This is a genomic window from Enterobacter sp. 302C9, assembly GCF_034106085.1.
GTDB lineage: Bacteria > Pseudomonadota > Gammaproteobacteria > Enterobacterales > Enterobacteriaceae > Enterobacter > Enterobacter asburiae_B.
Genome location: NZ_JAWNBW010000003.1, coordinates 1 through 57,671 on the forward strand (window position 1 = coordinate 1; position 57,671 = coordinate 57,671).

The 57,671-nt window shown below is 55.2% G+C and carries 50 protein-coding genes and 1 rRNA gene (1 of these 51 running past the window's edge); 21 read left to right on the forward strand and 30 right to left on the reverse strand.

Annotated features, from left to right (window positions below; genetic code table 11):
- Positions 1-113, forward strand: a 5S ribosomal RNA gene (rrf, locus tag UR289_RS07945); the annotation flags it as partial.
- Positions 114-219: 106 nt separating this feature from the next.
- Here rrf and UR289_RS07950 read toward each other — a convergent pair.
- The 7 genes from UR289_RS07950 to UR289_RS07980 form a co-directional block, all read right to left on the reverse strand.
- On the reverse strand, positions 220-978 hold the full coding sequence (locus UR289_RS07950) for an amino acid ABC transporter ATP-binding protein (protein WP_010436211.1): 759 nt from the start codon (positions 976-978) through the stop codon (positions 220-222).
- Positions 979-985: 7 nt separating this feature from the next.
- Positions 986-2,089 (reverse strand): amino acid ABC transporter permease, encoded by a 1,104-nt coding sequence (locus tag UR289_RS07955; RefSeq protein WP_033146777.1) that lies wholly within the window; start codon positions 2,087-2,089, stop codon positions 986-988.
- Positions 2,090-2,098: 9 nt separating this feature from the next.
- Positions 2,099-3,280 (reverse strand): amino acid ABC transporter permease, encoded by a 1,182-nt coding sequence (locus tag UR289_RS07960; protein ID WP_023309438.1) that lies wholly within the window; start codon positions 3,278-3,280, stop codon positions 2,099-2,101.
- Between the two features lie 67 nt (positions 3,281-3,347).
- Complete coding sequence (locus tag UR289_RS07965) at positions 3,348-4,373, reverse strand: amino acid ABC transporter substrate-binding protein (RefSeq protein WP_023333654.1); 1,026 nt, start codon at positions 4,371-4,373, stop codon at positions 3,348-3,350.
- A 473-nt stretch (positions 4,374-4,846) separates the two neighbouring features.
- Positions 4,847-5,068: a lipoprotein gene (locus tag UR289_RS07970; RefSeq protein WP_008502867.1), complete on the reverse strand. Its 222-nt coding sequence runs from the start codon at positions 5,066-5,068 to the stop codon at positions 4,847-4,849.
- 303 nt (positions 5,069-5,371) lie between these two features.
- A complete protein-coding gene (locus UR289_RS07975) occupies positions 5,372-8,485 on the reverse strand; it encodes an efflux RND transporter permease subunit (RefSeq protein WP_320709683.1) in 3,114 nt (1,037 codons plus the stop codon).
- An 11-nt stretch (positions 8,486-8,496) separates the two neighbouring features.
- The gene (locus UR289_RS07980) at positions 8,497-9,636 is read right to left on the reverse strand and encodes an efflux RND transporter periplasmic adaptor subunit (RefSeq protein ID WP_320709684.1); all 1,140 of its coding nucleotides are present in this window, start codon (positions 9,634-9,636) and stop codon (positions 8,497-8,499) included.
- A gap of 385 nt (positions 9,637-10,021) precedes the next feature.
- On the opposite strand from UR289_RS07980, the gene envR reads away from it, so the two are divergent.
- Positions 10,022-10,741 (forward strand): acrEF/envCD operon transcriptional regulator, encoded by a 720-nt coding sequence (envR, locus tag UR289_RS07985; RefSeq protein WP_320709686.1) that lies wholly within the window; start codon positions 10,022-10,024, stop codon positions 10,739-10,741.
- Here envR and UR289_RS07990 read toward each other — a convergent pair.
- The 14 genes from UR289_RS07990 to UR289_RS08055 form a co-directional block, all read right to left on the reverse strand.
- On the reverse strand, positions 10,657-12,738 hold the full coding sequence (locus UR289_RS07990) for a bifunctional diguanylate cyclase/phosphodiesterase (protein WP_320709688.1): 2,082 nt from the start codon (positions 12,736-12,738) through the stop codon (positions 10,657-10,659). The genes envR and UR289_RS07990 overlap by 85 nt on opposite strands.
- A gap of 139 nt (positions 12,739-12,877) precedes the next feature.
- On the reverse strand, positions 12,878-13,042 hold the full coding sequence (locus tag UR289_RS07995) for a DUF2556 family protein (protein ID WP_008502862.1): 165 nt from the start codon (positions 13,040-13,042) through the stop codon (positions 12,878-12,880).
- A 177-nt stretch (positions 13,043-13,219) separates the two neighbouring features.
- Positions 13,220-13,516 (reverse strand): DNA-binding transcriptional regulator Fis, encoded by a 297-nt coding sequence (gene fis, locus UR289_RS08000; RefSeq protein WP_000462905.1) that lies wholly within the window; start codon positions 13,514-13,516, stop codon positions 13,220-13,222.
- Positions 13,517-13,539: 23 nt separating this feature from the next.
- Positions 13,540-14,505, reverse strand: coding sequence for a tRNA dihydrouridine synthase DusB (gene dusB, locus UR289_RS08005; RefSeq protein WP_023309409.1), 966 nt, complete (start codon positions 14,503-14,505; stop codon positions 13,540-13,542).
- Positions 14,506-14,835: 330 nt separating this feature from the next.
- Positions 14,836-15,576, reverse strand: coding sequence for a carbonic anhydrase (locus UR289_RS08010; protein ID WP_048977708.1), 741 nt, complete (start codon positions 15,574-15,576; stop codon positions 14,836-14,838).
- Positions 15,577-15,704: 128 nt separating this feature from the next.
- Positions 15,705-16,586 carry a 50S ribosomal protein L11 methyltransferase gene (prmA, locus tag UR289_RS08015; protein WP_214538870.1) on the reverse strand — a complete coding sequence of 294 codons (882 nt, stop codon included), beginning with the start codon at positions 16,584-16,586 and terminating at the stop codon, positions 15,705-15,707.
- 11 nt (positions 16,587-16,597) lie between these two features.
- Entirely contained in the window at positions 16,598-18,049 is a 1,452-nt protein-coding gene (gene panF, locus UR289_RS08020) for a sodium/pantothenate symporter (RefSeq protein WP_048981157.1), read from the reverse strand.
- On the reverse strand, positions 18,039-18,281 hold the full coding sequence (locus tag UR289_RS08025) for a YhdT family protein (protein WP_006178860.1): 243 nt from the start codon (positions 18,279-18,281) through the stop codon (positions 18,039-18,041). The genes panF and UR289_RS08025 overlap by 11 nt, the downstream gene beginning before the upstream one ends.
- 108 nt (positions 18,282-18,389) lie before the next feature.
- On the reverse strand, positions 18,390-19,739 hold the full coding sequence (gene accC, locus UR289_RS08030) for an acetyl-CoA carboxylase biotin carboxylase subunit (RefSeq protein WP_023333644.1): 1,350 nt from the start codon (positions 19,737-19,739) through the stop codon (positions 18,390-18,392).
- Positions 19,740-19,749: 10 nt separating this feature from the next.
- Entirely contained in the window at positions 19,750-20,211 is a 462-nt protein-coding gene (gene accB, locus UR289_RS08035) for an acetyl-CoA carboxylase biotin carboxyl carrier protein (protein WP_010436174.1), read from the reverse strand.
- Between the two features lie 21 nt (positions 20,212-20,232).
- Complete coding sequence (aroQ, locus tag UR289_RS08040; protein WP_023309405.1) at positions 20,233-20,685, reverse strand: type II 3-dehydroquinate dehydratase; 453 nt, start codon at positions 20,683-20,685, stop codon at positions 20,233-20,235.
- Between the two features lie 234 nt (positions 20,686-20,919).
- Positions 20,920-21,519 carry a protein-methionine-sulfoxide reductase heme-binding subunit MsrQ gene (gene msrQ, locus UR289_RS08045; protein ID WP_032659655.1) on the reverse strand — a complete coding sequence of 200 codons (600 nt, stop codon included), beginning with the start codon at positions 21,517-21,519 and terminating at the stop codon, positions 20,920-20,922.
- Positions 21,520-22,521: a protein-methionine-sulfoxide reductase catalytic subunit MsrP gene (gene msrP, locus UR289_RS08050; RefSeq protein ID WP_320709690.1), complete on the reverse strand. Its 1,002-nt coding sequence runs from the start codon at positions 22,519-22,521 to the stop codon at positions 21,520-21,522.
- A gap of 77 nt (positions 22,522-22,598) precedes the next feature.
- The gene (locus UR289_RS08055; RefSeq protein WP_032659658.1) at positions 22,599-23,573 is read right to left on the reverse strand and encodes an MDR family oxidoreductase; all 975 of its coding nucleotides are present in this window, start codon (positions 23,571-23,573) and stop codon (positions 22,599-22,601) included.
- 182 nt (positions 23,574-23,755) lie between these two features.
- Between UR289_RS08055 and csrD the strand changes: the two genes are divergently transcribed.
- The 8 genes from csrD to tldD all read left to right on the forward strand — a co-directional run bounded on the left by csrD (position 23,756) and on the right by tldD (position 36,027).
- A complete protein-coding gene (gene csrD / locus UR289_RS08060) occupies positions 23,756-25,696 on the forward strand; it encodes an RNase E specificity factor CsrD (protein WP_048981162.1) in 1,941 nt (646 codons plus the stop codon).
- A 282-nt stretch (positions 25,697-25,978) separates the two neighbouring features.
- Positions 25,979-27,022 (forward strand): rod shape-determining protein MreB, encoded by a 1,044-nt coding sequence (gene mreB / locus UR289_RS08065; protein WP_000913396.1) that lies wholly within the window; start codon positions 25,979-25,981, stop codon positions 27,020-27,022.
- A gap of 62 nt (positions 27,023-27,084) precedes the next feature.
- A complete protein-coding gene (gene mreC, locus UR289_RS08070) occupies positions 27,085-28,101 on the forward strand; it encodes a rod shape-determining protein MreC (RefSeq protein WP_033146767.1) in 1,017 nt (338 codons plus the stop codon).
- Positions 28,101-28,589, forward strand: a complete 489-nt coding sequence (mreD, locus tag UR289_RS08075; protein ID WP_023309399.1) for a rod shape-determining protein MreD — start codon at positions 28,101-28,103, stop codon at positions 28,587-28,589. The genes mreC and mreD overlap by 1 nt, the downstream gene beginning before the upstream one ends.
- Before the next feature lie 9 nt (positions 28,590-28,598).
- Positions 28,599-29,192, forward strand: coding sequence for a Maf family protein (locus tag UR289_RS08080; RefSeq protein WP_023309398.1), 594 nt, complete (start codon positions 28,599-28,601; stop codon positions 29,190-29,192).
- Positions 29,182-30,651 (forward strand): ribonuclease G, encoded by a 1,470-nt coding sequence (gene rng, locus UR289_RS08085; RefSeq protein ID WP_010436156.1) that lies wholly within the window; start codon positions 29,182-29,184, stop codon positions 30,649-30,651. Before UR289_RS08080 ends, rng begins: the two co-directional genes overlap by 11 nt.
- A 42-nt stretch (positions 30,652-30,693) precedes the next feature.
- Positions 30,694-34,497: an AsmA2 domain-containing protein YhdP gene (gene yhdP, locus UR289_RS08090; protein WP_320709699.1), complete on the forward strand. Its 3,804-nt coding sequence runs from the start codon at positions 30,694-30,696 to the stop codon at positions 34,495-34,497.
- Positions 34,498-34,581: 84 nt separating this feature from the next.
- Entirely contained in the window at positions 34,582-36,027 is a 1,446-nt protein-coding gene (tldD, locus tag UR289_RS08095) for a metalloprotease TldD (RefSeq protein ID WP_033146765.1), read from the forward strand.
- Between the two features lie 76 nt (positions 36,028-36,103).
- Here tldD and aaeR read toward each other — a convergent pair whose 3' ends face one another.
- Positions 36,104-37,030: an HTH-type transcriptional activator AaeR gene (gene aaeR / locus UR289_RS08100; RefSeq protein WP_023309395.1), complete on the reverse strand. Its 927-nt coding sequence runs from the start codon at positions 37,028-37,030 to the stop codon at positions 36,104-36,106.
- 179 nt (positions 37,031-37,209) lie between these two features.
- Here aaeR and aaeX point away from each other — a divergent pair, with 179 nt between their 5' ends.
- From aaeX to UR289_RS08125, 5 genes are all read left to right on the forward strand, one after another.
- Positions 37,210-37,413 carry a p-hydroxybenzoic acid efflux pump operon protein AaeX gene (aaeX, locus tag UR289_RS08105; protein WP_003860416.1) on the forward strand — a complete coding sequence of 68 codons (204 nt, stop codon included), beginning with the start codon at positions 37,210-37,212 and terminating at the stop codon, positions 37,411-37,413.
- Between the two features lie 7 nt (positions 37,414-37,420).
- Positions 37,421-38,353, forward strand: coding sequence for a p-hydroxybenzoic acid efflux pump subunit AaeA (aaeA, locus tag UR289_RS08110; RefSeq protein ID WP_023309394.1), 933 nt, complete (start codon positions 37,421-37,423; stop codon positions 38,351-38,353).
- A gap of 5 nt (positions 38,354-38,358) precedes the next feature.
- Positions 38,359-40,326 (forward strand): p-hydroxybenzoic acid efflux pump subunit AaeB, encoded by a 1,968-nt coding sequence (gene aaeB, locus UR289_RS08115; RefSeq protein WP_320709701.1) that lies wholly within the window; start codon positions 38,359-38,361, stop codon positions 40,324-40,326.
- A gap of 90 nt (positions 40,327-40,416) precedes the next feature.
- Complete coding sequence (locus UR289_RS08120; protein WP_032659670.1) at positions 40,417-41,871, forward strand: NAD-dependent succinate-semialdehyde dehydrogenase; 1,455 nt, start codon at positions 40,417-40,419, stop codon at positions 41,869-41,871.
- 45 nt (positions 41,872-41,916) lie between these two features.
- On the forward strand, positions 41,917-42,189 hold the full coding sequence (locus UR289_RS08125) for a barstar family protein (RefSeq protein ID WP_023309391.1): 273 nt from the start codon (positions 41,917-41,919) through the stop codon (positions 42,187-42,189).
- A gap of 61 nt (positions 42,190-42,250) precedes the next feature.
- Here the strand turns inward: UR289_RS08125 and yhcN (UR289_RS08130) are convergent, their stop codons facing one another.
- The 3 genes from yhcN (UR289_RS08130) to argR all read right to left on the reverse strand — a co-directional run bounded on the left by yhcN (UR289_RS08130) (position 42,251) and on the right by argR (position 43,737).
- Positions 42,251-42,517: a peroxide/acid stress response protein YhcN gene (gene yhcN, locus UR289_RS08130; protein ID WP_032659672.1), complete on the reverse strand. Its 267-nt coding sequence runs from the start codon at positions 42,515-42,517 to the stop codon at positions 42,251-42,253.
- Positions 42,518-42,627: 110 nt separating this feature from the next.
- Positions 42,628-42,891, reverse strand: coding sequence for a peroxide/acid stress response protein YhcN (yhcN, locus tag UR289_RS08135; protein ID WP_023309389.1), 264 nt, complete (start codon positions 42,889-42,891; stop codon positions 42,628-42,630).
- 375 nt (positions 42,892-43,266) lie between these two features.
- A complete protein-coding gene (gene argR, locus UR289_RS08140) occupies positions 43,267-43,737 on the reverse strand; it encodes a transcriptional regulator ArgR (RefSeq protein ID WP_023309388.1) in 471 nt (156 codons plus the stop codon).
- Between the two features lie 397 nt (positions 43,738-44,134).
- Between argR and mdh the strand changes: the two genes are divergently transcribed.
- Positions 44,135-45,073, forward strand: coding sequence for a malate dehydrogenase (gene mdh, locus UR289_RS08145; protein WP_023309387.1), 939 nt, complete (start codon positions 44,135-44,137; stop codon positions 45,071-45,073).
- A 57-nt stretch (positions 45,074-45,130) separates the two neighbouring features.
- Here the strand turns inward: mdh and degS are convergent, their stop codons facing one another.
- The 3 genes from degS to zapG all read right to left on the reverse strand — a co-directional run bounded on the left by degS (position 45,131) and on the right by zapG (position 48,227).
- On the reverse strand, positions 45,131-46,198 hold the full coding sequence (degS, locus tag UR289_RS08150; protein WP_023309386.1) for an outer membrane-stress sensor serine endopeptidase DegS: 1,068 nt from the start codon (positions 46,196-46,198) through the stop codon (positions 45,131-45,133).
- Positions 46,199-46,289: 91 nt separating this feature from the next.
- A complete protein-coding gene (degQ, locus tag UR289_RS08155) occupies positions 46,290-47,657 on the reverse strand; it encodes a serine endoprotease DegQ (RefSeq protein ID WP_320709706.1) in 1,368 nt (455 codons plus the stop codon).
- A 171-nt stretch (positions 47,658-47,828) separates the two neighbouring features.
- Positions 47,829-48,227, reverse strand: a complete 399-nt coding sequence (gene zapG, locus UR289_RS08160; RefSeq protein WP_008502832.1) for a Z-ring associated protein ZapG — start codon at positions 48,225-48,227, stop codon at positions 47,829-47,831.
- Positions 48,228-48,416: 189 nt separating this feature from the next.
- Between zapG and zapE the strand changes: the two genes are divergently transcribed.
- From zapE to sspB, 5 genes are all read left to right on the forward strand, one after another.
- Positions 48,417-49,541: a cell division protein ZapE gene (gene zapE, locus UR289_RS08165; protein WP_320709707.1), complete on the forward strand. Its 1,125-nt coding sequence runs from the start codon at positions 48,417-48,419 to the stop codon at positions 49,539-49,541.
- A 292-nt stretch (positions 49,542-49,833) separates the two neighbouring features.
- The gene (gene rplM, locus UR289_RS08170) at positions 49,834-50,262 is read left to right on the forward strand and encodes a 50S ribosomal protein L13 (protein WP_006178824.1); all 429 of its coding nucleotides are present in this window, start codon (positions 49,834-49,836) and stop codon (positions 50,260-50,262) included.
- A gap of 15 nt (positions 50,263-50,277) precedes the next feature.
- Positions 50,278-50,670 carry a 30S ribosomal protein S9 gene (rpsI, locus tag UR289_RS08175; RefSeq protein WP_003860436.1) on the forward strand — a complete coding sequence of 131 codons (393 nt, stop codon included), beginning with the start codon at positions 50,278-50,280 and terminating at the stop codon, positions 50,668-50,670.
- 308 nt (positions 50,671-50,978) lie between these two features.
- Entirely contained in the window at positions 50,979-51,617 is a 639-nt protein-coding gene (gene sspA / locus UR289_RS08180; RefSeq protein WP_014885418.1) for a stringent starvation protein SspA, read from the forward strand.
- Between the two features lie 5 nt (positions 51,618-51,622).
- On the forward strand, positions 51,623-52,120 hold the full coding sequence (sspB, locus tag UR289_RS08185) for a ClpXP protease specificity-enhancing factor (protein WP_029740078.1): 498 nt from the start codon (positions 51,623-51,625) through the stop codon (positions 52,118-52,120).
- A gap of 27 nt (positions 52,121-52,147) precedes the next feature.
- On the opposite strand, the gene gltD is transcribed toward sspB, so the two are convergent.
- Positions 52,148-53,566, reverse strand: coding sequence for a glutamate synthase subunit GltD (gene gltD / locus UR289_RS08190; RefSeq protein ID WP_023309377.1), 1,419 nt, complete (start codon positions 53,564-53,566; stop codon positions 52,148-52,150).
- A 9-nt stretch (positions 53,567-53,575) separates the two neighbouring features.
- Positions 53,576-57,671, reverse strand: the 3' portion of a protein-coding gene (gltB, locus tag UR289_RS08195; RefSeq protein WP_064673375.1) for a glutamate synthase large subunit. 365 nt of this gene lie beyond the right edge of the window; only the last 4,096 of its 4,461 coding nucleotides appear in the window; its start codon lies off the right edge, out of view; it ends in the stop codon at positions 53,576-53,578.

The window sequence follows — 57,671 nt, forward strand, 5'->3', positions numbered from 1 at the left end:
GGCGGCTTTAGCGCGGTGGTCCCACCTGACCCCATGCCGAACTCAGAAGTGAAACGCCGTAGCGCCGATGGTAGTGTGGGGTCTCCCCATGTGAGAGTAGGGAACTGCCAGACATCAAATAAGTGAAAAGGCCATCCGAAAGGATGGCCTTTTTGCGTTTATGCGCCGAAAAAAGGGTAGGCCGGGTAAGGCGAAGCCTCCACCCGGCAGTGCAAACAACTAATGAATTACCTGTGACAGGAATGCTCGCGTACGTTCTGACTTCGGATGGGCAAAGAACTCATCCGGCGGCGCCTGTTCGACAATCTCACCGCGGTCCATAAAGATCACCCTGTCAGCGACAGTTCTGGCAAACCCCATCTCATGCGTCACACACAGCATGGTCATGCCGGATTGTGCCAGCCCAATCATGGTGTCCAGAACCTCTTTTACCATTTCCGGATCCAGGGCAGATGTCGGTTCATCAAACAGCATAATTTTCGGCTTCATACACAGCGAACGGGCGATAGCCACACGCTGCTGTTGGCCACCCGATATCTGGCCAGGGAATTTATTGGCATGCTCTGCGATACGTACGCGTTCAAGGTAGTGCATTGCCAACGCCTCCGCTTCCTTTTTCGGCATCTTTTGAACCCAAATGGGGGCCAGCGTGCAGTTTTGCAGAACGGTCAGATGCGGGAACAGATTGAAGTGCTGGAACACCATCCCCACTTCCTGTCGTACACGGTCGATATTGCGAATATCTTCATTCAACTCGATACCATCAACCACAATACGCCCCTGCTGATGTTCTTCAAGATGGTTAATACAGCGAATAGTTGTGGATTTCCCTGAACCGGAAGGACCACAAAGTACGATACGTTCGCCCTGCTTCACCTTGAGATTGATATCCTTCAGGACATGAAATTGTCCGTACCATTTATTGACGTTTTCCAGCGTAATCATCGCGTCGGCAGGTGTCATAGTAATCTGGCTCATAATTTCCTCAGTGCGGTGTACGCCCGGTGTTAAAGCGCTTTTCCAGATGCTGGCTATAGCGCGACATGCTAAAACAGAAGATCCAGTAGATCAGGGCAGCGAAGACATATCCCTCGGTGGACATACCCAGCCAGACAGGGTCAACGGTAGCCTGCTGCACGCTGCTAAAGAGATCGAACAATCCGATGATGATCACCAGGCTGGTATCTTTGAAGAGGGCAATGATCGTGTTGACCAGACCAGGAATGACCAGCTTGAGTGCTTGCGGGAGAATGACCAGACCCTGCGTTTTCCAGTAACCGAGTGCCAGGGATTCAGCGGCTTCGTACTGGCCCTTAGGCAACGCTTGCAGACCACCACGTACAACTTCAGCGACATAGGCGGACTGGAAGAGAATCACCCCCACCAGGGCACGGATCAGCTTGTCGATGGTTGTACCTTCTGCCATAAAAAGCGGCAGCATGACCGATGACATAAACAGAACGGTGATAAGCGGTACGCCGCGCCAGAACTCAATGAAGATAACGGAGAGCACACGGACGATCGGCATTTTTGAACGCCGTCCCAGGGCCAGTAAAATCCCCCACGGTAAAGCACCGGCTATCCCCACTGAAGCGATAATCAGCGTCAGCGTCAGCCCGCCCCACTGGCGTGTTTCAACGCGTTCCAGTCCCAGGAAACCGCCATACAACAGTACCCAGACAATAATCGGATAAACTACGGCCCAGGCAGCAATATAGCGTCCACGCTGAGGCAGCTTTTTCCAGAACATAGCCGCGACAGAGAGCAGGCCGATAACCAGCGCCAGATTTATCCGCCAGCGCTGTTCATGGGGATACAATCCATACATGAACTGACCGAAACGCTCATGAATAAACACCCAGCAGGCGCCGGCTTTCGTGCAGTCAGCTCGGGTTGAACCGACCCAGTTGGCCTGTAAAAACGCCCAGTTCAGCAGGGGAGGAATCAATTCCCACATGAGCCACAGGCAGACAATCGTCAGCAGGCTGTTGCTCCAGCTGGAGAAAAGATTCTTACGCGCCCAGAGAATGAAACGTCCACCTGTCGAGTTGGCAGGGCGCGAGGAGTGCGACAGTATCGCTTTTGTCATCATAGATCCTTAGCGCTCGACCAGTGCTATACGGCGGTTATAAAGGTTCATCAGTAGTGAAATCACCAGGCTGATGATCAGATAGACAGACATCGTGATGGCGATGGTTTCAATGGCTTGTCCGGTCTGGTTAAGCACGGTTCCGGCGAAGAGTGACACCATATCCGGATAACCAATCGCAGCGGCCAGCGACGAGTTTTTGACAATATTGAGATACTGGCTGGTCAGGGGAGGAATGATGACCCGTAAAGCCTGCGGAATGATGACCTGGCGAAGCGTCACGGTATGGGGTAATCCCAGCGAGCGCGCCGCCTCGTGCTGCCCATAAGGTACGGCCTGGATCCCTGCACGGATGATTTCTGCGATAAAGGCGGACGTATAAATCGACAGCGCCAGCGTCAGGGCTGCCAGCTCGGGAATTAATACCATCCCGCCCTGAAAGTTAAAGCCCCGCAGATGTGGAATATCCCAGTGCAGCGCTGCCCCAAACAGCCAGTGTGCTATTAGTGGCAGGCTAACGATCAGGACAGCTGCCGTGGGCCAGGTCCTACGAAGCTGACCGGTTTTGATCTGATGCTTGCGGTTAAAACGGAATACCCCCGCAGAGAGCGCAAGCGCTATCACAATCGCGCCGATAAAAGCGTACAGTCCTTCACCCGGTTGAGGAGAAGGAATGGACAACCCACGGTTACTGAGGAAAAACAGCTCAAACGCGTCGACGGCCTGGCGGGGACCGGGAAGGTTACGCAGTACGGCGAAATACCAGAAGAAGATCTGCAGGAGCGGGGGGATATTGCGGAACGTCTCGATGTAAACAGTCGACAGTTTCCGCAGAAGCCAGTTTTCAGAAAGACGCGCCAGGCCAATAAAGAAGCCCAGTATCGACGCGAAGACGATACAAAGCGCCGATACCAACAGCGTATTCAGTAAACCGACCACGAACACGCGTCCGTACGTGTCACCTTCCTGGTAATCAATAAGGTGCTGAACAATACCGAACCCCGCGCTGCGATCTAAAAACGCGAAACCGGAAGTAATGCCGCGGTTATTCAGGTTGGTGATGGTGTTATGGATGAGATACACGGCGATGAGAACAACCGCAACAATAGCAATAATCTGGAATAGCCAGGCGCGGACCGCGGGATGAGAAAAGGATAGCGATCCTTTTACGGCTGAGCGGCGATGGGACATAAAGAAACCTCAGTAACCATGACTCTGGAGTGGGCACTGCCGGAGCAGTGCCCGTTACAGCTATGACTTAACGTACTGGTGGTGCGTACTGAATACCGCCGTTGTTCCAGAGATTGTTCTGGCCGCGTTTGATCTTCAGCGGGCTTTCCGATCCCACGTTGCGCTCAAAGATCTCAGAGTAGTTGCCCACCTGTTTGATGATGTTGTAAGCCCACTTGTTATCCAGCTTCAGATCCTTGCCGAAATCACCTTCTTTACCGAGCAGGTGTGCCATATCCGGGTTGGATGGCTTAGCGGCTTTTTCATCAACGTTTTTAGAGTTGATGCCCATCTCTTCTGCGTTCAGCATGGCAAACAGCGTCCAGCGAACGATGGAGAACCAGTCTTCATCGCCACGACGAACGACGGGGCCGAGAGGCTCTTTGGAGATGACTTCAGGCAGGACAATCCACTCTGCCGGGTTGCTCAGCTTAATGCGTAAGGCATACAGCTGTGACTGGTCAGAGGCCAGCGTGTCGCAACGGCCGGATTCCAGCGCTTTGGCCGATTCATCCGAGCGGTCGAATGTCACCGGGGTGTATTTCATGTTGTTCGCTTTGAAATAATCCGCGACGTTCAGCTCGGTATCGGTGCCCGCCTGGATACAAACGGTGGCGCCATCCAGTTCCTTGGCGCTTTTCAGGCCCGCTTTATTGTGGGTCAGGAAGCCGATGCCGTCATAATAGGTCACGCCCGTAAATGACATCCCCATGCCGGCATCACGGGAGGAAGTCCAGGTGGTATTACGGGAGAGCATGTCGACCTCGCCGGACTGCAGCGCAGTAAAGCGTTCTTTCGCCGTCAGCGGGGTATATTTTACTTTGCTGTCATCGCCAAAAACGGCGGCTGCAACGCCACGGCAGACATCCACATCAATACCGGTAAATTTGCCGTTCGCATCGGCATAAGAGAAGCCAGGCAAACCGTCACTGATACCACATTGAACAAAACCTTTCTTTTTAACGGCATCCAGTGTCGTTCCCGCATGGGCTTGACCGGCTACGGCAAACAACATGCCTGCAGCGGCCAGGCTGGCTATCATCGTCTTTTTCATAATGCATCCTGTGTGGCGAAATTTATCGTTATAGAGGCGTTTTTAAACGCTTTACCTGTCTGTGGCTTTGGCCAACGTTTATAAAGCAAACGTAATGCCAGTTTTGCGTTCGACAAAATAAGAGACGAGTGAACGCTTAATGCTGAGTGTAGACAGGCTTAAATAAAACGAGCGCCCCAGAACGGTGCGAAATTACAACCTGTGCCACAAATCGGAGCAAAAGTTGCGAGTTGGGTCAGGAAAAAGAAGAGATAGTTTTCAGCGTGAATATTGGCAGGGTATTCAATAATCTTAATGTGTGAAAATCATCACGATAGAATAAGTAATTTGAATGAATATGCGAAAAAGTTGTGACTGACTTCAGGCTTAGATTAATTTAGTGAATATTTACAGGGCTATTTTTTTACTTATTTGAAAATATTGCACTCATTAAAAGCAAAAGCGCGGCCAGAGCCGCGCTTTCTCAACAGATGTTACTTCGTGAGGGCAACAATACCCAGTGTTAAACCCGCTACTGCGGCAGCACCGCCGGCGATAGCACCCGCAGTCTCCCAGTTATCCTGGGTGGTGCCTTTCATACAGGTATTGGTATGAACCAGTCGGCCCTGGTCGTCGTAAACCGGTACACATGGAGAATCGTGCGCGCAACCAGCAAGCAGCGCAGCGAGAAGTGCAACGGAAATGAATCTTTTCATGATGTTACCTCAGTATTATTTCTCATCCGCTATAAAGCCAGGAGGGCTATTAACGAACTGGAGGTTATTTTACCACCGGGGTAAGTCCTCGTTACACGAGGAATAATCTCAAATTATGTAGTTTGTAAAAATCGTGGAGAAAAGTCGGTTTCAGGAGGAATTAATGGAGACATTATGGAGTTGCAAGAGACTGTTTTTACTTAATGCAAATCATCATATTCTTAATGCTTCCTTTATGTAAAACCTAATTGGTTGTTTAAGTTAAAAATAAAAAGGCACCAGAGGTGCCTTTTCAGGGAAACATTAACCTTTATGGTGCGTAAACCGTCGCCGAACAACCACAAAGAAAACGGGCACGAAGAAAATCGCCAGAAGCGTTGCGGAAAGCATTCCCCCCATAACGCCCGTACCGACGGCGTTTTGCGCGCCGCTCCCGGCCCCGGTGCTGATCACCAGCGGCATGACGCCAAGAATAAAGGCCAGAGACGTCATCAGGATCGGTCGAAGGCGCATCCTGGAAGCTTCCAGCGTGGCTTCAATAATGCCTTTGCCTTCTTTATCCATCAGGTCTTTAGCAAATTCGACGATCAGGATGGCGTTTTTCGCCGATAAACCAATCGTCGTCAGCAGGCCGACCTGGAAATAGACGTCATTGTTTAACCCGCGCAACGACGCTGCGAGAAGAGCCCCAATGACCCCAAGCGGCACAACCAGCATAACGGAGAACGGAATGGACCAGCTTTCATACAGCGCAGCCAGGCACAGGAACACCACGATCAGTGAAATGGCGTACAGGGCAGGCGCCTGGTTACCCGAGAGCCGCTCCTGATAAGACATCCCCGTCCAGTCATAGCCGATGCCGGAAGGCAGTTTTGCCGCGAGACTTTCCATCATAGCCATGGCCTCACCGGTGCTTTTACCCGGGGCTGATTCACCCAGGATCTCCATAGAGGGCATCCCGTTATAGCGTTCCAGACGAGGTGAACCATACACCCAGCGAGCGTTGCTGAAGGCGGAGAACGGGACCATTTCCCAATTCGCGCTGCGCACGTAAAGGTTGTTAATATCTCCCGGCAACATACGGAATTTTGCGTCGGCCTGTACGTAGACCTTTTTCACTCGGCCATGATCGATAAAGTCATTCACATAGGTGCCACCTAAGGCCGTCGAAATCGTCTGGTTGACGTCAGAAAGGCTGACGCCCAGCGCCTGCGCTTTCTCCTGATCGACATCCAGCTTGAACTGAGGCGTATCTTCAAGATCGTTAGGGCGCACGCGAACCAGCAGGTCAGGGTGCTCATGCACCATGCTGAGCAGTTGGTTACGCGCCTGCGTCAGCTGGGTATGCCCCAGGTTGGCCTGATCGATCAATTCAAAATCGAAGCCCGTGGCGGTACCCAGTTCGATAATTGCAGGCAGGTTAAACGGGAACACGAGGCCATCTGTAATTTGACTGAAGGCTTTTGTCGCGCGGCTCACAATGGCTTCGACGCCGTTTTCCGCCCCCGGGCGCTCCTCCCAGGGCTTCAGGCTGACGAAGGCGATACCGGCGTTCTGACCCTGGCCGCTAAAGCTAAAGCCGTTTACGGTAAAGACGGATTCCACGTTCGCCTTTTCGTTGTTCAGATAGTAGTCCTGAACCTGATCGAGGACCTGCTGAGTACGCGTCTGGGTTGCACCCGCCGGGAGTTGAACCATCGTCATAAACACCCCCTGATCCTCTTCGGGCAGGAAGGAGGTAGGCAAGCGCAGGAAGAGCACCGCCATCCCTCCGACGATAATGACGTACACCGCCAGATAGCGCCCTGTCTTACGCAAAATACCGCTCACGCTGTTGCTGTAGTGCTCCACGCTTTTATCAAAGAGCGCATTAAACCAGCCGAAGAAGCCGCCTTTCTTCTCATGATGGTCGCCGGATACGGGCTTAAGCAACGTTGCGCAGAGTGCGGGCGTCAGGATTAGCGCAACCAGTACGGACAACGCCATCGCGGAAACGATAGTCAGCGAGAACTGGCGATAGATCGCCCCCGTTGAGCCGCCAAAAAAGGCCATCGGAATAAAGACCGCCGAGAGCACCATGGCGATCCCCACCAGTGCACCCTGGATCTGCTCCATCGACTTCTGCGTGGCCTCTTTCGGCGGCAGTTTGTCTTCGACCATGACGCGTTCAACGTTCTCAACGACCACGATAGCGTCATCGACCAGCAGACCTATCGCCAGCACCATACCGAACATCGTCAGGGTATTGATGGAGAAACCGAATGCCGCCAGAACCGCAAAGGTACCCAGCAGAACGACCGGCACCGCGATAGTCGGGATGAGCGTCGCCCGCAGGTTTTGCAGGAACAGGTACATCACCAGGAAGACGAGAACGATCGCTTCAAACAGGGTCTTCACCACTTCGTGAATGGAGATTTTCACAAAAGGGGTGGTGTCATAGGGATAGACAACTTTCAGCCCCTGCGGGAAGAACTGCTGCAGTTGCGCCAGCTTGCTCTTAATGGCTGCCGCGGTGTCCAGCGCATTTGCCCCGGTTGCCAGCTTAATCCCCAGGCCGGTTGCCGCCTGCCCGTTGATTTTAGTGACCATGTTGTAGTTTTCGCCACCCAGCTCAATACGAGCCACGTCCTTCAGATGAACCATCGAGCCGTCCTGATTCACCTTGAGCGTCACGCGGCCAAACTCCTCCGGTGATTTCAGGCGGGTTTGCGCGATGATTGAGGCATTCAGCTGTTGCCCGGGAATGGACGGCGTTCCGCCCAGCTGGCCTGCTGCTATCTGGTCGTTCTGCGTTTTCAGCTGGTTGATAATATCCTGCGGCGTCAGCTGGTATTTGTTCATCGCGTTGCTGTCGAGCCAGATGCGCATCGCATACTGAGCGCCAAACAGCTGAACGTCACCGACGCCAGACGTTCGGCTGATGGCATCTTTGACGTTCGAAGCGACATAGTCAGAGATGTCATTCTGCGTGAGATTTTTGTTGTCTGAAACAAAGCCGGCGACCAGCAGGAAGCTGCTGCTGGATTTCTCCACGCCAATCCCTTGCTGCTGAACCTCTTGCGGCAGCAGCGGCATGGCGAGCTGCAGCTTGTTCTGCACCTGTACCTGGGCGATGTCCGGATCGGTTCCTGACTCGAAGGTCAGGGTGATGGTGACATTACCCGCTGAATCGCTGGTGGAGGACATATACATCAGCTTATCGATACCGTTCATGTTCTGTTCGATAACCTGGGTCACGGTATCCTGCACCGTTTGAGCGTCCGCTCCCGGGTAAGTCGCGGATATCGCCACGGCGGGAGGAGCAATGGTCGGATACTGTGCGACGGGAAGTTTGAGAATGGCCAGCCCGCCTGCAATCATCAAAATGATGGCAAGTACCCAGGCGAAAACCGGTCTTTGAATAAAGAAATTAGCCATGTCGTCGTCCCTTAACCGGCTGGCGTCGTGGTGATATCAGGCGTGGCGACGACGGTTACCCCGGGTCTGACTTTCTGTAGCCCGCTGACAATCACGCGGTCACCGTTTTTCAGCCCTTCCGTCACCAGCCAGCGATCGCCAATTGCCTGAGGGGCCACGACGGTTCGCGGCTCAACCTGATTTTTATCATTCACCACCAGGACGGTTGCATCGCCTCGCGGTGTACGGGTCACGCCTTGCTGTGGTACCAGAATCGCCTCCGGCTGGGTGCCTTCATCAATGCGGGCGCGAACGAACATGCCGGGTAACAATAGATGCTGAGGGTTCCGGAAAATGGCGCGCAGGGTGATCGAGCCGGTACTTTCATCGACCGTGACGTCAGAGAACTGCAATGTGCCTTTTAGCGGGTAGGGCTGCCCGTTCTCCATCAGCAGCTCAACGTTGCTGGCGATATCACCTTTTTGCAGGCTTGTCTGTTTCAGGCGCATAAAATCATTACTGGACTGGGTGACATCAACATAAATCGGATCGAGAAGCTGGACCGTTGCCAGCGCTGCGGCTTGCCCGTTCGTCACCAGCGCCCCTTCGGTCACGCTGGATTTTCCGATACGACCATCAACCGGAGAGGTCACTTTGGTGTAGGCAAGGTTGATACGTGCGCTCTCAACACCCGCTTTTGCGGCAACCACGCTGGCATCTGCCTGCTGAGCCGTCGCCACGGCCTGGTCATACTCCTGCTTACTGACATACTGGGTGCCTACCAGAGGGAGATAACGTTTCACCGTCAGGTGCGCCATATTGGCCGCCGCCTGAGCCTTCGCCAGTTCGCCTTTCGCGCTGTCATAGGCTGCCTGATAGGGCGCAGGATCAATCTGGTAAAGTGACTCGCCCGCTTTTACATCGCTACCCTCCGCGAAGTTACGGCGCAGGATAATGCCGCTAACCTGAGGACGAACCTCCGCAACGCGAAATGCATCTGTTCTGCCCGGGAGTTCAGTGGTGACCGCCAGAGGCGCGCTTTTCACAATATGCACGCTGACCTGAGGCGCCTGCTGGTGTTGCCGTTGATTTTCCTGACCATCGCATCCAGTGAGCAGTACCGCGCAGACAATGAAACCGGATAAGGGCAAGCGTCTGAAATGATTCGTCATTACTGTTCCTTTAAATACCCATTCACCGATATATGCCGCGAATCGGTAGCAGGGGCAGAGGGATAAAAATAAAATGTAGCTGCGTATAATAATGAGGGTATTTAATGTTTTTTAATTTATAAGTGCGAATGACCATGCTTGTAGAAAAAATCAGAATCAGACCGGGTCCATTCAGGGATATACTTCAGGCATGTTAATCAGGTAAATGAGTTTAATGTTTTTAATTATTCACTCCGCCAATTTAATTGGAGCGATATATTTATATTGATTATAAATTAAGAGGGGTGACTTTTTTTGTGCAAAATTAAAACGGATTTTAGTGAATACTTACATTTGCATGAACGCAATATTACTTTTAAACCTTGTGAGTAACGAGTAGTTGCCTATGGCGCGTAAAAAGAAAGAAGAGGCTCAACAAACCCGGCAGCAGCTGATTGAGGCGGCTATTGAACAGTTTGCGACGCGGGGCGTAGCCAGCACGACGCTGACGGATATCGCTGATGCTGCTAAGGTGACGCGCGGCGCGATCTACTGGCACTTCACCAGTAAATCTGAAATATTTAATGCCATCTGGGAACAGCAATTACCGCTTCGCGAGATTATTCACGACAGGCTTTCCTTTTCCGATAGTGACGATCCATTGTTAAAACTTCGTGAGCAATTTATTACTGCGCTGCAGTATATTGCCCATGAACCCCGGCAATGTGCGCTTTTACAAATTCTGTATCATAAGTGTGAATTTAGCAGCGATATGATTTCTGAACGTGAAATTAGAAAGCGTATCGGATTCAACGATGACACGCTACGCGCCGCGCTGGAGACCTGTATTTCGCGAAACATCATTTCGCCACAGGTGAATGTTGATCTCACCTTGATTGTATTGCACGGTTTTTTTAGCGGAATAATTAAAAACTGGTTAATGAATAACGACAGTTTTAATCTTTATCAGCAGGCTCCCGCTCTGGTCGATAGCATACTGGCGACACTCCCGGTTATTCGCGTGTCGCCAGATGAGGGTGCTTACTGTTCAGCGCCAGGTAACATTTCCCCTCGGGCACAAAGTGCTTCTATGGTCTGCGCGCTGACGGGTTTACCTAACAGATAACCCTGAAGGGTGTTACAGCCCAGCTCGGTTAAAAAGGCTTGCTGCGCTTCGGTTTCCACACCTTCAGCCACAACTTTCAGGTTAAGTGTTTTAGCGAGAGCCACAATCGCTGAGACAATAGTGGCATCCTCGCTCTCGCCACTGAGCTCTTGCACAAACTCCCTGTCGATTTTCAATTCACAGGCCGGTAAGCGCTTGAGGTACAGCAGGCTCGAATATCCGGTGCCAAAATCATCAATGGAGGCCTTCACCCCCGCATTCGTCAGCTCTGTCAGCACGCGTACGCTCTCATCCGGGTTGCTCATCGCCGTGGTTTCCGTCACTTCGAGGATCAACATTTCCGGTGGCACCTGGTGAAGTGCCAGGCAGTCGAGAACCGTTTTAACCAGCGAAGGTTGTTCAAACTGCAGTGTCGACAGGTTTACCGCCATTGACCAGCTTTGATGTCCCTGAAGATGCCATTCCCGCAGCTGGCGACAGGCTTCATTAATCACCCAGTTGCCAATCGGGACGATCAGCCCCGTTTTTTCCGCCAGCGGCAGAAAAAGGTCCGGCGTCAGTAACCCTTGCTTAGGATGCTGCCAGCGCAACAGCGCCTCGAATCCGAGGACCGGGCCCGCCGGGGCGTGAAATTTTGGCTGATACAGCAGGCGCAGCTCATTGCGATCGATCGCCATCCACAAATCGTTCATTAACTGGAGATGGGTCTGCGCCAGGGTGTTCATGGAGGGCTGGAAGAAGTGGTAACCGTTACGGCCCATATGCTTCGTGTGATACATCGCCGCGTCGGCGTTAAACATCAGCTCACGCTCGGTTTTGCCGTCGTGAGGGTACAGCGCGATACCAATGCTGAGGGTCACCACCAGTTCATAGGGGCTGAGATTGAAGGGGCTATCGATCGCGCGCACCAGCGAATTCGCCAGCGATGCCGCGTCGTCCGGACCTTCTCCCTCTGCCAGCAGAACAAATTCATCACCGCCGATGCGTGCAAGGGTGAACTGGCCTTTCAGGAGAAGCAGCAGACGCTGCGTAACGGCGACCAGCAGCCTGTCACCGACATCATGGCCGTAGGCGTCATTGATAGCTTTAAAGCCGTCAAGATCCATGAACATCAGGGCAAAGTGATTCCCTTCACGATCGGCTTTGCTGATGGCCTGATCGAGTCTGTCTTCCAGCAGGATACGGTTGGGCAGACGCGTCAGGGTATCGTGTAGCGCCAGCTGAGCGAGCTCCCGGTTAGCTTCTGCCAGCGACGAGGCCAGAAGGGCGGTGCGTGCCTGAAGGCGGGCATCCAGCATCGACACCAGCAGGGTGATCCCAAGAATAGAGAGCGCGACGACGCTGACCAGCACCGCCAGCCAGCTCCCGTTAATCCCCTCATGGTGAACCATTGTGGACATCGGAAACTGCGCCGCTTTCATCCCGGCATAGTGCATGCCGGCAATGGCAATTCCCATCGTGATGGCGGCACCCATGCGCATCAGCACGACCTGCGCGGCTTCGCGACGCAGGCGGAAGGTCAGCCATAATGCCGCGAGCGAAGCGGCAAGCGCAATCACGACCGAAATGGCCACCCAGACCTTGTCCCAGATTATCCCGGGCATCACCTCCAGCGCCGCCATGCCGGTGTAATGCATGGCCACAATACCGCTTCCCATTACCAGCGCGCCGGGCAGCAGTCGGCGCAGGCGTAGTTGCTCGCAGCTCACAAGCCATAGCGCAAACAGCGACGAACCCACGGCGATGACCATGGATAGCACCGTCAGGGTGGCGTTGTAGCTCATGCTCATGGAGAGGTCCATCGCCAGCATGCCGATAAAATGCATGGCCCACACGCCAATCCCCATAGCAATACCGCCGCCAGCCAGCCAGACGCGGGCAGCGACGCCCTGACTCCCGGCGACGCGTGCAGCCATGTTCAGCGCGGTATACGCAGCAAGAATGGCAACAACAAAGGAGAGGACGACAAGGATAGGGTTGTATTGGCTGACCAGCATGGACGGTTCTACTCGAGTGTGGGGTTACGCTAGAGCGGTTGAGAAGGGCGAGACATTATCACCGTCAGGTAATGGCTCAAAGGGATTTAAATCCCCGTTTTTAGTGGGTAATAACGGGGTGATTTGCGCAATCGGGCGGTTAGTCGAGCTCTGAGCAGTTCACGAGTTTCAGCGGATTGACGGAGTTCATATTGCGACACTTATCGGTTTCGGTGCTCATCAGTTCAATCCACTGCATCAGGAGTGCATCGAAAATGAGAACGGAGATTGCAAAAACAACCAGCCACCAGTATTTACGAATCATTGTGTCATTCCGCAGGAAGATCGCCACTAAGGTGGGGGAAATATACACGAAAAACCGGGGTTGAAAAGCAGGAGAGGCGAAGGTTTACAATGCGTTGACGGAGAAGCGCAGGTAATAAAAAAGGCGCTTCCCCATGCCGAAGAGCGCCTTTTTAAACAAGCATTTAACTGATTAGTATCAGTTCATGCCGTATTTTTTCAGTTTCTTACGCAGAGTACCACGGTTGATACCCATCATCAGCGCAGCGCGGGTTTGGTTACCGCGGGTGTATTGCATCACCATGTCCAACAGTGGCTGTTCAACTTCAGCCAGTACCAGCTCATACAGGTCATTAACATCCTGACCGTTCAGTTGAGCAAAATAGTTCTTCAGTGCCTGTTTAACCGAGTCACGCAGGGGCTTTTGAGTTACCTGGTCCTGAGAGTTAACGGTAGAAACGGTCAGTACGTCAGAATTTACGCGTTGTTCGAACATAGTTCTGTCAGCTCTTTATTTCATTACGCAAGATTTTCGAAGTATGCCTCCAACGCCTCCAGCTGTACGCTGGCATCCTCTATGGCGTTGAATGTGCGCCGAAACTGGTCATCTGGAGCGTGCTCCTGGAGATACCAGGAGACGTGTTTACGCGCAATTCGGTACCCTTTTGCCTGACCGTAGTGGTCATGCAGTTCCCGAACATGCGAACAAAGCAAGCGCTTAACCTCTGCCAGAGGCAGCGGGGCAAGCAGCTCCCCAGTGTCCAGATAATGCTGGATTTCCCGGAAGATCCAGGGTCTTCCCTGAGCTGCACGTCCTATCATCAGAGCATCAGCTCCCGTATAGTCGAGTACAGCCCTGGCTTTAAGCGGGTCAGTTATGTCGCCATTCGCGATAATCGGAATGGAAACTTTCTGCTTAACTGCCCGAATGCTGTCGTATTCAGCTTCACCGTTGAACAAACAGGCGCGAGTGCGTCCATGGATGGTCAGGGCCTGAATGCCACAGTCTTCGGCCAGTTGGGCAATCTCTACACAGTTACGGTGTTCCGGCGACCAACCCGTGCGAATCTTCAACGTAACAGGAACGTCCACCGCGCTGACAACCGCCGTCAGGATAGCTTTCACCTGGTCGGGGTATTGCAGAAGGGCTGAACCTGCAAGCTTGCGATTCACCTTTTTGGCCGGGCACCCCATATTGATATCAATAATCTGGGCACCACTTTCCACGTTAATCCGCGCGGCATCTGCCATCTCTTCAGGCACGCTTCCGGCAATTTGCACGGTGCGGATACCTGGTTCATCAACGTGCACCATCCGAAGGCGGGATTTATCGCTTTCCCAAACCTGCGGGTTAGACGACATCATCTCGGATACGGTTAAACCGGCTCCCATCTCATAGCACAGCGTCCTGAACGGCCGGTCTGTAATACCTGCCATTGGGGCTGCGATCAGGCGATTTCTAAGCTGGTGGTGTCCGATGCGCATGAGTTAAGAAATGACCATACTGTGACTGCAAGGCGGCGTATATTACGCATTTTTTGCACGAGATGAAAGGCCAAACTTTGAACAATCCACTGTTGTAGATCAAGGAATCGCCGCCCAATCTTCCCGTTAAAAATTATTCATTATTTAAATCATTAAGTTATATGATAATGGTTATTTTATGGGCGCTTACAATTTCCCGTAACTTCTCATCATTTCTGAATAAATGCGTCGCTGAAGCGGGATAATCTGCTGTTTTTAACAGCAGATTTCCCTTCTTCTTTGCGATCTGCGTCGCATTTTAGAACATGATCGTCATGCGAAAAATGCGTGTTATTCGACCACGACGCGCCCATGCAGCGACTGTACCGGACGGTTATTATCGTGATGCATTGTCTGGGTGAATCTGGCAAGTTGTTCTGCAGAAACCGTCAGGGGCTGTTTAAGTACAATCCAGGTAACGCCTTCTGAACACGGTGGAGTGGTCAGTGAACCGCTAAAGCGCCAGTACGTTTTATTTTTTGGCAGCAGTTTGTTCAGGTTGAGATCCTGTTTGATGGAGACGTTCTGCTCGGCCTGCTGAGGCATAACGCGCCACAGTTTTTCAAGCTCCGGGTTTGCGGCCCCTTTATCAAACATGACCGCCACCACCGTCAGTTCCCCACTGGCATTTTTATGAACCAGATGCATTTCCATCGCGTATCTCTTGCCATGTACGGTGTTTTCGCTCGGCGCGTGGAAATGGAACTGCTGTAAGGTCCAGGTTTGCTTATCGAGAGTAAGGGTATCGCGGGTGTTCGCCTGTTCACCTGCCTGAATGGTATGGCCATTGTTCGTCAGTGTAACAGGGCCATCAACGTAGTGGGTTTGTAGCGGGGAGAGATGGGCGTTAGTGGTCGAATCAATATTAACAGGAGACTGGTTCATACCGCTTTGACAGGTCTTGTATGCCTCGTCCATCTCGCCCCAGTGTTGCGGTGAACCTTCCCCTTCATAGCTCCAGTGTGATGCAAATGCTGAAGCCGAGATCATGCTCAGCGCCAGCAGCGCTGCCTTGCCTGTAACGTGTGTCATCATATTCTTCCGGTGAATTTTTGTAATACAAATCAACATGATTTGTAGGGTTATTTTACCGAAGAATGAACGGGGGAGAGAGGATTATCAGAGGGTGAGAGGCGTGGTCAGATGACCACGCCAGATTCTTATTTTTTACGGCCGGTGATGCGGCACCACTCTTCTTTTTCCACCACCGGGTCGAGGGCAAAGAGATCGGCGTAGGCTTCACACACGCTGTCGGCCTGGCTTGCCAGGATACCGGAAAGCCCCAGCAGACCGCCCTCAAGGGGCAGCACGCTGATTAACGGAGCCAGTTCGCGCAGTGGGCCCGCCAGAATGTTTGCGACCACCACATCGGCTTTCATGGCTTCTGGCTGAGCATCCGGCAGATACAGCTCCAGACGATCGGAGACGCCGTTACGCTCGGCATTATCGCGGCTGGCCTGAATCGCCTGCGGATCGATATCGATCCCGATGGCTTTTGCCGCGCCCAGCTTCAGGGCTGCAATCGCGAGGATCCCGGATCCGCAGCCGAAGTCGATCACTGTCTTACCGTCCAGATCCAGACCATCCAGCCACTGCAGGCACAGAGATGTGGTTGGGTGAGTACCGGTACCAAACGCCAGGCCCGGGTCGAGCATCACGTTCACTGCGCTTTCATCAGGGACATCGCGCCAGCTCGGACAGATCCACAGACGTTTGCCGAACTGCATCGGGTGGAAGTTATCCATCCACTCGCGTTCCCAGTCTTTATCTTCCAGCTGTTCGATTTTATGCACGAAACCTGCGCCCAGCAGAGGATGATTCTCCAGAATCGCGACAACCTCTTTCATATCGGTTTCGGCATCAAACAGGCCAATAACGTCGGTATCACCCCACAGGCGGGTTTCGCCCGGCAGCGGCTCAAAGACCGGCGTGTCATGCGTGTCCTGGAAGGTGATAGAGACCGAACCGGCCTCCATCAGCGCATCGCTCAGCTCTTCGGCGTTCGCGCCGGTTGTGTTCAGTTTTAGTTGGATCCACGGCATGGCAAAACTCTTTATTTATCAGTAGAAATCATAGCGGGTTGTGGGACGGGCTGACCGAAACGGTTCCCCACCACAAACGCCAGTAAACTTAGCAGTAACGAAGGCACAATTGGATGGAAGCCCAGGTACTGAATCTTAAACGTTGCGAGGACGGCGTAAAGCACGCCGCCGACAATCATCGCGCTCAGCGCACCGGCGGCATTCGCGCGCTCCCAGTAGAGCCCTAACACCAGCGGCCACAGGAATACCGCTTCAAGCCCACCAAATGCCAGCAGGTTCAGCCAGATGATCATCTCTGGCGGGCGCCACGCGGCTAACAGCAGCAATGCCCCTAACACCAAAGTAATAACGGCCGACATGCGCTTCAGGCGCCGTTCATTCTCTGCCTGCTCAGGACGCAGGTTCAAATAGAGATCTTTTATGATCGTAGCGGAACTTTGCAGTAGCTGAGCGTTGATGGTCGACATAATGGCGGCCATCGGTGCGGCGAGGAAGATCCCGGCGGCAAATGGCGGCAGCACTTTAACCATCAGGGTTGGGATAACCAGATCGGGTACGGTAAGGTCAGGAATAACTGCCCGACCTAACGCGCCCGCCAGGTGCATACCAAACATCAGGATCGCAACCACGATAGTGCCGATAATGATACCTCTGTGCACGGCTTTGCTGTCTTTGTAAGAGATACAGCGTACGGCGGTATGCGGCAGGCCAATCACCCCAAAGCACACCAACACCCAGAACGAGGTCATAAAGGTTGGCGAAAGGATGTCATCCGCGCCCTGCGGCGAAACCAGTTTTGGATCGATCGTCTCGAGCGTTTCAACCGCATGGCTCAGGCCGCCCGCGGCGTGGACGATGCCGACCAGCAGGACAAGAGTGCCGATAAGCATAACCATGCCCTGCATCGTATCGTTCAGCACGCTGGCTCGGAATCCGCCAAACGCGGTATACAGCGCAATGCTGACTCCGAAGATGATCAAGCCTGTCTCGTAGGGAATACCCGCTGCCGTTTCCAGCAGGCGTGCCCCGCCGATAAACTGTACCGTCATTGCGCCAATAAAGGCCACCAGCAGGCTTAAGCTGGCCAGCCACACCAGTAAACGGCTCTGATAGCGGGCAAACAGCATATCGTTGAGCGTCACGGCATTATAACGGCGCGCCAGAATGGCAAATTTTTTACCCAGTATGCCCAGCGAGAGCCAGACGGCAGGAAGCTGGATCATCGCCAGCAGCACCCAGCCTAACCCGTATTTATAGGCCGCACCGGGCCCGCCGATAAACGAACTGGCGCTGATGTAGGTCGCGGTCAGCGTCATGGCCAGCACGACGCCGCCCATCGAGCGGCTGCCAAGAAAATACTCGTTCAGGAAGGTGCCCGTCGTTCTTTTACGCATGGCGTAAACGGATAAACCAAACACCACTAACAAGTAAGCGATAAGCGGCAGAATGACTTCAAGCTGCATCATCGTCCTCCAGCGGAATATCGCGATAAATGAATTTCACCATTGCCCAGCACAGCAGGATGAAGACCAGCGGTACCAGCAGACACGCCATTTCGAACCAGTGCGGCAGGCCGGTGATGCCAATAGCGGAGTCAGGTAAGTAAGCAGTTACTAACCATGCAGCGAGATAGAGAAGGGTCAGCCACAGCGCCCAGCGCGCTTCTTTATGGGCCTGAACAAAACGTTTGTCCATTTTTTGTCCCTTGTGGATGAAGAAAGCGGGGATTGTACATGATGGGGCCTGGGGATCCCCAGAAATAAAAAAGGCCGGATAATCCGGCCTTTTAGCAACACAGGTCTCTTACTTCTCGTTCAGACCGAGTTTTTTCTCCAGATAGTGGATGTTGGTTCCACCATTCTGGAAGTGCTCGTCGCTCATAATACGCATCTGCAGATCAACGTTGGTTTTGATACCGTCGATGATCAGCTCCTGCAGGGCGTTTTTCATGCGGGCAATCGCCACGTCACGGTTTTCGCCGTAGCAGATAAGCTTGCCGATCATTGAGTCATAATACGGCGGTACGGTGTAACCGGCGTAGATATGAGACTCCCAGCGCACACCAAAGCCACCCGGCGCGTGGAAACGCGTGATTTTACCCGGGCTTGGCAGGAAGGTGTTCGGGTCTTCGGCGTTGATACGGCACTCTACCGCATGGCCTTTCACCACAACTTCTTCCTGCTTGATGGACAGCGGCTGGCCTGCAGCGATACGCAGCTGTTCTTTGATCAGGTCAACGCCGGTGATCATTTCGGTAACCGGGTGTTCAACCTGAATACGGGTGTTCATTTCGATGAAATAGAACTCGCCGTTTTCGAACAGGAACTCAAAGGTACCTGCACCGCGATAGCCGATATCGACACACGCTTTGGAGCAACGCTCGCCGATGTAGCGACGCAGTTCCGGGGTAATGCCCGGTGCTGGCGCTTCTTCGACCACTTTCTGGTGACGACGCTGCATGGAGCAGTCACGTTCTGCCAGATAGATCGCGTTACCCTGACCGTCAGCCAGCACCTGAATTTCGATGTGGCGTGGGTTTTCCAGGTATTTTTCCATGTACACCATGTCATTGCTGAAAGCGGCTTTCGCTTCTGCTTTGGTCATGGAGATGGACTGCGCCAGTTCAGCATCGCTACGCACAACGCGCATACCGCGACCGCCGCCGCCGCCGGACGCCTTGATGATAACCGGGTAGCCAATGCGTTTAGCATGAGCACGGTTAGCATCCATGTCGTCGGTCAGAGGGCCGTCAGAGCCTGGTACGGTTGGAACACCGGCTTTTTTCATCGCGGTGATTGCAGACACTTTGTCGCCCATCAGGCGGATGGTGTCGGCTTTCGGGCCGATGAAGATGAAGCCAGAGCGTTCAACCTGCTCAGCAAAGTTGGCGTTCTCAGAGAGGAAGCCGTAACCCGGATGAATTGCCACCGCGCCGGTGATTTCAGCGGCGCTGATGATAGCCGGGATGTTCAGATAGCTTTTTACGGACGGAGCCGGGCCAATACAGACCGTCTCATCCGCCAGCAATACGTGTTTTAAATCGCGATCCGCGCTTGAGTGCACAGCGACGGTCTTGATGCCCAGTTCTTTACAGGCACGAAGAATACGCAGTGCGATCTCGCCGCGGTTGGCGATAACAATTTTATCCAGCATGTACGCCTCGTTACTCGATGACGACCAGCGGCTCGTCAAATTCAACCGGCTGACCACTTTCGACCAGAATCGCTTTAACAGTACCTGATTTGTCTGCTTCGATCTGGTTCATCATTTTCATCGCTTCAACGATGCACAGGGTATCGCCTACGTTGACTTTCTGACCCACTTCGATGAACGCCTTCGCGTCCGGGCTCGGGGTGCGGTAGAAAGTACCAACCATTGGGGAACGTACGATGTGACCACTGATTTCTGCTGCAGCGGCAGGTGCGGCTTCAGCTGCTGGCGCAACGGCTGCGGAGAGCGCAGGCTGCTGCACTGGCGCAGCATAAGCTTGCTGCATTACCGGGAAGCTAGCGGCTGGGGCTGCACGGCTGATGCGTACAGACTCTTCGCCTTCAGAAATTTCCAGTTCGGAGATGCCTGATTCTTCAACCAGCTCGATCAGTTTTTTAATCTTACGAATATCCATGAGTGGGTTCCGTACTCTTGTTTAGTGTGATTGTGACAAGCGTTTTACCGCTGTCTGTAAAGCGTATGAATAGCCGTCTGCGCCCAGTCCACAGATAACGCCAGCAGCGATATCCGACAGATACGAATGGTGACGGAACGGCTCTCGGGCGTGCACATTACTCAGGTGGATCTCGATAAACGGGATACTCACCGCAAGCAGTGCGTCGCGGATAGCAACACTGGTGTGCGTAAACGCGGCCGGATTGATCAGGATATAGTCCACATTGTCTTTAGCCTGATGAATACGGTCGATGAGTGCGTACTCCGCATTCGACTGAAAATGATCCAAATCCACATTCAGTGACGCTGCTTCCGTTCCCAGACGGTTAACAATTTCACTCAATGTTAGCGTGCCGTACTTCTCTGGCTCACGGGTGCCGAGCATGTTCAGGTTCGGTCCGTTCAAAACTAAGATATGGAATTTATCAGTCATTATGCCGCTATCTCCTGCGATTTTCGGGTAAAAAACAAAATATACCTTCGAAACGCAAATGTCACCTTTTCAGAGGCTTAAAACCGCTGTCAGGCGAACCAAGGTCGCACATTATAACGATTTCGTAGCATTTAGCAGCTAAATACTGGTCTTATCAGGGAAGATTATCAACCGCTATCCGAAAAAGATTTGCGGTTGACGGGTAATCTGCGGGAAAACGCACAGTTTCGCGAACTATCGCAACCACTGGCGGAACTTCTTGTAACGCCATGCCAAAAGCGCCACGGCCGCCAGTGCATAAAGGATTGGCTGCGGCGAGAGGATCTTCACCGACCACAGGTAATGAATGGGAGCGAGGATCGCGACAAGATAGACGAAGTTATGCAGAAGCTGCCAGCGCCTGCCCAGTTTTCGCTGCGCATATTGCGTGGATGTCAGCGCTAACGCCAGTAAAACCACCCAGCTCACGATACCCAGCGTCAGATAAGGACGTGTCACCAGTTCGCGGCCAAGCAGCGCCAGATTGTTAATTCCCAGTTCCAGCAGGGCGTAGCTGGTGAGGTGCAGCGTCGCCCAGGCAAAACACCAGAGCCCTAACAGGCGACGGGTGCGTATCAATAAGGGCTGTTTAGCGTAGCGCGCCAGCGGCGAGACGAGCAAGGTGGCCAGCAAAAATTTCAGAGCCATCCGACCGGTAAAATGCTGGATATCCTTCGCCGGGTCTGCGCTAAAGAGCCCCTGGCTTGCGGCCCAGAACAGCCATATAAAAGGAAGCAGCCCGGCCAGGTGCAGCAGCACTTTCAGCCAGGTAATCTGTTTTGCCGTTAAACGCACTCAGAAGTTCTCCCGTAAGTTGAGGCCACGGTAAAGCGAGGCCACTTCATCCGCATAGCCGTTAAACAGCAGCGTCGGCTGGCGCTTCACGTCCAGCGCACCGCCGGAACCGATAAACCGCTCGGTTGCCTGCGACCAGCGCGGATGATCCACGTGCGGGTTAACGTTGGCGAAGAAGCCGTATTCGTCCGGAGCCGCCAGATTCCAGGTGGTTGGCGGACGTTCGCGGGTAAGCTTAATGCTGACGATAGATTTAATCCCTTTGAAACCATATTTCCACGGTACGGTTAAACGGATAGGGGCACCGTTCTGCGGCGGAAGCGCTTTGCCATATACGCCAACGGTCAGCAGGGTGAGGGGGTGCATAGCTTCGTCGAGACGTAGCCCTTCCACATACGGATATTCAAGCCCGCCGCCGATAAACCGATCTTTCTGCCCGGGCATCTCGTCCGGCGCATAGCGCGTCTGGAAAGCGACATATTTTGCATTGCTGGTGGGCTCAACCAACGCCAGCAGTTTATGCAGCGGGAAGCCGACCCAGGGCACAACCATCGACCAGGCCTCCACGCAGCGCATGCGATAGATACGCTCTTCGAGCGGGAAACGGGTGGTGAGATCGTGATGGTCCAGCGTCAGGGGTTTCGCCACTTCTCCATCAATTTTCAGCGTCCACGGATCGGTTTTGAGGCTCCCCGCGTTGGCGGCAGGATCGGCCTTATCGAGACCAAATTCGTAGAAGTTGTTGTAGCCGGTAACTTTATCTTCCGGCGTGAGCGTCAGCTTGTTTTGCCATTCGGCCGGTTTGGTAAAGGTGAGCGGGGCGCCGGATGGGGCCTTTGGCCGATCGTTGCCTTTAAACCAGTCGAGCAGGTCGGCGTGTGCCGCGGGAGAGAGCGTCAGGGCAGTGGCGCTGATGCCAAGCATTTTCAGGATCTGGCGGCGCTGTAACATAAAGACAGACTCGGACGTTACGTCGGCTTCCGTCAGTTTTCGGTTTTTCATGGCATCCTCCGTCATGCGTTTTTCTAAGCATGACGGAGGAGAGGGATTCGCGCGAATATGTCACGAAAATTTGAAGATTAGGCGATTTTCACCAGCGCGCGGCCGTGGAACTGGTTGTCCATGATCTTACTGGCGTATTCCGGCGCCTGGCTGAGGGTTATCTCCGTTGCGCTCTGGGTATAGAAAGATTCCGGCAGATCGCGCACCAGCCGTTCCCAGGCTTCATGACGACGGGCCGGCGGGGTCATTACGGAATCCACACCCTGCAGGCGTACGTTACGCAGAATAAATGGCATCACGGTGGTTGGCAGGGCAAATCCGCCCGCCAGACCGCAGGCTGCCACGCATCCGCCGTAGTTCATCTGCGCCAGGACTTTTGCCAGCACCTTATCACCGACGGTATCCACCGCCCCAGCCCAAACCTGTTTTTCCAGCGGACGGGTTTCGGCAAATTCGTCGCGGCTGAGAATGCGGCTGGCGCCGAGCTGGCGCAGATAGTCATGGGTGCTTTCTCGGCCGGAAACCGCAGCGACCTGATAGCCCAGCTTGTGGAGCAGCGTGACTGCCGTGCTGCCCACGCCTCCGCTCGCGCCGGTGACGACAATTTCCCCTGACTCAGGGCGAATACCCGCATCTTCCAGCGCCATCACGCACAGCATGGCGGTAAAGCCTGCCGTGCCGACGATCATCGCCTTGCGGCCATCCATGCCTTTCGGCACAGGCACCAGCCAGTCGCCCTTCACGCGCGCCTGCGTTGCCAGCCCGCCCCAGTGATTTTCACCCACGCCCCAGCCTGTGAGCAGCACATGCTGGCCCGGATGGAAGCGCGGATCCTCGCTGGTATGAACCCGCCCAGCGAAATCGATCCCCGGCACCATAGGGAAATTTCGGATGATTTTACCCTTACCGGTAATAGCCAGCGCATCTTTATAATTTAAACTGGACCAGTCGATGTCGACGGTTACGTCGCCTTCCGGCAGGCGACTCTCTTCAACCGCCTGCACTGAGGCAAGCGTTTTGCCGTCCTGCTGTTCTAAGATCAAAGCCTGCATACGGGGTCCTCACGACTCAGATGATTGGAAAATAATTTCTGAAGACTATACTCGCTCAGGGAAACGCAGTGCCGATTTAACGCAATAAATTGCCAGATACGCCCGATTTGGTAGTATGCCGCATTTGAAATGCAAGTTAGCGCTTACTCGCTACCCCATCAACCCACGGAGTAATCTCAAGGATGCGATTAACGACGAAGTTCTCAGCTTTTATCACCTTGCTGACGGGGCTTACCATTTTTGTCACGCTTCTGGGCTGTTCCCTGAGTTTTTACACCGCCATTCAGGACAAGCTGGTCAACCGGGTACAGTCTGTTGCCTCGGTGATTGATACGCGTCTGCTGACGACGCCCCTACCGGCGCTCTCCCGTGAGCTTGATGAGTTGATGGTACCTGTTGATATCGTTCAGATCGACATTCTGCAGGGAAAGCATCGTGTTTTAAGCCATGAACGACCGGGAAGCTATCGCCCCGCGGGCGTGGTAAGCCAGTATCGGGAAGTGACGGTGCATTCCCTTAAAAATCCGGGGATGACCATACACATGGTCTACCTCGATCCGATGGCCAGCTATTTCCGTTCCATGATGACCACCGCGCCGCTCACCGTCGCCGTTGCGTTTATCGTCCTGCTGATCTTTCTCGCGGTCCGCTGGCTGCGCCGCCAGCTCTCTGGTCAGGAGCTGCTGGAGATGCGATCCGTACGTATCCTGAACGGTGAACGCGGCCCGCAGGTGCGTGGCTCTGTCCACGAGTGGCCGTCACGCGCCAGCAGCGCGCTCGATACCCTGCTCTCCGAAATCCAGTTTGCCAGCGACCAGCGCAGCCGTATGGATACGCTGATCCGCTCTTATGCGGCGCAGGATAATAAAACTGGCCTTAACAACCGTCTTTTCTTTGATAATCAGCTCGCCACGCTGCTCGACGATTCAGAAAAAGTGGGGACTCACGGGGTGGTGATGATGATTCGTCTGCCCGATTTCGATCTCCTGCGCGACACCTGGGGACAGCGTGCCGCGGAAGAAAACCTCTTTACGCTGATCAACCTGCTCTCCACCTTTATTATGCGCTACCCGGGCGCGCTGCTGGCCCGCTATCACCGCAGCGACTTTGCCGTGCTGTTGCCTCACCGTACGCTGAAGGAATCCGAAAGCATCGCCAGCCAGCTGCTGAAGGCGGTAGATGCGCTGCCGCAGAGCAAAATGCTCGACAGGGACGATATGGTCCACATGGGGATCTGCGCCTGGCGTGGCGGACAATCGACTGAACAGGTGATGGAGCATGCGGAAGCCGCTACCCGCAACGCCGTGTTGCAGGGAGCCAACGGATGGGCGGTTTACGATGACTCGCTGCCGGAAAAAGGGCGCGGCAACGTGCGCTGGCGCACGCTGATTGAGCAAATGCTCAGCCGCGGCGGGCCACGTATTTATCAAAAACCCGCGGTCATGAAAAACGGCAACGTTCATCACCGTGAACTGATGTGTCGTATTTTTGACGGTACCGAAGAGGTCATCTCTGCGGAATATCTGCCGATGGTGCTGCAATTTGGCCTGTCCGAAGAGTATGACCGCCAGCAAATTACCCGGCTGATTCCGTTTTTATCCTTCTGGCCTGAAGAAAACCTGGCGTTACAGGTCACCGTGGAGTCGTTAATACGCCCACGTTTTCAGCGCTGGCTACGTGATACGCTAATGCAATGCGAAAAATCGCAACGTAAACACATTATTTTTGAACTTGCTGAGGCCGATGTAGGTCAACACATCAGCCGGTTACGTCCGGTGGTACGTTTGATCAATGCGCTCGGTGCACGTATCGCTGTGACGCAGGCAGGTTTAACGCTGGTCAGCACCAACTGGATCAAGGAACTGGATGTGGAGTTATTAAAGCTACATCCGGGGCTGGTAAGGAATATTGAGAAGCGTACGGAAAACCAGCTGCTGGTACAGAGTCTGGTAGAAGCGTGCAAGGGTACGCGAACACAAGTATTCGCCACGGGCGTGCGCTCCAGAAGCGAATGGCAGATGTTAACAGCGCGCGGCGTGATGGGCGGTCAGGGGGATTTTTTTGCTGCCTCTCAACCGCTTGACACCAACGTGAAAAAATATTTGCAAAGATACTCTGTTTGACCTGCCGTTTACGCTGTTTTCACGTAGAATATCGCGCCTGTAGCTTTGAGTATGTCGAGCAAAAAGCCAGTGAACGACCTGTAACGGGTTACAAACGTCAGTGGGGAACGCTACTGTTTACTCAGCCCTGAGGGAATCAGGGGATGATTTTGTAACATCAGGAAACGTACTGCACAAATTTTCACCGTTGCAGATGATTTTTGCGCCTTGTCGCTGCTGCGTGTGGTTGGTAAAGTAAGCGGATTTTGTTTTCCGCCCCAGCTTTCAGGATTATCCCTTAGTATGTTGAAAAAATTTCGTGGCATGTTTTCCAATGACCTGTCCATTGACCTGGGTACCGCGAATACCCTTATTTATGTAAAAGGACAAGGCATCGTATTGAATGAGCCTTCCGTTGTGGCCATTCGTCAGGATCGTGCAGGATCGCCGAAAAGCGTTGCTGCAGTGGGTCATGACGCGAAGCAGATGCTGGGTCGTACCCCTGGCAACATCGCCGCCATTCGCCCAATGAAAGACGGCGTTATCGCCGACTTCTTCGTGACTGAAAAAATGCTTCAGCACTTCATCAAGCAGGTTCACAGCAACAGCTTCATGCGTCCAAGCCCGCGTGTTCTGGTGTGTGTGCCGGTTGGCGCAACCCAGGTAGAGCGTCGCGCAATCCGTGAATCTGCCCAGGGTGCAGGTGCACGTGAAGTGTTCCTGATTGAAGAGCCAATGGCTGCGGCCATCGGTGCGGGCCTGCCTGTTTCCGAAGCTACCGGTTCTATGGTGGTGGATATCGGTGGTGGTACCACTGAAGTGGCCGTTATCTCTCTGAACGGCGTGGTGTACTCCTCTTCCGTACGTATCGGTGGTGACCGCTTCGATGAAGCCATCATTAATTATGTGCGCCGTAACTACGGCTCTCTGATTGGTGAAGCCACCGCAGAGCGTATCAAACACGAAATCGGCTCTGCGTATCCGGGCGATGAAGTGCGTGAGATCGAAGTGCGTGGCCGTAACCTGGCTGAAGGTGTTCCACGCGGTTTCACCCTGAACTCCAACGAAATTCTGGAAGCTCTGCAGGAACCACTGACGGGCATCGTGAGCGCGGTAATGGTTGCGCTGGAACAGTGTCCACCAGAGCTGGCATCCGATATCTCCGAGCGCGGTATGGTTCTGACCGGTGGTGGTGCGCTGCTGCGTAACCTCGACCGCCTGTTAATGGAAGAGACAGGTATTCCTGTCGTAGTTGCAGAAGATCCACTGACTTGCGTCGCCCGTGGTGGTGGCAAGGCGCTGGAAATGATCGACATGCACGGCGGCGATTTGTTCAGCGAAGAGTAGTCGAGTTTGAGAGGGTAGCAATTTGCTACCCTTTCTCTCTGACGCGAGAATACGCATAGCCTATGAAGCCAATTTTTAGCCGTGGCCCATCGCTACAGTTTCGCCTTATTCTGGCGGTTCTGGTTGCGCTTGGGGTCATTATTGCCGATAGCCGCCTCGGTACGTTCAGCCAGATCAGAACGTACATGGATACCGCCGTCAGTCCTTTCTACTTTGTTTCAAATGGTCCCCGTGAACTGCTCGACTCCGTTTCTCAAACGCTGTCTTCGCGCGACCAACTCGAACTCGAAAACCGGGCATTACGTCAGGAACTGCTGCTGAAAAACAGCGAACTGCTGATGCTGGGGCAATACAAGCAGGAAAACGCGCGTCTGCGTGAGCTGCTCGGCTCGCCGCTGCGTCAGGATGAGCAGAAAATGGTCACGCAGGTGATCTCCACCGTGAACGACCCCTACAGCGATCAGGTTGTGATCGACAAAGGGAGCGTGAACGGGGTGTATGAAGGTCAGCCTGTTATCAGCGATAAAGGCGTTGTGGGCCAGGTTGTTGCCGTGGCTAAACTGACCAGCCGCGTGCTGCTGATTTGCGATGCCACGCATGCGCTGCCGATCCAGGTTCTGCGCAACGACATCCGCGTGATTGCGGCCGGTAACGGCTGTACCGACGACCTGCAGCTGGAACACCTGCCGGCTAATACGGATATTCGCGTGGGCGACGTGCTGGTGACGTCCGGCCTGGGTGGACGCTTCCCTGAAGGCTATCCGGTTGCGGTGGTCTCTTCGGTCAAGCTGGACACCCAGCGTGCCTATACCGTGATTCAGGCCCGTCCAACCGCCGGTTTGCAGCGTCTGCGCTATCTGCTGCTGCTGTGGGGCGCCGATCGTAACGGTTCTAATCCGATGACGCCTGAAGAGGTGCATCGCGTGGCGAACGAGCGCCTGATGCAGATGATGCCGCAGGTTCTCCCACCTGCGGATTCCATGGGGCCGCCTGCGCCAGTACCGGCACCGGCAACCGGGTTAACGCAGCCGCTGCCGGATGCGCCGCCACCGCCTAAACTCTCTTCGGGAGGGCAGTAGTGGCAAGCTATCGTAGCCAGGGACGCTGGGTCATCTGGCTCTCGTTTCTCATTGCACTGTTACTGCAAGTGATGCCCTGGCCGGATGACATTCTCGTTTTCCGGCCAAACTGGGTATTGCTCATTTTACTCTACTGGATCCTTGCCCTGCCGCATCGCGTAAATGTCGGCACAGGTTTCGTGATGGGTGCCATACTGGATCTCATTAGCGGCTCTACGCTTGGCGTGCGCGCCTTGTCCATGAGCATTATTGCGTACCTCGTCGCACTCAAATTCCAGCTCTTTCGTAACCTTGCGCTCTGGCAACAGGCCCTGGTGGTGATGCTATTGTCGCTCGCTGCGGATATCGTTGTTTTCTGGGCAGAGTTTTTAGTGATCAACGTCTCTTTCCGACCGGAAGTGTTCTGGAGTAGTGTAGTAAACGGTGTGCTCTGGCCTTGGTTATTCCTGCTGATGCGTAAGGTTCGCCAGCAGTTTGCTGTGCAATAAAAGGTTTCTATGACGTCTTTGTATCTCGCTTCCGGCTCCCCGCGCCGTCAGGAACTCCTGACGCAGCTAGGCGTCTCTTTTGAACGCATCGTTACCGGCATTGAAGAAAAACGTGCTGAGGGCGAAAGCGCTCAACAGTACGTGTCTCGCCTGGCGCGCGAGAAAGCGCAGGCGGGCGTGGCCAGTGTGCCACGCGATCTTCCCGTGCTGGGAGCAGATACCATCGTGATTCTGAACGGTGAAGTGCTTGAGAAACCGCGCGATGCCGATCATGCGGCGCGCATGCTGCACAAAATGTCCGGACAAACGCATCAGGTGATGACGGCCGTCGCCCTGGCTGACCGCCAGCACGTGCTGGATTGCCTGGTGGTGACCGAAGTGACGTTCAGAGTACTTACCGACGACGACATCGCCGCTTATATTGCCAGCGGTGAACCAATGGATAAAGCAGGTGCATACGGTATTCAGGGGCTGGGTGGCTGTTTTGTCAGGAAGATTAATGGCAGCTATCACGCCGTAGTCGGCTTACCGCTGGTGGAAACGTATGAGTTGCTGAGCAATTTTAACTCACTGCGTGAGGGAAGGGATAATTATGACGGCTGAATTGTTGGTAAACGTAACGCCATCGGAAACCCGTGTGGCCTATATTGATGGTGGCATTCTTCAGGAAATTCATATTGAGCGTGAAGCGCGGCGCGGAATAGTAGGCAATATCTACAAAGGTCGTGTCAGTCGTGTACTACCGGGTATGCAGGCGGCTTTTGTAGATATTGGACTGGATAAGGCGGCGTTTTTACATGCCTCCGATATCATGCCGCACACCGAGTGCGTCGCGGGCGAAGAGCAAAAACAGTTTGCCGTGCGCGATATTTCTGAACTGGTGCGTCAGGGACAGGATCTGATGGTGCAGGTGGTGAAAGACCCCCTCGGTACTAAAGGCGCCCGTCTGACCACCGACATCACCTTACCTTCCCGCTATCTGGTCTTTATGCCCGGCGCGTCGCACGTGGGCGTTTCGCAGCGTATTGAGAGCGAAACCGAGCGCGAGCGTCTGAAGAAAGTGGTCAGCGCCTACTGCGATGAACAGGGCGGGTTTATCATCCGTACCGCTGCGGAAGGGATCAGCGAAGAAGACCTGGCGTCGGATGCGGCTTACCTGAAGCGCGTCTGGACAAAGGTGATGGAGCGTAAAAAACGCAACCAGACCCGCTACCAGCTCTACGGTGAGCTGGCCCTTGCTCAGCGCGTTCTGCGCGACTTTGCCGATGCCCAGCTCGACCGCATTCGCGTGGATTCGCGCCTGACCTATGAAGCGCTGCTGGAATTTACCGCTGAGTACATCCCGGAGATGCCTGGCCTGCTGGAGCATTATTCAGGGCGTCAGCCGATCTTCGATCTCTATGATGTCGAAAACGAGATCCAGCGCGCGCTGGAGCGTAAGGTCGAGCTGAAGTCCGGCGGCTATCTGATCATCGATCAGACCGAAGCGATGACCACCGTCGATATCAACACCGGCGCGTTTGTCGGCCATCGCAACCTCGATGACACCATCTTCAACACCAACATCGAAGCCACGCAGGCCATTGCGCGGCAGCTTCGTCTGCGCAATCTGGGCGGCATTATCATCATCGACTTCATCGATATGAGTAATGAAGACCATCGTCGTCGCGTGCTGCACTCGCTTGAGCAGGCGCTGAGCAAAGATCGCGTGAAAACCAGCATCAACGGCTTCTCGCAGCTGGGGCTGGTGGAAATGACGCGTAAGCGTACCCGCGAGAGCGTTGAGCATGTGCTGTGTAATGAATGCCCAACCTGCCATGGGCGCGGAACGGTAAAGACGGTTGAGACCGTCTGCTATGAAATTATGCGCGAAATCGTCCGTGTTCATCATGCCTACGACTCCGATCGTTTTCTGGTCTATGCTTCCCCTGCGGTGGCTGAAGCGCTGAAAGGCGAAGAGTCACACGCGCTGGCGGAAGTGGAAATCTTTGTCGGCAAACAGGTAAAAGTACAAATTGAACCGCTCTATAACCAGGAGCAGTTTGACGTCGTGATGATGTAAGACGCAGTACGCTGCGTGACGAAAGCTGACAAGGAGAGATGCGTGAGGCGATTGCCGGGGATTTTATTGCTTACAGGGGCAACGCTGGTCGTGATTGTCGCGTTGCTCGTGAGCGGGCTACGCCTCGTATTACCGCATCTGGACAGCTGGCGTCCGCAACTGCTGGCTAAAATTGAATCCACCACCGGCGTGCCGGTGAACGTAAGCCAGATTAGCGCTAACTGGCAGAATTTTGGCCCGACGCTCGATGTCCGGGATATCAACGCCAGCCTCAAAGATGGCGGCCACCTGAAAATCAAACGCGTGACCCTGGCGCTGGACGTCTGGCAAAGCCTGCTGCATCTGCGCTGGCAGTTTCGCGATCTCACCTTTTATCAACTCCAGTTCCTGACCAATACGCCTCTGTCCGGCGGCGATAGCGGTCAGGGTCTGGAAGCCAACCGCTTCAGCGATCTTTTCCTCCGTCAGTTCGATCACTTCGATCTGCGCGACAGTGAAGTGAGCTTCATTACCCTCTCCGGCCAGCGCGCCGAACTGGCGATCCCTCAGCTGACCTGGCTCAACGGTAAAGAACGTCACCGCGCTGAGGGGCAGGTCAATCTCTCAAGCCTGAACGGCCAGCACGGCGTGATGCAGGTGCGCATGGATCTGCGGGACGATGACGGCCTGTTAAACAACGGCAAAGTCTGGCTGCAGGCCGACGATGTTGACGTAAAGCCGTGGCTGGGCGACTGGCTCCAGCAAAATATGCAGCTGGAGACTGCCCGTTTCAGCCTTGAAGGCTGGCTGACCCTGACCAAAGGTGAATTTGCCAGCGGCGATATCTGGCTCAAGCAGGGGGGCGCCAGCTGGAAAGGCGAAAAACAGCAGCATCAGCTTTCCGTCGATAACCTCACCGCGCACGTGACGCAGGAAAAAGAGGGCTGGCAGTTTGCCATTCCGGATACGCGCATCACCATGGACGGCAAGCCGTGGCCGCGCGGTGCGCTGACGCTGGCCTGGATGCCGGAGCAGGACGTCGGCGGCACGGCCAGTAAACGCAGCGACGAGCTGCGCATCCGCGCCAGCAACCTCGATTTGGCGGCCATTGAGGGCCTGCGCTCGATGGCGGCAAAACTCTCTCCGGACCTGGGCGAGATCTGGCTGGCAACCCAGCCGAGCGGGACGATCGATGCGCTGGGGCTGGACATCCCGCTCCAGGCGACGGAAAAAACCCGCTTCCAGGCAACGTGGAAAGATCTTGCCTGGAAGCAGTGGAAGCTGCTGCCGGGGGCGGAGCACTTTAGCGGCAAGCTGGAAGGCAGCGTGGAAAACGGCAGGCTAACGGTTGATATGCACGATGCCAAAATGCCTTACGAGACGGTCTTCCGCGCGCCGCTGGAAATCGAACAGGGCAGCGCGGTGCTTAACTGGCTCCGTAACGACAAGGGTTTCCAGCTTGATGGCCGCCATATCGACGTGAAAGCCAAAGCGGTGCACGCGCGCGGCGATTTCCGCTATCTGCAGCCTGAAGGCGATGAGCCGTGGCTGGGCATTCTGGCCGGGATCAGCACCGATGACGGCTCTCAGGCCTGGCGCTACTTCCCGGAAAACCTGATGGGAAAAGCCCTAGTGGACTATCTCAGCGGCGCGATTCAGGGCGGTCAGGCGGACAATGCCACGCTGGTGTACGGCGGTAACCCGCATCTTTTCCCGTACAAACATAATGAAGGCCAGTTCCAGGTGCTGGTGCCGCTGCATAACGCGACATTTGCGTTCCAGCCCGGCTGGCCCGCGCTGAAAGACCTGGATATCGAGCTCAACTTCCTCAATGACGGACTATGGATGAAGTCCGACAGCGTGGCGCTGGGCGGCGTGACGGCCAGCAACCTGACGGCCAACATCCCGGATTACTCCAAAGAGAAGCTGCTGATTGATGCCGACATCAATGGCCCGGGCAAAGCGGTGGGGCCGTACTTTGAGGAGACGCCCCTGAAAGATTCGCTGGCGGCGACGCTCCAGCAGCTACAGCTTGATGGCGATGTGAATGCTCGCTTACATCTTGATATCCCGCTGGACGGCGAGATGACCACCGCCAAAGGCGACGTCCGCCTTAAGAACAACAGCCTGTTCATCAAACCCCTTGAGAGCACGCTGAAAAATCTCAGCGGGCAGTTCAGCTTTGACAACGGAAACCTGAAGAGCGAGCCGCTTACGGCCAGCTGGTTTAATCAGCCCGTTAATATCGACTTCACGACCACCGAGGGTGAAAAGGCTTATCAGGTAGCCGTCAATCTGGACGGTAACTGGCAGCCAGCGCGCATGGAGGTCCTGCCGAAACCCATTGAGGCGTCAGTGCAGGGCGCAGTCGCCTGGCAGGGTAAAGTGGCAATCGACCTGCCTTATCACGCGGGTGCTCAGTATAAGGTCGACATCACGGGCGATCTGAAAAACCTTCAGAGCCAGCTGCCTGCGCCGCTGGATAAACAGGCCGGACAGCCGCTGCCGGTAAAGCTGAACGTCGATGGCAACCTGAACAGCTTCGCGCTGACCGGAAGCGCGGGCGGGACAAACCACTTCAACAGCCGCTGGCTGCTTAACCGCAAGCTCACCCTCGACAAAGCCATCTGGACAACGGATAGCCGCTCCACGCCGCCTCTGCCGGAGCAGGCGGGCATTGAGCTGAATCTCCCGCCGATGGACGGTGCTGAGTGGCTGGCGCTGTTCCAGAAAGGCGTTGGGCAAAACGTTGATGAAACCGCCCAGTTCCCGCAGGCCATTACCGTACGCACGCCGTCACTGATGCTGGGCGGGCAGCAGTGGAACAACCTGAGCCTGGTTTCACAGCCTGGCGCTAACGGCACGAAGGTGGAGGCCCAGGGAAGGGAGATCAACGGCACGCTGACCATGCGCAATCACGCGCCGTGGCAGGCGGCGATCCGCTACCTCTACTACAACCCGGCAAGCGCCGCGAGCGGGAAAGATAAACCGGCAGAGACGTCGCCGCTGAGCAATGTCTCCCGCGTCGATTTTAGCGGCTGGCCCGATCTCCAGTTACGCTGTGCAGAGTGCTGGCTGTGGGGGCAGAAATATGGCCGTATTGACGGCGATTTCACCATCCAGGCCAACACGCTTACGCTCTCCGGTGGCCTGGTTGATACCGGTTTTGGCCGCATGACGGCCGCAGGAGAATGGGTGAATAACCCGGGCGAGCAGCGAACGTCCCTGAAGGGCGACATTAAAGGCAACAAGCTGGATGCGGCAGCCAATTTCTTTGGTATCAGCACGCCGCTGCGCGGCTCATCGTTTGACGTCGATTACGATCTTCACTGGCGTGACGCCCCGTGGAAGCCGGATGAAGCCTCGCTGAACGGCATTCTGAAAACCCACTTTGGTAAAGGTGAAATTGCCGACGTGAGCACGGGGCGCGCCGGGCAGATCCTGCGCCTGCTGAGTTTTGATGCGCTGCTGCGCAAGCTGCGCTTCGATTTCAGCGATACCTTCAGCGAAGGTTTCTACTACGATTCCATCCGCAGCACGGCGTGGATCAAGGACGGCGTTCTGCATACGGACGACACGCTGGTGGATGGCCTGGAAGCGGATATCGCCATGAAAGGCTCCGTTAACCTCGTGCGACGCGAGCTGGATATGGAAGCCGTGGTGGCACCGGAAATTTCCGCGAGCGTGGGCGTGGCGGCGGCCTTTGTGGTGAACCCGATTGTCGGTGCGGCAGTGTTTGCCGCCAGCAAAGTGCTGGGGCCGCTGTGGAGCAAGGTCTCCATTCTGCGCTACCGCATTACCGGTCCGGTAGATAAACCGCAGATTAACGAGGTGCTGCGCCAGCCGCGCAAAGATGCACAGCAATGATTTGACGTGGGCAGGTAATTGCCTCACTCTCAATAAATACGATCTTTATACCGCCACGGGCGGCAACGAACGAGTAGCAATACGATGAGTCTGAACCTGGTAAGTGAACATTTGCTCGCAGCGAACGGCCTGAGCCATCAGGACCTGTTCTCCATTCTTGGTCAACTGACCGAACGCCGTCTCGACTACGGCGACCTTTATTTCCAGTCGAGCTATCACGAATCCTGGGTTTTAGAAGACAGCATCATCAAAGATGGCTCCTACAACATTGACCAGGGCGTCGGCGTCCGTGCCGTCAGCGGCGAGAAAACCGGTTTTGCCTATGCCGATCAGATTAGCCTTGCCGCACTCGAGCAGAGCGCGCAGGCCGCGCGTACCATTGTGCGTGATACCGGCGATGGTCGCGTGAAAACACTGGGAGAAGTGCAGCACTCTGCGCTCTATACCAGCATCGATCCGCTGCAGAGCATGAGCCGTGAAGAGAAGCTGGATATCCTGCGTCGCGTGGACAAAGTCGCCCGCGCGGCGGACAAACGCGTGCAGGAAGTTTCTGCCAGCCTGAGCGGCGTGTATGAGTTGATTCTGGTTGCGGCAACGGACGGTACCCTTGCGGCAGACGTTCGCCCGCTGGTGCGCCTCTCTATCAGCGTGCAGGTCGATGACGACGGCAAACGCGAGCGCGGCTCAAGCGGCGGCGGCGGTCGTTTCGGCTATGACTGGTTCCTGGGCGACGTTGACGGTGAAGCACGCGCCGACGCGTGGGCGAAAGAAGCCGTGCGCATGGCGCTGGTGAATCTTAATGCCGTCGCGGCGCCGGCGGGCTCATTCCCGGTGGTGCTGGGCGCCGGCTGGCCGGGCGTGCTGTTACACGAAGCCGTAGGCCACGGCCTGGAAGGCGACTTTAACCGTCGCGGGACGTCCGTGTTCAGCGGTCAAATCGGGCAGCTTGTCTCCTCTGAGCTGTGCACCGTGGTGGATGACGGCACCATGTGCGATCGTCGCGGCTCGGTGGCTATCGACGATGAAGGTACGCCAGGGCAGTACAATGTGCTGATCGAAAACGGCGTGCTGAAAGGCTACATGCAGGACAAACTTAACGCGCGCCTGATGGGCGTCGCGCCGACGGGCAACGGACGCCGTGAATCTTACGCGCATCTGCCGATGCCGCGCATGACCAACACGTACATGCTGCCGGGCAAATCGACGCCGCAGGAGATTATCGAATCCGTCGATTACGGTATCTTTGCGCCAAACTTTGGCGGCGGCCAGGTGGACATCACCTCCGGTAAGTTTGTTTTCTCCACGTCAGAAGCGTATCTGATCGAGAAAGGCAAAGTGACCAAAGCGGTGAAGGGGGCGACGCTGATTGGCTCCGGTATCGAAGCCATGCAGCAGATCTCTATGGTCGGTAACGATCTGAAGCTGGATAACGGCGTGGGCGTCTGCGGTAAAGAGGGCCAGAGCCTGCCGGTTGGCGTAGGCCAGCCAACGCTGAAGGTGGACAACCTGACGGTGGGCGGTACGGCGTAATTTCCTGACCCTCTCCCCAAAGGGGAGAGGGTACTGCTCCACGCTGTCTTTTTTCCTCGTCCTTATGAAAAAAGGCCTACTCTTTCCTTCTCCCCCGCATCCCCTGAAACAGCTCCGCCACGTCCACAAAATATTCGGTCAGATAGTTAATACACACCTGCACCTTGAGCGGAAGTTTGTCTTTTTCGGTATACAGGGCGTACACCGGACGCGGATCGGACTGGTAGCGCGGGAAGAGGATCTCCAGCACGCCGCTGTTGATCTCGTTGATCACCCACATTAACGGCACGTAGGCGATCCCGGCGCCGGCCACCAGCCAGCGTGAAATCGTCATCGGATCGTTAGTGACAAACCGTCCTTCCGGCAGCAGCCTGGTGGAGATCCCTTCCGGAGCGATCAGCTCAAATTCATTATCGGGCCGCACGCTGTACTCCAGCCACGAGTGGTTGGTGAGATCGGCGGGTTTCTCCGGAACGCCGTACTGCGCCAGATAGCTTTTCGAGGCGCAGACGACCATCGGCATGCTGCCCAGCCGTCGCGAGAACAGGCTGGAATCCTGCAACGCGCCGACGCGGATCACCACGTCCAGCCCGTCGGCAATCAGGTCCGGCGCCGGGATACCCGTCACCAGATTGACCGTAAGACCGGGGTACTCTTTCAGCATATCCGCGGTCATGGCAGCGAGAACATTTTGTGCCATAGTTGAAGAACACCCGATGCGCAGCGTGCCGATGGGGGTGTTGTTGAAGGCATAGAGCTGTTCGTGAACATCCTGCACTTCAAGCAGCATACGGCGACAGCCCTGATAGTAAATTTTACCCGCTTCGGTCAGCCCAATGCTGCGGGTACTGCGGTTGAGCAGCTTGACCTGAAGCTCATCTTCCAGTTTGGACACCGTCTGGCTGATGGATGAGACGCTCATCTGAAGCTGGCGTGCAGCGGCGGTAAAAGAGCCCAGCTCAACCACTTTGGCGAAGACCGACATGCGTTTTAAACGTTCCATTGTTCACTCTGGCTTAAAAGTGATTTAGATCACATATTATAGATAACAGCATAACAGTTACGTTAATATATTATTAATTACATAACGGCTGCGCCATTCTCGCCCGGCGTTTCTTGCTCTCCTGCGGTGGCGTGCGCTAAAAAATTCTGAAGCCTGCACTCTCTCTTATCAAGGTCAACATGAGTCTGTTTCCCGTTATCGTGGTGTTCGGTCTGTCGTTCCCACCGATATTTTTCGAGCTTCTTTTATCACTGGCGATCTTCTGGCTGGTGCGCAAGGTGCTGGTCCCTACCGGGATCTACGATTTCGTCTGGCACCCTGCATTGTTCAATACCGCGCTGTATTGCTGCCTGTTTTATCTGATATCGCGCATGTTTGTCTGAGGTTGATGTGAAAACGCTAACAAGAAAAATCTCCCGCACCGCCATCACGATGGCGCTGGTTATCCTCGCCTTCATCGCTATTTTCCGCGCCTGGGTTTATTACACCGAATCACCGTGGACGCGTGATGCACGCTTCAGCGCCGATGTGGTGGCAATAGCCCCTGACGTGGCCGGTCTTATCACAGCGGTCAACGTCCACGATAACCAGCTGGTGAAGAAAGATCAGGTCCTGTTCACCATCGACCAGCCTCGTTACCAGAAAGCGCTGGAAGAGGCGGAAGCGGACGTGGCCTATTACCAGGCGCTGGCTGCGGAGAAACGCCGCGAGGCAGGGCGCCGTAATCAGCTGGGCGTTCAGGCAATGTCCCGTGAAGAGATTGATCAGTCCAACAACGTGCTGCAAACCGTGCTGCACCAGCTGGCGAAAGCGCAGGCAACGCGCGATCTGGCGAAGCTCGATCTCGAGCGCACCGTGATCCGCGCGCCGTCCGATGGCTGGGTGACCAACCTCAACGTCTATGCCGGGGAATTCATTACCCGTGGCTCAACTGCCGTGGCGCTGGTTAAACAGAACTCCTTCTACGTGCTCGCCTATATGGAAGAGACCAAGCTGGAAGGCGTGCGCCCGGGTTATCGGGCTGAAATTACGCCGCTCGGCAGCAACCGCGTCTTTAAAGGCACCGTCGACAGCGTTGCCGCAGGGGTGACTAACTCCAGCAGCTCTAACGATGCCAAAGGGATGGCGACGGTCGATTCCAACCTGGAGTGGGTGCGTCTGGCCCAGCGCGTGCCGGTACGTATTCATCTTGATGAACAGCAGGGAAATCTGTGGCCTGCGGGTACTACGGCGACGGTGGTGATCACCGGTGAAAAGGACCGGGATGCCAGCCAGGACTCGTTCTTCCGTAAAATTGCCCACCGCCTTCGCGAGTTTGGTTAATCGCCATGGGTATCTTTTCCATCGCCAGCCAGCACATTCGCTTCGCCGTGAAGCTGGCGTGCGCCATCGTGCTGGCGCTGTTTGTTGGCTTTCACTTCCAGCTTGAAACCCCTCGCTGGGCAGTGCTGACGGCTGCGATTGTCGCGGCGGGCCCTGCCTTTGCCGCGGGCGGGGAGCCCTATTCTGGCGCGATCCGCTATCGCGGGATGCTGCGTATCATCGGGACGTTTATCGGCTGTTTCGCGGCGCTGACCATTATTATTTTGATGATCCGCACCCCGCTGCTGATGCTGATGGTGTGCTGTATCTGGGCGGGTTTCTGCACCTGGATCTCGTCTCTGGTGAAAGTGGAGAACTCCTACGCCTGGGGACTGGCGGGCTATACCGCGCTGATTATTGTCATCACTATCCAAAGCGAACCGCTGCTCGCCCCGCAGTTTGCGGTTGAGCGCTGCAGCGAGATTGTGATTGGCATTGTCAGCGCGATCGTCGCTGACCTGCTTTTCTCTCCGCGCTCCATCAAGCAGGAAGTCGACCGTGAGCTCGACGCGCTGATTGTTGCCCAGTATCAGCTGATGCAGCTGTGCATTAAGCATGGCGACAGCGAAGAGGTGGATAAAGCCTGGAGCGGGCTGGTACGTCGTACGCAGGCGCTGGAAGGAATGCGCAGCAACCTTAATATGGAGTCGTCGCGCTGGGCCCGCGCGAATCGACGCCTGAAAGCCCTCAACACCGTCTCTCTGACGCTGATTACCCAGGCCTGTGAAACCTATCTGATTCAGAACACCCGGCCGGAAGCGGTCACCGATACGTTCCGCGAACTGTTTGCCGAGCCGGTGGAAACCGTACAGGACGTGCATAAGCAGCTTAAGCGCATGCGCCGGGTGATTGCCTGGACCGGGGAGCGCGACACGCCGGTAACCATCTACACCTGGGTCGGCGCCGCGACGCGCTATCTGCTTCTGAAGCGCGGCGTGATCGGTAACACCAAAATCAGCGCGGCGGAAGAAGAGGTGCTGCAGGGGGAAGTGGTGATCAAGGCGGAATCCGCCGAGCGTCATCACGCCATGGTCAATTTCTGGCGTACGACGCTTGCCTGCATGCTCGGCACGCTGTTCTGGCTGTGGACGGGCTGGACGTCCGGCAGCGGCGCGATGGTGATGATTGCCGTTGTGACCGCACTGGCGATGCGCCTGCCTAACCCGCGTATGGTCGCCATTGATTTCCTTTACGGCACGATTGCCGCGTTGCCGATAGGCGCGCTCTATTTCCTGGTCATCATCCCGTCGACGCAACAGAGCATGCTGTTGCTCTGTATTAGCCTGGCGGTAATGGCGTTCTTTATCGGCATTGAAGTGCAAAAGCGGCGTCTGGGATCGCTGGGGGCGCTGGCGAGTACGATTAACATCATCGTGCTCGATAACCCGATGACCTTCCATTTCAGCCAGTTCCTCGACAGCGCGTTAGGCCAGCTGGTGGGCTGCTTCCTGGCCATGATGGTGATAATGCTGGTGCGGGATAACTCGCAGGCAAGAACGGGCCGCGTGCTGCTGAACCAGTTTGTGTCGGCTGCCGTGTCGTCTTTGACAACCAATACCGCGCGCCGTAAAGAGAACCACCTGCCCGCGCTCTACCAGCAGCTGTTTTTGCTGCTGAACAAGTTCCCGGGCGATATCGCGAAGTTCCGCCTGGCGTTAACCATGATCATTGCGCACCAGCGTTTGCGTAACGCGCCCGTGCCGATCAACGACGATTTGTCGGCATACCACCGCCAGCTGCGTCGTACCGCCGATCACGTGCTTTCTGCCAGCAGCGATGACAAACGGCGTCGCTACTTTACGCAGCTGCTTGAAGAGCTCGATACCTATCAGGAAAAGCTCAAGCACTGGGAGGCGCCTCCTCAGGTGACCGAGCCGGTGGGACGGCTGGTGTTTATGCTGCATCGCTACCAGAATGCCCTCACGGATAACTGACTGAAGTAAAAAAACCGACGCCAAAAGCGTCGGTTTTTTTGTGGCTATACTTATTCCAGCACGTTCTTACATTTCAGAAAGGGAGAACACATGACGACCCAGGCGCTTCAGGACCACATCCTTTTTCAGACCGGTTATCTGGTCAACGGAATCTGGAAAACGCTGGATACAACCTTTGATGTGCTGAATCCCGCGACCGGCGAGGTCATTGCTAAAGTCGCAAAAGCGGGTAAAGCGCAAACCGAAGACGCTATTGCAGCGGCTACCCAGGCCTTCCCGGCATGGCGTGCCAAAACCGCGAAAGAACGCTCGGCGATTCTCTACCGCTGGTACGAACTGATTATTGAGAATAAAAGCTGGCTCGGGCGGTTGATGACCACCGAACAGGGCAAACCCCTGAAAGAAGCGGAGGGAGAAGTCGAGTACGCCGCCAGCTTTATCCAGTGGTTTGCCGAAGAGGCCAAACGCGCGAACGGTGAAATTATTCCGCCGATAAAACCCGGCTCACGCATTCTGGCGACCCGTGAACCCATTGGCGTGGTCGCGGCGATTACGCCGTGGAACTTCCCGATGGCCATGCTCACCCGCAAGTTAGGCCCGGCGCTGGCAGCAGGATGCACCGGGGTCATTAAACCGGCCAACAACACGCCGCTCAGCGCATTTGCGCTGCTTACGCTGGCGAAACAGGCCGGTGTGCCCGACGGTGTTCTCAACGCCGTCGCCGGGAATACGCATGAAATCAGCGATGCGATCATGGCAAGCCGCGACGTGCGTAAAATCTCCTTTACCGGCTCAACCTCCGTCGGCAAAACGCTGGTGCGTAACGCCGCAGAAACCATGAAAAAAGTCTCGATGGAGCTGGGGGGAAATGCCCCGTATATCGTTTTTGAGGATGCGGACATCGACGCGGCGGTTAAGGGCGCGATCGCCAACAAGTTCCGCAATGCCGGGCAGGTCTGCGTCAGCGTGAACCGTTTTTATATTCAGGAAACCGTCTACGACAAATTTGTGAATAAACTCGCCGATGCGGTGAAGGCGCTGAAGGTGGGTAATGGTCTCGAAGAGGGGGTGGTCGTCGGGCCGCTGATTGAACCTTCGGCGGTCAACAAGGTGCGTGAGCATGTCGACGACGCCGTTGCCCGGGGCGCAACCGTACTGGCTGGGGGTAAGCCCCATCCGCTTGGCGGAAATTTCTGGATGCCAACCGTGCTGGGCGACTGCCATGAAGGCATGAAGCTGGCAGAAGAAGAGACGTTTGGCCCGGTGGCGGCGTGCTTCCGTTTCACCTCGGAAGATGAAGTCATCCAGCGCGCCAACAACACGCCCTATGGGCTGGCGGCTTACTTCTACACCCAGAATCTCTCAAGGGTCTTCCGCGTTTCACAGGCCATCGAGAGCGGGATGATCGGCATCAACGAGTGCGCCGTCTCCACGGAGCTTGGGCCCTTTGGCGGCGTAAAAGAGTCAGGTCTTGGACGAGAGGGCTCCGTGCTGGGACTGGAAGAGTATCTGGAAGTTAAAACCCTGCATATTGGGGGATTATAATAGACAGGGCGGCATCTGCCGCTCGCCTGGACTGGGTGGCTGGCAATGAAAACCTATACGTTTGATTTTGACGAGATCGACAGTCAGGAAGACTTCTACCGTGAATTTATCCGGGCGTTTGATCTTGAACGGGAAAGCGTGACGAATCTGGATACGCTGTGGGACGTGGTCACCGGCAGTCAGTTGCCGCTACCGCTGGAAATTGAGTTCATCCATTTGCCCGATAAGCTGCGAAGACGTTTTGGCGCGCTGATATTGCTGTTCGATGAAGCGGAAGAAGAGCTTGAAGGTCAGCTGCGCTTTAACGCGCGGCATTGAATGAAAAAAGCCCCTGACCATAAGGCCAGGGGCAAGTCGTATGATGAGATACGACGAGGGTTTATTTATACAGCTCTGCCGTTGCATGCCAGTGGTCACCCTGATTCAGTTCGGTGACGCGATAGCTGCTGGCGCCTGCTTTTTCAGCTTTGGCGGCAAGTTCGTGACGAATATCCATCGGTGAACCAGTGACAGACGTTACGGAGACGCTGCCCATACGCTGTAGATTTTGTGCCTGGTCGGCATTCACCTGCTGTACGGCTGCGCTCGCGCCGAAAGAGAGAACGGATGCCAGACCAAGGGTTGCGATGATCAATTTGGTTTTCATAGTCTTTACTCCTGAATAGGGTTTTTACTCAACGGCGAGAAGGGTTGAACCGCTATTTTTATGCCTGGTGCCGTTGAGTGGAGATTTACGTCTTCAGTTATTACTAAAACTTATTTGTACAGCTCAGCGGTGGCGTGCCAGTGGTCACCGGAACGCGCTTCGATGATGCGATAGGATGACGCACCCTGTTCTTCCGCTTTTTTGTTCAGCATCTCATGCATGTCCATTGGCGATGTGCCGACCGCGCCGACAGAAACCGTACCGATGGCCTGACGGGATTGCGCCTGGTCAGCATTGATAGAGTCAGCTGCGAAAGCACCGAATGACAGGACGGACAGGACGCTGAGCGCCGCTACAGTTGATTTGATTTTCATGATTTTTACCTCGTCGAATTTTTTAGTGGGGTCTTGTTTCGTGACCCTCATCACAAAATCAAGTATACACTAATAACGGTAAAAATTAATACCAGACTAATGGTTTCTATTGTTATTACGTGTTAACCAGTCTGTTTTTTATAACCAAATTGCATAATATTGGGCGTTTTTTGTTCATTTTTGTTGGTTATATCTAATAAAATCATATGAATATCAGCTTTTGATTTTTTGTGCGATTTTTTGATTTAGCATTCACCAGATGAATGTTAATAGGTGGTAAAAAGCACTATTTGTCAAAGTGAAGGGCAGTAGAAAAGAGGGGAGAACGCAGCGGAAGCAGAACGATCCCCGCAGCGGCGCTACGGGGAGAGGGGATTAGAGTTCCTGTTCGAACAGTACCAGAATGGCTTCGTGGAGATCTTTCACGGAGAAACCGCTAGCCGGTGTGGTAAAGATGGTGTCATCACCGGCGATAGTCCCGAGGATACCTTCCGTTTTACCCAGCGAGTCCAGCATGCGGGCAATCAGCTGCGCGGCACCCGGGCTTGTGTGGATCACCACGACGGCGTCGTTATGATCGATATCCAGAACCAGGTTTTTGAGCGGGCTGGAGGTGGTCGGCACGCCAAGTTCTGCCGGCAGGCAATACACCATCTCCATCTTGGCGTTACGCGTACGCACCGCGCCAAATTTCGTTAACATGCGGGAGACTTTCGACTGGTTGATGTTATCGAAGCCTTGTTCCTGCAGCGCCTGAACAATTTCTCCCTGAGAACTGAATTTCTCTTCTTTGAGTAGCGCCTTAAACGCCTTTACTAATTCTTCTTGCTTAGACGAGCTTCGCATAAGTCACCCGGAATATGACGATAGAAACAACATTATTATGCATGTGGATGAATTTTTATGCAAATTATCTACTCAGCGCCAGGCTGAAATAATGTTATGAAAGGGAGTGATTTTATCAGATTTCGTTATCAGAAAACATGCCTGGGTCACGCCGCGCAAATAAGCTTAAAAGTAAATTAAATGTTATCAAAATGATGTTGTTTTGGTGGCGGGGCAGGGTGTATTGTAACCACCTCTTAATGCGTTGCCCTCTGTCGTCAGATAGTCTTCTGGTGAGAGATAAAGTCGCGTGACCTCAAATTCTTTAGCTATGAAAATTGTAATTATTTACTTGCTGAATTATGGTCGCCGCAACGGATTTACAGATACTTAAGTTAACCATAATAAGGAGTTTAGGATGAAAGTCGCAGTCCTCGGCGCTGCTGGTGGTATCGGCCAGGCGCTTGCCCTACTACTGAAAACCCAACTGCCTTCAGGCTCAGAACTCTCCCTGTACGATATTGCTCCGGTAACCCCAGGTGTGGCGGTTGACCTGAGCCACATCCCGACTGCTGTAAAAATCAAAGGCTTCTCCGGTGAAGATGCACGTCCTGCGCTGCAGGGTGCCGACGTGGTGCTGATTTCTGCAGGCGTGGCGCGTAAGCCAGGCATGGATCGTTCAGACCTGTTCAACGTCAACGCGGGCATCGTGAAAAACCTGGTGCAGCAGATTGCAGAAATCTGCCCGAAAGCATGCATCGGGATCATCACTAACCCGGTGAACACCACCGTGGCTATCGCGGCAGAAGTGCTGAAGAAAGCGGGTGTTTACGACAAAAACAAACTGTTCGGCGTAACCACGCTGGATATCATCCGTTCCAACACCTTTGTTGCTGAGCTGAAAGGCAAGCAGCCAACAGAAGTGGAAGTACCGGTAATCGGCGGTCACTCTGGCGTCACTATCCTGCCTCTGCTGTCGCAGATCCCAGGCGTGAGCTTCACCGAGCAGGAAGTGGCTGACCTGACTAAACGCATCCAGAACGCGGGCACCGAAGTGGTGGAAGCGAAGGCGGGTGGCGGTTCTGCAACCCTGTCTATGGGCCAGGCGGCTGCGCGTTTTGGTCTGTCACTGGTTCGCGCTCTGCAGGGCGAGAAAGGCGTTGTTGAATGCGCTTACGTTGAAGGCGATGGCGAACACGCTCGCTTCTTCTCTCAGCCGCTGCTGCTGGGTAAAAACGGTATCGAAGAGCGTAAATCCATTGGTACGCTGAGCGCGTTTGAACAACACGCGATGGAAGGCATGCTGGATACGCTGAAGAAAGATATCACCCTGGGCGAAGAGTTCGTTAACAAGTAATACGAACCGTCTCCCGGTAAAAAAAACGGAGCTTATCGCTCCGTTTTTTTATGCCTGTCAGTTAGTGGCCGGGTATTCCTGAATCGTCACGTGCAGCGTCAGTTTCTTATCGTTGCGCATGACCTCAACAGGGATGATAGAACCCGGGCGAATTTCTGCCACCTGATCCATCGTCTCCAGCGCAGAGACCGCTGGCGTGCCGTTGACCGACACAATGACATCGTTTACCTGAATCCCTGCGTTAGCCGCCGGACCACCCGGTGCCACCTCGTTAACCACAATACCCTGAATCTGATCGATACCGCCGCCCTGGGTATGCATCGGTGCAATTTCGCGCCCGCCGATACCGATATAGCCGCGGATCACGCGTCCGTCGCGGATCAGTTTATCCATGATTTTGGTCGCCAGCTGGAACGGAATGGCGAAGCCGATCCCTTCCGGCGTCTCACCGTCGTTACTCTTATCGAACGAGAGGGTGTTGATGCCCATCAGCTCGCCCAGCGAGTTGACCAGCGCCCCGCCGGAGTTACCGTGGTTGATGGAGGCATCGGTTTGCAGGAAGTTCTGCCGCCCGGAGGGGTTCAAACCGATACGACCGGTCGCGCTGATAATCCCCTGGGTGATGGTCTGGCCCAGGTTGTAAGGGTTACCGATAGCCAGTACGACGTCACCAATATGCGGGGTACGTTTACGGTTGATCGGGATGACCGGCAAACCGCCCGTGGCGTTAATTTTCAGAACAGCCAGGTCGGTCAGGCTGTCAGACCCAACGAGTAACGCCTCAAACACGCGGCCATCCTGCAGGGCGACGATGATCTGGTCGGCATCGTTAATCACGTGCTTGTTGGTAATAATGTAGCCGCGCTCGTCCATGATTACGCCGGAGCCGAGGGTACGGATCTCCAGCTGGTTATGGGCTGAGGTATTCAGACCACGGTTATAGACGTTAACCACGGCAGGTGCGGCACGGCGGACGGCCTGGTTATAGGTGGCCGGCGTTTCATCCGTGCTATCGAACTGGGGAGCCGACAGTTTATTGAACTGACGTAAAGACGGCAGCGCCAGCAGCAGCAGGCCAGCGACAATCAAACCGATGACAGTAGAACGTAAGAGCTTTAAAAGCATGATGCGCGTGTCGTTAAAAAAGGAACGATTTGCAGCATAACATGAGTTATCCGGACATCACACGCAGCGGTGATGTCCGGGTCGCAAATGCTTAGCGCAACAGAATATAGATGGACTCATTGCCACGCATGACCTGCAGGGCAATAACCGCTGGTTTGCTTTCCAGCACCTTGCGCAGTTCGGCAATAGACTGCACGCGGTTGCGGTTTACACCGATAATCACGTCATCCTGATGCAATCCTGCCTGTGCGGCAGGGCTGCTCTTCTCGACGGTGTCGATGCTAATGCCTTTCGTACCGTCCTTCAGCTGCCCGTCGCTCAACGTAGCCCCCTGTAGCGCCGGGGCGATAAGCTCCGCACTGGCCGAGGATGAAGTGCTCTTATCCAGCGTCACTTCAACGTCAAGCGGCTTACCGTCACGTATCAGGCCCAGCTTCACTTTGGCGCCAGGTTCCGTCGTGGCAATCCGTGAGCGCAGTTCTGCAAAGCTGTTCAGCGGTTTGTCGTTCAGGCTGACGATCACATCCCCCGATTTCACGCCCGCTTTTGCCGAGCCGGAGTTTGGCAGCACTTCACTGACAAACGCCCCGCGCTGTACGTTGATATTGAACGCTTTTGCGATATCCGCGCTCATCTCCATACCTTTAATACCCAGCAGCCCGCGTTTGATTTCACCGAACTGGCTCAATTGCTGCGCCAGGGTTTTGGCCATATTGCTGGGGATAGCAAAACCGATCCCGATGCTGCCGCCGCCCGGGGCCAGAATCGCCGTGTTAATCCCAATCAGCTCGCCGTTAAGGTTGAGCAACGCTCCGCCGGAGTTACCCCGGTTGATTGAGGCATCGGTCTGGATAAAGTTTTCCAGCCCTTCCAGATTGAGGCCGCTGCGCCCGAGCGCCGAGACGATCCCGGAGGTGGCGGTCTGCCCTAAGCCAAAGGGGTTGCCTACGGCGACGGCAAAATCGCCGACGCGCAGTTTGTCGGAATCCGCGATGGCAATCTGGGTCAGGTTGCTTGGGTTTTGCACCTGCAGCAGCGCGATGTCGCTCTGGTCATCGCCGCCGATCAGTTTGGCATCAAATTCGCGGCCATCGTTCAGCTGGACGCTGATCTTATCGGCCTGGCTGATGACGTGGTTGTTGGTCAGGATATAGCCTTTTGCCGCATCAATAATGACGCCAGAACCCAGGCCTTCAAAAGGCTGAGCCTGCTGGTCGGGAGACTCATCGCCAAAATATTTTTTCAGTTCTTCAGGGACGCGTTGGCTTTGTACTGCGGTGCCCTCAACCTGAACGCTGACGACCGCCGGCAACACTTTTTCCAGCATAGGCGCGAGGCTTGGAATGGCCGCCTGGCCAGGCACCTGGGAGGGAATGGCGGCAAATACAGGAACGGACGCCGAGAGAGATAACCCGACACTTAACGCGATAGCGCTCAACAGCTGGTTTTTTTTCTTCATCGATGTTGACTCTCGTAACCTGGAATAAAGGAAAAACGGCCCTAAAAACACGTTGATGTTATTGAATTTTAAACTGCTGAACAATGAGGTGTTTAACTAAATGATAGCTGGGGTCATCAGGAAAGGACGGGCGCAATCGCTGCGCCCGTAAAATATATTCAGGTTGTGCGATTAATCGCGTTTTACACCGCCGCGCAGCAGGCCGGACGCGCCATCGGAATAGTCGCGAGGCATCTGAACGGGCGCCTGATCGTTACCGGCTTCAGAGTCAGCCAGACGGTTGCGGAATGGGTTGGTTTCCGCGGTCATTTCCGGCAGCAGGCTGCTGGAGCTTTTTGCCATATGTTGATAAAGCTGACGATAGTCGGTTGCCATGTTGTCCAGCAGCTCGGCGCTACGGGCAAAGTGGCTGACCAGCTCTTCACGATACTCTTCCAGCTCGGCTTTGTTCTTTTCCAGTTCGTACTGCAGTGACTGCTGCTGACGCAATTTGCGATTACCGAAACGCATGGCCACAGCACCGATGACGATGCCGACGACTAAACCGATTAGCGCATATTCCCAGGTCATGAACTTCTCCCGTTGTCTTGTTGTTCCGTAGGGTGTTGGCTCGGCTCCTGCCTGTGCCTGATAATGCCACTATAACCGCTATTTCTGCAGAAGTGGAATCCTGACGTATCATCGCGTAGTGTAGAACGGCCTTTTTTTCATCAGTCACGTCTGCTGGTGAGCGTTAATTGAAGGAATAACAATAAGATTATGCAAAACCTGTCCCCTGCATCGCGATATCAACTGGCCCTTAACGAGGGCACTCATCAGCCTGATGATGTTCAACGTGAGGCGGTAAACCGTCTGGAGATGATTTATCAGGAGCTCACGACAAAACCCGCTGAAGTCGAACAGAACGGTGGGCTAAAGGCGGCGTTTGGGCGGTTGCTCGGTAAAAAAGCGCCACAGGCTCACGCGCCGGTGCGCGGTTTATATATGTGGGGCGGGGTCGGTCGCGGAAAAACCTGGCTGATGGACATGTTCTATCTGAGCCTGCCTGGCGCACGTAAACAGCGTCTGCACTTCCATCGTTTTATGCTGCGGGTGCATGAAGAGTTGACCGCACTGCAGGGCAAAAGCGATCCGCTGGAGATTGTGGCCGACAGGTTCAAGGCGGAAACGGACGTGCTCTGCTTCGACGAGTTTTTTGTGTCCGACATCACCGATGCCATGCTGTTAGGCGGCCTGATGAAAGCGCTATTTGCCCGCGGGATCACGCTGGTGGCCACGTCGAATATCCCGCCGGATGAGCTCTATCGTAATGGCCTGCAGCGGGCACGCTTCCTGCCCGCCATCGATGCCATCAAGCAGCACTGCGACATCATGAACGTCGATGCCGGTGTCGATTATCGTCTGCGCACGCTGACCCAGGCGCATCTGTGGCTTTCGCCGTTAAATGCAGAGACCACCCGCGAGATGGATACACTCTGGCTGGCGCTGGCGGGAGCAAAACGCGAGCACGCCCCGGAGCTCGAGATTAACCATCGACCGCTGCCCACACTCGGCGTCGAAAACCAAACGCTGGCGGTCTCCTTTACGACGCTCTGCGTGGATGCCCGCAGCCAGCACGACTACATTGCGCTTTCGCGTCTGTTCCACACCGTGATGGTGCTGGACGTGCCGGTGATGACGCGGCTGATGGAGAGCGAAGCACGGCGCTTCATTGCGCTGGTGGACGAGTTTTATGAGCGCCACGTCAAGCTGGTGGTCAGCGCCGAGGTACCTTTATATGAGATTTACCAGGGCGAGCGGCTGAAGTTCGAGTTCCAGCGCTGCCTGTCGCGCCTGCAGGAGATGCAGAGCGAGGAATACCTGAAGCTGGAGCATATGCCGTAACAAATGCCCCCCTCTCCCGTGGGAGAGGGGCTGGGGGTGAGGGCACCAGACCGCACAATACCCACCCCCGAAAAACCCATTCCAAAACGCATTTAAGGGTCGATCTTTGACCTCAACTTCTCTATAATCTTGCGACCCCACGTTACGAGAAGGTTTTTTTCCCAAAACTTTCTATGTGTCGGCATGTGCTATTCGAAGGGGTAGGTTTGCCGGACTTTGTCGTGTGAGCCTCAACTGACTAAACGTTTGGGTGTTCACCAACGTGTAACTTATTTATTTGGGTAAGCTTTTAATGAAAACTTTTACAGCTAAACCAGAAACCGTACAGCGCGACTGGTATGTTGTTGACGCGACCGGTAAAACTCTGGGCCGTCTGGCTACTGAACTGGCTCGTCGCCTGCGCGGTAAGCATAAAGCGGAATACACTCCGCACGTTGATACCGGTGATTACATCATCGTTCTGAACGCTGATAAAGTTGCTGTAACCGGCAACAAGCGTACTGACAAAGTGTACTATCACCACACCGGCCACATCGGTGGTATCAAAGAAGCGACCTTTGAAGAGATGATTGCCCGCCGTCCTGAGCGTGTGATTGAAATCGCGGTTAAAGGCATGCTGCCAAAAGGCCCGCTGGGTCGTGCTATGTTCCGTAAACTGAAAGTTTACGCAGGCAACGAGCACAACCACGCGGCACAGCAACCGCAAGTTCTTGACATCTAATCGGGATTATAGGCAATGGCTGAAAATCAATACTACGGCACTGGTCGCCGCAAAAGTTCCGCAGCTCGCGTTTTCATCAAACCGGGCAGTGGTAAAATCGTAATCAACCAGCGTTCTCTGGAACAATACTTCGGTCGCGAAACTGCCCGCATGGTAGTTCGCCAGCCGCTGGAACTGGTTGATATGGTAGAAAAACTGGATCTGTACATCACCGTTAAAGGTGGTGGTATCTCCGGTCAGGCTGGTGCGATCCGTCACGGTATCACCCGCGCTCTGATGGAGTACGACGAGTCCCTGCGTTCTGAACTGCGTAAAGCTGGCTTCGTTACTCGTGACGCGCGTCAGGTTGAACGTAAGAAAGTGGGTCTGCGTAAAGCACGTCGTCGTCCACAGTTCTCCAAACGTTAATCCATTCTGCTTACGCAGAACGATTGGCGAAAAACCCGCTTCGGCGGGTTTTTTTATGGATAATGCGCAGGTTATCCACAATCTCCATGCATATATCTTCTCTTTTTCCACATTTCCAGAATCCCCTCACCACAAAGCCATCAAAATCTGGTAAACTATCATCCAATTTTCTGCCCAAATATCGGTGAATACTCGATTTTTGTTCGTTTCTTGAACAATGTGTTTTCTCTGGGATGGGCGATACAACATCTGGCTGGCCCCTGTTGGGCTGGTAGCAGTAAAAATTCTGAATATACCTGGAGGTTTTCATGGCTGTCGCTGCCAACAAACGTTCGGTAATGACGCTGTTTTCTGGTCCTACTGACATTTATAGCCATCAGGTTCGTATCGTGCTGGCCGAGAAGGGTGTCAGTTTTGAGATCGAGCATGTGGAAAAGGATAACCCGCCTCAGGATCTGATCGATCTCAACCCGAGCCAAAGCGTACCGACGCTGGTGGATCGCGAGCTGACCCTGTGGGAATCCCGTATCATTATGGAATATCTGGATGAGCGTTTCCCGCATCCGCCACTGATGCCTGTTTACCCTGTCGCGCGTGGTGAAAGCCGCCTGTACATGCAGCGTATCGAAAAAGACTGGTACTCGCTGATGAACGTGATTACCAGCGGTTCCGCTTCTGAAGCTGACGCTGCACGTAAGCAACTGCGTGAAGAGCTGCTGGCAATCGCCCCTGTGTTTGGTCAGAAACCGTTCTTCCTGAGCGATGAGTTCAGCCTGGTGGATTGCTACCTGGCACCGCTGCTGTGGCGTCTGCCAACCCTGGGCGTAGAGTTCAGCGGTCCTGGCGCGAAAGAGCTGAAGGGCTATATGACTCGCGTATTTGAACGCGACTCTTTCCTGGCATCTTTAACTGAACCGGAACGTGAAATGCGTCTCGGCCGAGGCTAATGACTGTGGAAATGTCACAACTTACCCCACGCCGTCCGTATCTGCTGCGCGCCTTCTATGAATGGCTGCTGGATAACCAGCTCACGCCGCACCTGGTTGTGGATGTGACGTTGCCGGGCGTGCTGGTTCCAATGGAATACGCGCGTGACGGACAAATCGTACTGAACATTGCGCCGCGTGCGGTGGGTAACCTGGAGTTGGCAAACGATGAAGTGCGCTTCAACGCGCGTTTCGGCGGCGTGCCGCGTCAGGTTTCTGTGCCGCTGGCAGCCGTGCTGGCTATCTACGCGCGTGAAAACGGTGCGGGTACCATGTTCGAGCCGGAAGCGGCGTATGATGAAGATGTTGCCAGCCTGAATGATGACAACGCATCCGACGAGCGCGAAAGCGACACGGTGATGTCACTTATCGATGGCGATAAACCCGATCGTCATGACGACAATGATCCTGATGACGATCCGCCTCCGCGCGGTGGTCGTCCGGCTCTTCGCGTCGTGAAATAAAAACAGGCCCAATCGGGCCTGTTTTTTTTACACTTCCAGGTAGTTCAGGATCCCGTCAGCCGCTTTACGGCCTTCGGCAATCGCCGTTACCACCAGGTCAGAACCGCGAACGATATCGCCACCGGCGAAGATTTTCGGGTTGCTGGTCTGGAATGCGTTGTCGCTGCCTTCTGGCGCAATCACGCGGCCCTGCGAATCCAGCTCAACGCTGTGCTTCGCCAGCCATTCCATGCTGTGAGGACGGAAGCCGAACGCCATCACCACGGCATCGGCCGGGATCACGTGCTCAGAACCGGCGACGATCTCGGCGCGACGACGGCCTTTCGCATCCGGTGCGCCCATCTCAGTGCGCGCCATCTTCACGCCGCTCACTTTACCGTTGGCATTCACTTCAATACCCAGAGGCTGGATGTTGAACTGGAACTCCACGCCCTCTTCACGCGCGTTTTTCACTTCGCGTTTAGAGCCCGGCATGTTCTCTTCGTCACGACGGTAGGCGCAGATCACGTGTGCCGCATTCTGACGAATGGAGGTACGCACGCAGTCCATCGCGGTATCACCGCCGCCCAGCACAACCACGCGTTTGCCTTCCATGCTGACGAACGGCTCATCGGCGGTTTCACCGTAGCCCATGATCTGCTTGGTGTTGGCAATCAGGAACGGCAGCGCGTCGTACACGCCCGGCGCGTCTTCGTTCTCCAGACCGCCGCGCATGGACTGATAGGTGCCCACGCCAAGGAACACGGCGTCGTAATCCTTCAGCAGGTCGTCGAGCTGCACGTCGCGGCCCACTTCCACGTTCAGTTTGAACTCAATGCCCATGCCGGTGAAGATTTCACGGCGACGGGTCATGACCTCTTTTTCCAGCTTGAAGGCAGGGATACCGAAGGTCAGCAGACCGCCGATTTCCGGATGGCGGTCAAAGACCACCGCCTTCACGCCGTTGCGGGTCAGCACGTCCGCACAGGCCAGGCCCGCCGGGCCCGCGCCGATGATTGCCACGCGCTTGTCGGTTTGCTTCACGCCGGTCATATCCGGACGCCAGCCCATCTCGAACGCTTTATCGTTGATATAGCGCTCGATGTTGCCGATGGTCACCGCGCCGAACTCGTCGTTCAGCGTACAGGAACCTTCGCACAGACGGTCCTGAGGGCACACGCGGCCGCACACTTCCGGCAGGGTGTTGGTCTGGTGAGACAGCTCGGCGGCTTCAAATATACGCCCTTCGTTGGCCAGCTTCAGCCAGTTCGGGATGTAGTTATGTACCGGGCATTTCCATTCGCAGTAAGGATTACCGCAGGACAGGCAGCGGTCTGCCTGTGCTTTGGCCTGGCCTTCTGAAAACGGCTCGTAGATTTCAACAAATTCAATTTTGCGGATCTTCAGCGGTTTCTTTGGCGGATCAACACGCTGCAGGTCGATAAACTGGTATACGTTCTGGCTCATCTGAATTCCTTACTGCGCCTGCACGCGCAGCTCTGCTGCGCTACGACTACGGTGACCCAACAGGGCTTTAACATCGCTGGACTTCGGCTTAACCAGCGCGAATTTCGCAGAGAACGCCGGCCAGTTCGCCAGGATCTCTTCGCCGCGCGAAGAACCGGTATGCTGCACGTGTTCGGTAATCAAACCGCGCAGGTGTTCTTCATGGATAGCCAGCGTATCAACGTCCAGCACTTCCACCAGCTCCGGGTTCACGCGTTTGCGGAACTCACCGTCTTCATCCAGGACATACGCAAAACCGCCCGTCATGCCCGCGCCGAAGTTCACGCCGGTTTTACCCAGAACGCAAACAATCCCGCCCGTCATGTATTCACAACCGTTATCGCCAATACCTTCCACCACGGTGATAGCACCGGAGTTACGCACCGCAAAACGCTCGCCCGCACGGCCTGCTGCAAACAGACGACCGCCGGTCGCGCCGTACAGGCAGGTGTTACCGATGATGCTGGCTTCATGGCTACGGAAGGCTGAGCCAACCGGAGGACGCACCGCCAGCAGACCGCCCGCCATGCCTTTACCGACGTAGTCGTTGGCATCGCCGGTCAGGTACAGCTCAACGCCGCCTGCGTTCCATACGCCGAAGCTCTGACCCGCGGTACCGCTGAAGTGTGCGGTAATCGGATCCGCTGCAAGCCCCTGGTCACCGTGCGTTTGCGCGATGTAGCCGGAAAGGGAGGCGCCCACGGAGCGGTCGGTGTTGCGGATATCAAACCAGAACGTTTTGCTCTGCTTGTCGTCCACGTACGGTTTCGCCTGCTGTAACAGCTGCGCGTTCAGCACGCCGTTATCGAACGGCGGGTTGTTCTCGGTGCAGTAGACCGCTTTGCCAGGGTGCGGCTGCGCGGTTTCCAGCAGCTTAGACAGCTCAAGCTTCTGTTGCTTCGCGGTGAAGCCTTCCAGCTCTTTCAGCAGGTCAGTGCGGCCAATCAGGTCCACCAGACGCTTCACGCCCAGCTGCGCCATCAGCTCGCGGGTTTCGCGGGCGATGAAGTCAAAGTAGTTGGTCACTTTGAACGGCAGACCGTGATAGTGGTTCTTACGCAGCTTCTCGTCCTGGGTAGCCACACCGGTTGCGCAGTTGTTCAGGTGGCAAATACGCAGGTATTTACAGCCGAGCGCAACCATTGGGCCGGTACCGAAGCCGAAGCTTTCCGCGCCGAGGATCGCCGCTTTGATGATGTCGAGGCCGGTTTTCAGGCCGCCGTCCACCTGCAGACGGATCTTGTGACGCAGACCGTTAGCCACCAGCGCCTGCTGGGTTTCCACCAGGCCAAGCTCCCACGGACAGCCCGCATATTTTACGGAGGAGAGCGGGCTTGCGCCGGTGCCGCCGTCGTAGCCGGCGATGGTGATGAGATCCGCATAGGCTTTCGCCACGCCAGTAGCGATGGTGCCGACGCCCGGTTCGGAAACCAGCTTCACGGAGATCATCGCCTTCGGGTTGACCTGCTTCAGGTCGAAAATCAGCTGCGCCAGGTCCTCGATAGAGTAGATATCGTGGTGCGGCGGCGGGGAGATCAGCGTCACGCCCGGCACGGAATAGCGCAGTTTGGCGATGTACGGAGTAACTTTATCACCCGGCAGCTGGCCGCCTTCGCCCGGTTTAGCACCCTGAGCGACTTTAATCTGGATCACGTCGGCGTTGACCAGGTACGCAGGCGTCACGCCAAAGCGACCGGATGCCACCTGCTTGATACGGGACACTTTGTTGGTGCCGTAACGCGCCGGATCTTCACCGCCTTCGCCGGAGTTGGAGTTACCGCCGATGCTGTTCATGGCTTCCGCCAGCGCTTCGTGGGCTTCCGGGCTCAGCGCGCCGATGGACATCGCCGCGGTATCGAAGCGTTTGAACAGTTCGGATGCAGGCTCAACCTCGTCAATGCTGACCGCTTCATCGCCTGGATTGAGGGCAATGAGGTCGCGCAGCGTTGCCGCCGGACGGTTGTTTACCAGCTCAGCGTACTGCTGGTAGTCGCTGTATTCACCGCTCTGAACCGCCTGCTGCAGCGTGCGCACCACGTCCGGGTTATAGGCGTGGTATTCGCCGCCGTGAACGTATTTCAGCAGACCGCCCTGATCCAGCGGCTTACGTGCCAGCCAGGCGCGTTTGGACAGGTTCACCAGATCCTGCTGGAAGTCAGCAAAACCGGCGCCGCCGATGCGGCTGACCACGCCCTGGAAGCAGAGGTTGGCGACCTCGTCATGCAGGCCGACCGCTTCAAACAGCTTCGAACAGCGGTAGGAGGCAATGGTCGAGATGCCCATTTTGGACATGATCTTGTACAGCCCTTTGTTGATGCCGTTACGGTAGTTCAGCATCACCGCGCGGTAATCTTTGTCGATCGCGCGGGTATCCACCAGGCGCGCCAGCGTTTCGTAGGCCAGGTACGGGTAGATCGCCGTCGCGCCAAAGCCTAACAGCACGGCAAAGTGGTGCGGGTCGCGGGCGCTGGCGGTTTCCACAATGATGTTGGCGTCACAGCGCAGGCTCTTGTCGACCAGACGCGTCTGGATAGCGCCAACAGCCATCGGGGCAGGCACCGGCAGACGGTTTTTCGCGATATTGCGGTCGGACAGCACCAGCAGAACGGTACCGTTACGCACCATCTGTTCGGCTTTGTCACACAGCGCATTCACCGTCTCTTCGAGGCTCGCTTCGGTCACGTCGAAGGTAATATCGAGCGTGTCGGCGCGGTAGTGCTCCTCTTTCATGGTGGTGAGCTGTTTGAAATCGGAGTACAGCAGGATCGGCGATTTAAAGGTCAGACGGTGCGCCTGGCCTTCGGCCTCGCAGAAGACGTTCATCTCGCGACCGATGCTGGTGGCCAGCGACATCACGTGCGCTTCGCGCAGCGGGTCGATCGGCGGGTTGGTCACCTGCGCGAACTGCTGGCGGAAGTAATCGTAAATGATGCGCGGCTGGCTGGAGAGCACGGCAAACGGGGTATCGTCACCCATGGAGCCGACCGCTTCCTGGCCGTTTTCACCGAGCACGCGAATAACGGAGTCCAGCTCTTCCGCGCTGTAGTTAAACTGTTTCTGGAAGCTTGCAAGCGTATCGTCGTCCAGTTCGCGGCGACCCACTTCTTCATCCGATAAATCTTCGAACGGCACGAGGCGACGCACGTTTTTTTCCATCCACTCTTTATACGGATGGCGGCTCTTCAGATCGTGATCGGTTTCGGCAGAGTGCAGAATGCGCCCGCCGCGGGTGTCGATAACCATCAGCTCGCCCGGGCCGACGCGGCCCTTCTCGACCACTTCGTCAGGCTGGTAATCCCAGATACCGACTTCAGAGGCGCAGGTGATGAGCTTGTCTTTGGTGATGACGTAGCGTGCCGGACGCAGACCGTTACGGTCCAGGTTACAGGCAGCGAAGCGACCGTCGGACATGACGATGCCCGCCGGGCCGTCCCACGGCTCCATGTGCATGGAGTTAAAGTCGAAGAACGCGCGCAGCTCAGGGTCCATATCCGGGTTGTTCTGCCAGGCCGGTGGCACGAGCAGACGCATGGCGCGCACGATGTCCATCCCGCCCGCCAGCAGCAGTTCCAGCATGTTATCCATGGAGCTGGAGTCAGAGCCGGTTTCGTTCACGAACGGCGCGGCATCGTGCAGATCGGGGATCAGCGGCGTCTGGAACTTATAGGTACGGGCGCGGGCCCACTGGCGGTTACCGGTGATGGTGTTGATCTCGCCGTTGTGCGCCAGGTAGCGGAACGGCTGCGCCAGCGGCCAGCGGGGAACGGTGTTGGTGGAGAAGCGCTGGTGGAACAGGCAAATGGCCGATTCCAGACGCAGGTCCGCCAGGTCCAGGTAGAAGCGCGGCAGGTCAGCCGGCATACACAGACCCTTATAGATGTTCACCAGGTTAGAGAGGCTACAGACGTAGAACTCTTTATCGTCCTGGAGACGTTTTTCAATGCGGCGGCGGGCAATAAACAGACGGCGTTCCATATCACGCGGACGCCAGCCCGCAGGCGCGTTGACGAAAATTTGTTCAATACGAGGCAGCGAGGAGAGGGCGATTTCACCGAGCACCCCTTCG

Coding starts and splice junctions, on each gene's coding strand:
- UR289_RS07975 (WP_320709683.1), bottom strand. CDS start 8,485: ATGGCTAATTTCTTTATTCAAAGACCGGTTTTCGCCTGGGTACTTGCC.
- panF (WP_048981157.1), bottom strand. CDS start 18,049: ATGCAGCTTGAAGTCATTCTGCCGCTTATCGCTTACTTGTTAGTGGTG.
- UR289_RS08080 (WP_023309398.1), top strand. CDS start 28,599: ATGACGTCTTTGTATCTCGCTTCCGGCTCCCCGCGCCGTCAGGAACTC.
- yhcN (WP_023309389.1), bottom strand. CDS start 42,891: ATGAAAATCAAATCAACTGTAGCGGCGCTCAGCGTCCTGTCCGTCCTG.
- fis (WP_000462905.1), bottom strand. CDS start 13,516: ATGTTCGAACAACGCGTAAATTCTGACGTACTGACCGTTTCTACCGTT.
- aroQ (WP_023309405.1), bottom strand. CDS start 20,685: ATGACTGATAAATTCCATATCTTAGTTTTGAACGGACCGAACCTGAAC.
- aaeX (WP_003860416.1), top strand. CDS start 37,210: ATGAGTCTGTTTCCCGTTATCGTGGTGTTCGGTCTGTCGTTCCCACCG.
- UR289_RS07995 (WP_008502862.1), bottom strand. CDS start 13,042: ATGATTCGTAAATACTGGTGGCTGGTTGTTTTTGCAATCTCCGTTCTC.
- sspA (WP_014885418.1), top strand. CDS start 50,979: ATGGCTGTCGCTGCCAACAAACGTTCGGTAATGACGCTGTTTTCTGGT.
- gltD (WP_023309377.1), bottom strand. CDS start 53,566: ATGAGCCAGAACGTATACCAGTTTATCGACCTGCAGCGTGTTGATCCG.
- msrP (WP_320709690.1), bottom strand. CDS start 22,521: ATGAAAAACCGAAAACTGACGGAAGCCGACGTAACGTCCGAGTCTGTC.
- aaeR (WP_023309395.1), bottom strand. CDS start 37,030: ATGGAACGTTTAAAACGCATGTCGGTCTTCGCCAAAGTGGTTGAGCTG.
- UR289_RS08055 (WP_032659658.1), bottom strand. CDS start 23,573: ATGCAGGCTTTGATCTTAGAACAGCAGGACGGCAAAACGCTTGCCTCA.
- accC (WP_023333644.1), bottom strand. CDS start 19,739: ATGCTGGATAAAATTGTTATCGCCAACCGCGGCGAGATCGCACTGCGT.
- degQ (WP_320709706.1), bottom strand. CDS start 47,657: ATGAAGAAAAAAAACCAGCTGTTGAGCGCTATCGCGTTAAGTGTCGGG.
- UR289_RS08125 (WP_023309391.1), top strand. CDS start 41,917: ATGAAAACCTATACGTTTGATTTTGACGAGATCGACAGTCAGGAAGAC.
- UR289_RS07980 (WP_320709684.1), bottom strand. CDS start 9,636: ATGACGAATCATTTCAGACGCTTGCCCTTATCCGGTTTCATTGTCTGC.
- rplM (WP_006178824.1), top strand. CDS start 49,834: ATGAAAACTTTTACAGCTAAACCAGAAACCGTACAGCGCGACTGGTAT.
- UR289_RS07950 (WP_010436211.1), bottom strand. CDS start 978: ATGAGCCAGATTACTATGACACCTGCCGACGCGATGATTACGCTGGAA.
- mreB (WP_000913396.1), top strand. CDS start 25,979: ATGTTGAAAAAATTTCGTGGCATGTTTTCCAATGACCTGTCCATTGAC.
- rpsI (WP_003860436.1), top strand. CDS start 50,278: ATGGCTGAAAATCAATACTACGGCACTGGTCGCCGCAAAAGTTCCGCA.
- mdh (WP_023309387.1), top strand. CDS start 44,135: ATGAAAGTCGCAGTCCTCGGCGCTGCTGGTGGTATCGGCCAGGCGCTT.
- mreC (WP_033146767.1), top strand. CDS start 27,085: ATGAAGCCAATTTTTAGCCGTGGCCCATCGCTACAGTTTCGCCTTATT.
- UR289_RS07990 (WP_320709688.1), bottom strand. CDS start 12,738: ATGCTGGTCAGCCAATACAACCCTATCCTTGTCGTCCTCTCCTTTGTT.
- aaeB (WP_320709701.1), top strand. CDS start 38,359: ATGGGTATCTTTTCCATCGCCAGCCAGCACATTCGCTTCGCCGTGAAG.
- accB (WP_010436174.1), bottom strand. CDS start 20,211: ATGGATATTCGTAAGATTAAAAAACTGATCGAGCTGGTTGAAGAATCA.
- UR289_RS07960 (WP_023309438.1), bottom strand. CDS start 3,280: ATGTCCCATCGCCGCTCAGCCGTAAAAGGATCGCTATCCTTTTCTCAT.
- prmA (WP_214538870.1), bottom strand. CDS start 16,586: ATGCCGTGGATCCAACTAAAACTGAACACAACCGGCGCGAACGCCGAA.
- zapG (WP_008502832.1), bottom strand. CDS start 48,227: ATGACCTGGGAATATGCGCTAATCGGTTTAGTCGTCGGCATCGTCATC.
- dusB (WP_023309409.1), bottom strand. CDS start 14,505: ATGCGCATCGGACACCACCAGCTTAGAAATCGCCTGATCGCAGCCCCA.
- UR289_RS07970 (WP_008502867.1), bottom strand. CDS start 5,068: ATGAAAAGATTCATTTCCGTTGCACTTCTCGCTGCGCTGCTTGCTGGT.
- degS (WP_023309386.1), bottom strand. CDS start 46,198: ATGCTTTTAAAGCTCTTACGTTCTACTGTCATCGGTTTGATTGTCGCT.
- UR289_RS07955 (WP_033146777.1), bottom strand. CDS start 2,089: ATGACAAAAGCGATACTGTCGCACTCCTCGCGCCCTGCCAACTCGACA.
- rng (WP_010436156.1), top strand. CDS start 29,182: ATGACGGCTGAATTGTTGGTAAACGTAACGCCATCGGAAACCCGTGTG.
- tldD (WP_033146765.1), top strand. CDS start 34,582: ATGAGTCTGAACCTGGTAAGTGAACATTTGCTCGCAGCGAACGGCCTG.
- envR (WP_320709686.1), top strand. CDS start 10,022: ATGGCGCGTAAAAAGAAAGAAGAGGCTCAACAAACCCGGCAGCAGCTG.
- zapE (WP_320709707.1), top strand. CDS start 48,417: ATGCAAAACCTGTCCCCTGCATCGCGATATCAACTGGCCCTTAACGAG.
- UR289_RS08120 (WP_032659670.1), top strand. CDS start 40,417: ATGACGACCCAGGCGCTTCAGGACCACATCCTTTTTCAGACCGGTTAT.
- UR289_RS08025 (WP_006178860.1), bottom strand. CDS start 18,281: ATGGACAAACGTTTTGTTCAGGCCCATAAAGAAGCGCGCTGGGCGCTG.
- yhcN (WP_032659672.1), bottom strand. CDS start 42,517: ATGAAAACCAAATTGATCATCGCAACCCTTGGTCTGGCATCCGTTCTC.
- UR289_RS08010 (WP_048977708.1), bottom strand. CDS start 15,576: ATGACACACGTTACAGGCAAGGCAGCGCTGCTGGCGCTGAGCATGATC.
- csrD (WP_048981162.1), top strand. CDS start 23,756: ATGCGATTAACGACGAAGTTCTCAGCTTTTATCACCTTGCTGACGGGG.
- UR289_RS07965 (WP_023333654.1), bottom strand. CDS start 4,373: ATGAAAAAGACGATGATAGCCAGCCTGGCCGCTGCAGGCATGTTGTTT.
- argR (WP_023309388.1), bottom strand. CDS start 43,737: ATGCGAAGCTCGTCTAAGCAAGAAGAATTAGTAAAGGCGTTTAAGGCG.